Source organism: Wolbachia endosymbiont of Oryzaephilus surinamensis, from assembly GCF_025617515.1.
In the GTDB taxonomy this organism is placed as follows: domain Bacteria; phylum Pseudomonadota; class Alphaproteobacteria; order Rickettsiales; family Anaplasmataceae; genus Wolbachia.
In genome coordinates this window covers 576,714-634,384 of sequence record NZ_CP092526.1, presented here as the reverse complement: position 1 = coordinate 634,384, position 57,671 = coordinate 576,714, and the positions used below count along the sequence as shown (strand labels likewise).

General features: G+C 33.8%; 51 protein-coding genes and 4 pseudogenes (2 of these 55 cut by a window edge). 18 read left to right on the top strand and 37 right to left on the bottom strand.

Going from position 1 to position 57,671, the window contains the following annotated elements; translation table 11 throughout:
• A protein-coding gene (locus tag MJ631_RS02745) for a Tc toxin subunit A-related protein (protein ID WP_262986614.1) crosses the window boundary here: on the top strand, nucleotides 1-1,954 show its end. The gene continues 3,824 nt to the left of window position 1, outside the view; only the last 1,954 of its 5,778 coding nucleotides appear in the window; its start codon lies off the left edge, out of view; the stop codon is at nucleotides 1,952-1,954.
• A gap of 86 nt (nucleotides 1,955-2,040) precedes the next feature.
• Here MJ631_RS02745 and MJ631_RS02740 read toward each other — a convergent pair whose 3' ends face one another.
• Genes MJ631_RS02740 through MJ631_RS02730 form a run of 3 tightly spaced genes read right to left on the bottom strand, consistent with a single transcriptional unit; the run spans nucleotide 2,041 to nucleotide 3,884 of the window.
• Nucleotides 2,041-2,214 (bottom strand): hypothetical protein, encoded by a 174-nt coding sequence (locus tag MJ631_RS02740; RefSeq protein WP_262986613.1) that lies wholly within the window; start codon nucleotides 2,212-2,214, stop codon nucleotides 2,041-2,043.
• Nucleotides 2,215-2,221: 7 nt separating this feature from the next.
• The gene (locus tag MJ631_RS02735) at nucleotides 2,222-3,055 is read right to left on the bottom strand and encodes an ankyrin repeat domain-containing protein (RefSeq protein ID WP_262986612.1); all 834 of its coding nucleotides are present in this window, start codon (nucleotides 3,053-3,055) and stop codon (nucleotides 2,222-2,224) included.
• Entirely contained in the window at nucleotides 3,021-3,884 is an 864-nt protein-coding gene (locus MJ631_RS02730) for an ankyrin repeat domain-containing protein (RefSeq protein WP_262986611.1), read from the bottom strand. Before MJ631_RS02730 ends, MJ631_RS02735 begins: the two co-directional genes overlap by 35 nt.
• Nucleotides 3,885-4,076: 192 nt before the next feature.
• Between MJ631_RS02730 and MJ631_RS02725 the strand changes: the two are divergent.
• The 3 genes and pseudogenes from MJ631_RS02725 to MJ631_RS02715 form a co-directional block, all read left to right on the top strand.
• A pseudogene (locus tag MJ631_RS02725) lies at nucleotides 4,077-4,193 on the top strand (IS5/IS1182 family transposase); the annotation flags it as partial.
• 447 nt (nucleotides 4,194-4,640) lie between these two features.
• The gene (locus tag MJ631_RS02720; RefSeq protein WP_262986610.1) at nucleotides 4,641-6,863 is read left to right on the top strand and encodes an ankyrin repeat domain-containing protein; all 2,223 of its coding nucleotides are present in this window, start codon (nucleotides 4,641-4,643) and stop codon (nucleotides 6,861-6,863) included.
• Nucleotides 6,864-7,086: 223 nt separating this feature from the next.
• Nucleotides 7,087-8,228, top strand: a pseudogene (locus MJ631_RS02715) (IS256 family transposase).
• Between the two features lie 409 nt (nucleotides 8,229-8,637).
• Here the strand turns inward: MJ631_RS02715 and MJ631_RS02710 are convergent.
• From MJ631_RS02710 to MJ631_RS02700, 3 genes are read right to left on the bottom strand one after another with little or no spacing between them, the layout of a single operon-like run.
• Complete coding sequence (locus tag MJ631_RS02710; RefSeq protein ID WP_262986609.1) at nucleotides 8,638-9,000, bottom strand: helix-turn-helix domain-containing protein; 363 nt, start codon at nucleotides 8,998-9,000, stop codon at nucleotides 8,638-8,640.
• 22 nt (nucleotides 9,001-9,022) lie between these two features.
• Nucleotides 9,023-9,352, bottom strand: a complete 330-nt coding sequence (locus MJ631_RS02705; protein ID WP_262986608.1) for a helix-turn-helix domain-containing protein — start codon at nucleotides 9,350-9,352, stop codon at nucleotides 9,023-9,025.
• A 43-nt stretch (nucleotides 9,353-9,395) separates the two neighbouring features.
• Nucleotides 9,396-10,349 (bottom strand): hypothetical protein, encoded by a 954-nt coding sequence (locus MJ631_RS02700; RefSeq protein WP_262986607.1) that lies wholly within the window; start codon nucleotides 10,347-10,349, stop codon nucleotides 9,396-9,398.
• A gap of 177 nt (nucleotides 10,350-10,526) precedes the next feature.
• On the opposite strand from MJ631_RS02700, the gene MJ631_RS02695 reads away from it, so the two are divergent.
• Entirely contained in the window at nucleotides 10,527-11,600 is a 1,074-nt protein-coding gene (locus tag MJ631_RS02695; RefSeq protein ID WP_262986606.1) for a hypothetical protein, read from the top strand.
• Nucleotides 11,601-11,780: 180 nt separating this feature from the next.
• On the opposite strand, the gene MJ631_RS02690 is transcribed toward MJ631_RS02695, so the two are convergent.
• From MJ631_RS02690 to MJ631_RS02675, 4 genes are all read right to left on the bottom strand, one after another.
• Entirely contained in the window at nucleotides 11,781-12,143 is a 363-nt protein-coding gene (locus MJ631_RS02690) for a helix-turn-helix domain-containing protein (RefSeq protein WP_213863999.1), read from the bottom strand.
• 1 nt (nucleotide 12,144) lies between these two features.
• On the bottom strand, nucleotides 12,145-12,480 hold the full coding sequence (locus tag MJ631_RS02685) for a helix-turn-helix domain-containing protein (RefSeq protein WP_213864000.1): 336 nt from the start codon (nucleotides 12,478-12,480) through the stop codon (nucleotides 12,145-12,147).
• Nucleotides 12,481-12,582: 102 nt separating this feature from the next.
• Nucleotides 12,583-13,242 carry a JAB domain-containing protein gene (locus MJ631_RS02680; RefSeq protein WP_213864001.1) on the bottom strand — a complete coding sequence of 220 codons (660 nt, stop codon included), beginning with the start codon at nucleotides 13,240-13,242 and terminating at the stop codon, nucleotides 12,583-12,585.
• A gap of 127 nt (nucleotides 13,243-13,369) precedes the next feature.
• On the bottom strand, nucleotides 13,370-13,840 hold the full coding sequence (locus MJ631_RS02675; protein ID WP_019236353.1) for a hypothetical protein: 471 nt from the start codon (nucleotides 13,838-13,840) through the stop codon (nucleotides 13,370-13,372).
• A gap of 75 nt (nucleotides 13,841-13,915) precedes the next feature.
• On the opposite strand from MJ631_RS02675, the gene miaA reads away from it, so the two are divergent.
• Entirely contained in the window at nucleotides 13,916-14,809 is an 894-nt protein-coding gene (gene miaA, locus MJ631_RS02670; protein WP_214303411.1) for a tRNA (adenosine(37)-N6)-dimethylallyltransferase MiaA, read from the top strand.
• 358 nt (nucleotides 14,810-15,167) lie between these two features.
• On the opposite strand, the gene MJ631_RS02665 is transcribed toward miaA, so the two are convergent.
• The 5 genes from MJ631_RS02665 to MJ631_RS02645 all read right to left on the bottom strand — a co-directional run bounded on the left by MJ631_RS02665 (nucleotide 15,168) and on the right by MJ631_RS02645 (nucleotide 22,031).
• Entirely contained in the window at nucleotides 15,168-16,730 is a 1,563-nt protein-coding gene (locus tag MJ631_RS02665; protein ID WP_007302714.1) for a Mur ligase family protein, read from the bottom strand.
• Nucleotides 16,699-17,931: a cystathionine beta-lyase gene (gene metC / locus MJ631_RS02660; RefSeq protein WP_012481742.1), complete on the bottom strand. Its 1,233-nt coding sequence runs from the start codon at nucleotides 17,929-17,931 to the stop codon at nucleotides 16,699-16,701. Before metC ends, MJ631_RS02665 begins: the two co-directional genes overlap by 32 nt.
• Before the next feature lie 7 nt (nucleotides 17,932-17,938).
• Entirely contained in the window at nucleotides 17,939-18,223 is a 285-nt protein-coding gene (locus MJ631_RS02655; protein ID WP_012481743.1) for a BolA family protein, read from the bottom strand.
• Between the two features lie 72 nt (nucleotides 18,224-18,295).
• A complete protein-coding gene (dnaK, locus tag MJ631_RS02650; RefSeq protein ID WP_052264747.1) occupies nucleotides 18,296-20,209 on the bottom strand; it encodes a molecular chaperone DnaK in 1,914 nt (637 codons plus the stop codon).
• Between the two features lie 73 nt (nucleotides 20,210-20,282).
• Nucleotides 20,283-22,031, bottom strand: a complete 1,749-nt coding sequence (locus MJ631_RS02645) for an Rne/Rng family ribonuclease (RefSeq protein ID WP_052264748.1) — start codon at nucleotides 22,029-22,031, stop codon at nucleotides 20,283-20,285.
• A gap of 149 nt (nucleotides 22,032-22,180) precedes the next feature.
• On the opposite strand from MJ631_RS02645, the gene rpmG reads away from it, so the two are divergent.
• Nucleotides 22,181-22,381 (top strand): 50S ribosomal protein L33, encoded by a 201-nt coding sequence (gene rpmG, locus MJ631_RS02640; RefSeq protein ID WP_012481745.1) that lies wholly within the window; start codon nucleotides 22,181-22,183, stop codon nucleotides 22,379-22,381.
• 709 nt (nucleotides 22,382-23,090) lie between these two features.
• Complete coding sequence (locus MJ631_RS02635; RefSeq protein WP_007302708.1) at nucleotides 23,091-23,387, top strand: hypothetical protein; 297 nt, start codon at nucleotides 23,091-23,093, stop codon at nucleotides 23,385-23,387.
• Nucleotides 23,388-23,746: 359 nt separating this feature from the next.
• Here MJ631_RS02635 and MJ631_RS02630 read toward each other — a convergent pair whose 3' ends face one another.
• On the bottom strand, nucleotides 23,747-24,622 hold the full coding sequence (locus tag MJ631_RS02630) for a zinc ABC transporter substrate-binding protein (RefSeq protein ID WP_127464163.1): 876 nt from the start codon (nucleotides 24,620-24,622) through the stop codon (nucleotides 23,747-23,749).
• Between MJ631_RS02630 and MJ631_RS02625 the strand changes: the two genes are divergently transcribed.
• Together MJ631_RS02625 and ubiB are read left to right on the top strand one after the other, a co-directional pair.
• Nucleotides 24,614-25,345 (top strand): metal ABC transporter ATP-binding protein, encoded by a 732-nt coding sequence (locus MJ631_RS02625; RefSeq protein ID WP_007302706.1) that lies wholly within the window; start codon nucleotides 24,614-24,616, stop codon nucleotides 25,343-25,345. The two genes, MJ631_RS02630 and MJ631_RS02625, sit on opposite strands and share 9 nt — an antisense overlap.
• Nucleotides 25,342-26,763 carry a 2-polyprenylphenol 6-hydroxylase gene (gene ubiB, locus MJ631_RS02620; RefSeq protein WP_012481747.1) on the top strand — a complete coding sequence of 474 codons (1,422 nt, stop codon included), beginning with the start codon at nucleotides 25,342-25,344 and terminating at the stop codon, nucleotides 26,761-26,763. The genes MJ631_RS02625 and ubiB overlap by 4 nt, the downstream gene beginning before the upstream one ends.
• A 143-nt stretch (nucleotides 26,764-26,906) precedes the next feature.
• Here ubiB and MJ631_RS02615 read toward each other — a convergent pair whose 3' ends face one another.
• The 4 genes from MJ631_RS02615 to MJ631_RS02600 all read right to left on the bottom strand — a co-directional run bounded on the left by MJ631_RS02615 (nucleotide 26,907) and on the right by MJ631_RS02600 (nucleotide 31,556).
• Nucleotides 26,907-28,589 (bottom strand): ankyrin repeat domain-containing protein, encoded by a 1,683-nt coding sequence (locus MJ631_RS02615; protein ID WP_214303412.1) that lies wholly within the window; start codon nucleotides 28,587-28,589, stop codon nucleotides 26,907-26,909.
• Nucleotides 28,590-28,680: 91 nt separating this feature from the next.
• Nucleotides 28,681-29,628 carry a thioredoxin-disulfide reductase gene (trxB, locus tag MJ631_RS02610; RefSeq protein WP_213863721.1) on the bottom strand — a complete coding sequence of 316 codons (948 nt, stop codon included), beginning with the start codon at nucleotides 29,626-29,628 and terminating at the stop codon, nucleotides 28,681-28,683.
• Nucleotides 29,615-30,214 (bottom strand): peroxiredoxin, encoded by a 600-nt coding sequence (locus tag MJ631_RS02605; protein ID WP_007302702.1) that lies wholly within the window; start codon nucleotides 30,212-30,214, stop codon nucleotides 29,615-29,617. The genes trxB and MJ631_RS02605 overlap by 14 nt, the downstream gene beginning before the upstream one ends.
• 157 nt (nucleotides 30,215-30,371) lie before the next feature.
• A complete protein-coding gene (locus MJ631_RS02600; RefSeq protein WP_214303413.1) occupies nucleotides 30,372-31,556 on the bottom strand; it encodes a hypothetical protein in 1,185 nt (394 codons plus the stop codon).
• Between the two features lie 223 nt (nucleotides 31,557-31,779).
• Between MJ631_RS02600 and MJ631_RS02595 the strand changes: the two genes are divergently transcribed.
• The gene (locus MJ631_RS02595; RefSeq protein WP_214303414.1) at nucleotides 31,780-31,965 is read left to right on the top strand and encodes a hypothetical protein; all 186 of its coding nucleotides are present in this window, start codon (nucleotides 31,780-31,782) and stop codon (nucleotides 31,963-31,965) included.
• A gap of 160 nt (nucleotides 31,966-32,125) precedes the next feature.
• Here MJ631_RS02595 and MJ631_RS08125 read toward each other — a convergent pair.
• The 4 genes and pseudogenes from MJ631_RS08125 to gap all read right to left on the bottom strand — a co-directional run.
• A pseudogene (locus MJ631_RS08125) lies at nucleotides 32,126-32,278 on the bottom strand (IS630-like element ISWpi11 family transposase); the annotation flags it as partial.
• A 187-nt stretch (nucleotides 32,279-32,465) separates the two neighbouring features.
• Complete coding sequence (locus tag MJ631_RS02585) at nucleotides 32,466-33,272, bottom strand: nucleotide-binding protein (RefSeq protein ID WP_214303415.1); 807 nt, start codon at nucleotides 33,270-33,272, stop codon at nucleotides 32,466-32,468.
• Nucleotides 33,273-33,406: 134 nt separating this feature from the next.
• Nucleotides 33,407-34,165, bottom strand: coding sequence for a twin-arginine translocase subunit TatC (gene tatC / locus MJ631_RS02580; protein ID WP_007302699.1), 759 nt, complete (start codon nucleotides 34,163-34,165; stop codon nucleotides 33,407-33,409).
• A gap of 3 nt (nucleotides 34,166-34,168) precedes the next feature.
• Nucleotides 34,169-35,140, bottom strand: a complete 972-nt coding sequence (gene gap / locus MJ631_RS02575) for a type I glyceraldehyde-3-phosphate dehydrogenase (RefSeq protein WP_214303416.1) — start codon at nucleotides 35,138-35,140, stop codon at nucleotides 34,169-34,171.
• A gap of 151 nt (nucleotides 35,141-35,291) precedes the next feature.
• On the opposite strand from gap, the gene MJ631_RS02570 reads away from it, so the two are divergent.
• From MJ631_RS02570 to MJ631_RS02550, 5 genes are all read left to right on the top strand, one after another.
• Nucleotides 35,292-35,651, top strand: a complete 360-nt coding sequence (locus tag MJ631_RS02570) for a hypothetical protein (protein WP_214303417.1) — start codon at nucleotides 35,292-35,294, stop codon at nucleotides 35,649-35,651.
• Between the two features lie 251 nt (nucleotides 35,652-35,902).
• Entirely contained in the window at nucleotides 35,903-36,772 is an 870-nt protein-coding gene (locus tag MJ631_RS02565; RefSeq protein WP_246485289.1) for a hypothetical protein, read from the top strand.
• Between the two features lie 367 nt (nucleotides 36,773-37,139).
• Nucleotides 37,140-37,349, top strand: coding sequence for a hypothetical protein (locus MJ631_RS02560; protein ID WP_012481750.1), 210 nt, complete (start codon nucleotides 37,140-37,142; stop codon nucleotides 37,347-37,349).
• A gap of 175 nt (nucleotides 37,350-37,524) precedes the next feature.
• Complete coding sequence (locus MJ631_RS02555; RefSeq protein WP_007302694.1) at nucleotides 37,525-38,058, top strand: HK97 family phage prohead protease; 534 nt, start codon at nucleotides 37,525-37,527, stop codon at nucleotides 38,056-38,058.
• 101 nt (nucleotides 38,059-38,159) lie between these two features.
• Nucleotides 38,160-40,376: a hypothetical protein gene (locus MJ631_RS02550; RefSeq protein ID WP_262986604.1), complete on the top strand. Its 2,217-nt coding sequence runs from the start codon at nucleotides 38,160-38,162 to the stop codon at nucleotides 40,374-40,376.
• Here the strand turns inward: MJ631_RS02550 and MJ631_RS02545 are convergent.
• From MJ631_RS02545 to typA, 3 genes are all read right to left on the bottom strand, one after another.
• A complete protein-coding gene (locus MJ631_RS02545) occupies nucleotides 40,360-41,586 on the bottom strand; it encodes a CCA tRNA nucleotidyltransferase (RefSeq protein ID WP_214303419.1) in 1,227 nt (408 codons plus the stop codon). The genes MJ631_RS02550 and MJ631_RS02545 overlap by 17 nt on opposite strands.
• Nucleotides 41,587-41,666: 80 nt before the next feature.
• Complete coding sequence (locus tag MJ631_RS02540; protein ID WP_214303148.1) at nucleotides 41,667-43,079, bottom strand: IS4-like element ISWosp2 family transposase; 1,413 nt, start codon at nucleotides 43,077-43,079, stop codon at nucleotides 41,667-41,669.
• 349 nt (nucleotides 43,080-43,428) lie between these two features.
• Nucleotides 43,429-45,258 carry a translational GTPase TypA gene (gene typA, locus MJ631_RS02535; protein WP_007302691.1) on the bottom strand — a complete coding sequence of 610 codons (1,830 nt, stop codon included), beginning with the start codon at nucleotides 45,256-45,258 and terminating at the stop codon, nucleotides 43,429-43,431.
• A 222-nt stretch (nucleotides 45,259-45,480) separates the two neighbouring features.
• Between typA and gltX the strand changes: the two genes are divergently transcribed.
• Complete coding sequence (gene gltX / locus MJ631_RS02530) at nucleotides 45,481-46,815, top strand: glutamate--tRNA ligase (RefSeq protein WP_019236368.1); 1,335 nt, start codon at nucleotides 45,481-45,483, stop codon at nucleotides 46,813-46,815.
• Between the two features lie 231 nt (nucleotides 46,816-47,046).
• Here gltX and MJ631_RS08225 read toward each other — a convergent pair.
• The 6 genes and pseudogenes from MJ631_RS08225 to MJ631_RS02495 all read right to left on the bottom strand — a co-directional run bounded on the left by MJ631_RS08225 (nucleotide 47,047) and on the right by MJ631_RS02495 (nucleotide 51,467).
• Nucleotides 47,047-47,982: pseudogene (locus tag MJ631_RS08225) on the bottom strand (IS5 family transposase).
• 142 nt (nucleotides 47,983-48,124) lie between these two features.
• Nucleotides 48,125-49,144, bottom strand: coding sequence for a DNA polymerase III subunit delta (gene holA / locus MJ631_RS02515; protein WP_007302689.1), 1,020 nt, complete (start codon nucleotides 49,142-49,144; stop codon nucleotides 48,125-48,127).
• Between the two features lie 5 nt (nucleotides 49,145-49,149).
• Nucleotides 49,150-49,332 (bottom strand): hypothetical protein, encoded by a 183-nt coding sequence (locus MJ631_RS02510; protein WP_007302688.1) that lies wholly within the window; start codon nucleotides 49,330-49,332, stop codon nucleotides 49,150-49,152.
• A gap of 114 nt (nucleotides 49,333-49,446) precedes the next feature.
• Nucleotides 49,447-50,256 (bottom strand): metal ABC transporter permease, encoded by an 810-nt coding sequence (locus tag MJ631_RS02505; protein ID WP_015588476.1) that lies wholly within the window; start codon nucleotides 50,254-50,256, stop codon nucleotides 49,447-49,449.
• The gene (locus MJ631_RS02500; RefSeq protein ID WP_007302686.1) at nucleotides 50,250-50,597 is read right to left on the bottom strand and encodes an Mth938-like domain-containing protein; all 348 of its coding nucleotides are present in this window, start codon (nucleotides 50,595-50,597) and stop codon (nucleotides 50,250-50,252) included. The genes MJ631_RS02505 and MJ631_RS02500 overlap by 7 nt, the downstream gene beginning before the upstream one ends.
• 3 nt (nucleotides 50,598-50,600) lie before the next feature.
• On the bottom strand, nucleotides 50,601-51,467 hold the full coding sequence (locus MJ631_RS02495; protein ID WP_007302685.1) for a 4-(cytidine 5'-diphospho)-2-C-methyl-D-erythritol kinase: 867 nt from the start codon (nucleotides 51,465-51,467) through the stop codon (nucleotides 50,601-50,603).
• A gap of 74 nt (nucleotides 51,468-51,541) precedes the next feature.
• On the opposite strand from MJ631_RS02495, the gene MJ631_RS02490 reads away from it, so the two are divergent.
• The gene (locus tag MJ631_RS02490; protein WP_214303421.1) at nucleotides 51,542-54,811 is read left to right on the top strand and encodes a UvrD-helicase domain-containing protein; all 3,270 of its coding nucleotides are present in this window, start codon (nucleotides 51,542-51,544) and stop codon (nucleotides 54,809-54,811) included.
• Nucleotides 54,812-54,870: 59 nt separating this feature from the next.
• Here the strand turns inward: MJ631_RS02490 and MJ631_RS02485 are convergent, their stop codons facing one another.
• From MJ631_RS02485 to MJ631_RS08120, 4 genes are all read right to left on the bottom strand, one after another.
• Nucleotides 54,871-55,272 carry a cytochrome c-type biogenesis protein gene (locus MJ631_RS02485; RefSeq protein WP_012481753.1) on the bottom strand — a complete coding sequence of 134 codons (402 nt, stop codon included), beginning with the start codon at nucleotides 55,270-55,272 and terminating at the stop codon, nucleotides 54,871-54,873.
• Nucleotides 55,256-56,281, bottom strand: coding sequence for a hypothetical protein (locus MJ631_RS02480; protein ID WP_262986602.1), 1,026 nt, complete (start codon nucleotides 56,279-56,281; stop codon nucleotides 55,256-55,258). The genes MJ631_RS02485 and MJ631_RS02480 overlap by 17 nt, the downstream gene beginning before the upstream one ends.
• Before the next feature lie 7 nt (nucleotides 56,282-56,288).
• Nucleotides 56,289-56,636 carry a ferredoxin family 2Fe-2S iron-sulfur cluster binding protein gene (locus tag MJ631_RS02475; protein WP_007302681.1) on the bottom strand — a complete coding sequence of 116 codons (348 nt, stop codon included), beginning with the start codon at nucleotides 56,634-56,636 and terminating at the stop codon, nucleotides 56,289-56,291.
• A gap of 237 nt (nucleotides 56,637-56,873) precedes the next feature.
• Nucleotides 56,874-57,671 carry the 3' portion of a TomO hydrophobic C-terminal domain-containing protein gene (locus tag MJ631_RS08120; protein WP_458694709.1) on the bottom strand. It continues 492 nt past the right edge of the window, so 798 of the gene's 1,290 nt are visible here — the last part of the coding sequence; its start codon lies beyond the right edge, outside the window; it ends in the stop codon at nucleotides 56,874-56,876.

Sequence of the window (57,671 nt, the reverse complement as noted above, 5' to 3'; positions counted from 1 at the left end):
TTCAGTATTACCTTTGTTTGACTCACCAATAGATCCCAATCAAAGAGTTGCTGAAACTAGTAGTGGTAATAATATCAAAATACCTGATCAGTCTATACCACATTACCGATTTAGTTACATGATTTCTTATGCTAAATCAATAGTGGAAACTGTAATTCAATTTGGTAACGAGTTATTAAGTGCACTTGAGAAAAAAGATACTGAGACACTAGCTGTCCTTTACAACAAACAAGAAGGAATAATGGCTAATCTCATTACATCAATTAAAGAAAAAATTATAGAAGCTTTAAAAAAGGAGAAAGATGGACTGAATGAAAGTCTACTAAATGCTAAGAATCGTCAATCACACTATGAAAGACTAATTATCAATGATTTGTCAGCTGGCGAAAAAGAAGCAATAGCACTCTCTAGCACAGCGATTGATGTAAGAACAGGGGTTGCGGTTACCAGAGGAGTTGCTGCTGCTGCACACTTGATACCTACAGTCTACGGTCTTGCCGTAGGAGCTTTTCAACCAGGTAATGCTATCGAAGTAGGAGCGAATATAGCTGAATCAGCAGCAATGATTTTAAATGAAAAAGCACAAATAGCTTATACTACGGAGAACTACAGAAGACGTGCTGAAGATTGGGAGTTGCAAAAGGCTATGGCTTCTTACGATACAGAGCAGATTAACTATCAAATAGAAGCAAATAAAATTTATCAAGAGAATGCTATACAAGATCTTAAAGTCCATAAAAAATCAATAGAACAAATTAAGGAAAAAGAAGAGTTCTTTAGAAGTAAGTTTACTAATCGGGAGTTGTATAATTGGATGAGGGGACAGATAGCACGTGTGTACTTTCAAGCTTATAAAATGGCATTGGAAGTTGCTGTGCAAGCAGAAAAAGCTTATCAATATGAACTTAACAATAATAAGTCATATATCACAGCTAACTCTTGGAATAGTATGAAAGAAGGACTCCTTGCTGGAAACAACTTAAAGTTTCAACTTGAAGAAATGATAAAGAACTATAACAATGATAATAAAAGAGCTCTTGAAATCACTAAAGTAATTTCTTTAAAACAAATGGATCCTTTGGCACTTCATGAACTTAAAAATAAAGGCAGTTGTAAGTTTAGTTTTACAGAAAAATTGTTTGATCTAGACTTTCCTGGTCATTATTGTCGTAAGATAAAGAACATAAGAATTACTGTTCCTGCAGTAGTTGGTCCTTATGAAAATATTCATGCCAGCTTGCAGCAAACAAGTAATAAGGTAGTACTTAAAGATGATATTAATGCAATAAAGTTCTTGTTAGGGGAAAAAGGTATTAATCAACCAGACAGTAATGTCCTAAGAACAGATTTTAAACCGAACCAGCAAATAGCGATATCAAAAGGAGATCAAGATAGTGGATTATTTGAACTTAACTTTAACGATGAACGTTATTTGCCTTTTGAAGGTACAGGAGTGGTTTCTGATTGGGAATTAAATCTTCCTCAAGGAACTAATAGGTTTAATGTTAGTACTATCTCTGATGTGATAATACATGTTGATTATACAGCATTTGATGGAGGAAAAGGATTCAGACAAGATGTACAGAACCTTTCTACACTCAAACGCATATCTGAAATGTTGCTTTTAAATCTCAGTGTAGCTTATCCTGATACCTGGGAGAAATTTAAGCAAAAATACGATGAATTAACATTTAAACCATCTGCTGAGATCTTTCCTACTTACGTTAAGAACCCAGAAATTGGCGATAGCATTTATGTTTTTCCTACACCACAGGCTCCTAATATGAAAATAACAGTAAATAGCTGTAATTGGGATCCAAAGTCGTACAAGATCAATATAGACAAATCTTCTATTAAGCTTGATAGCGATTGGAAGCTCAAAGCAGCTGGTACTAGTTCAATCGACGAAATAACAATTATTATTCCTTACACAGGAGAAATCAATTGGAGTTAGAAAAAATAGCCTACTGATTATTCCGTATAAGAAGTCAGTAGGCTTCAAAATAAAGCTAGCTTAAATTTTTTATATTGCTGCCTGCCTTACATAAGTTCCCTAACTCGCGTTGAATTAACAGAAACCTCTTCTAGATAGTTGTTGGGCTTATTACTCTGCAAGTTAAAACTTCTTTGCTGTTCTGTATGACTAGAACTTGGCAATGTATCATCTGCATCCTTATGATAATCTACGTTTAACCTGTTATTAAAGGCAACCATAAATTCATTACATTTTTTTTGAATTTAATTTAGCTGCTTGCTCACCAGTGCAAGCTTTCTCTATATACAAACTTAAAAACTCAGGTACCTCATTAAGTTTATTGCTAGCAACCTTAGTATAAATTCCTTTGTACACCTCTAAAAAATCAATATCCAACAAGCGTATTGGTATACGACTCTCTCTTGCCGCGTATTTCACCGCTTTCTCAAATGCATGATTAATACTTAATGTATAACCTAATATTTGCTGTTCAGAAGGACCTTCAACTTTAGTAGAAATATATTTTTGCCCAGTAAATTTTCTTACAATCACATCCAGTAGTGATATTGTACTATTAAGGTCAACCTGTGATGGATGAAGAGCTATTGCATTATTTTGACTATTATAGCCATAAGCTAACTGCGGGGTTTTTTCAATCTTAACGTTATAAGAGTTGCCAACAAGTAGGGCATCTCTTGAACTTAGAGAATTAGATAAATGGCTTGTTGGGCTTTTAACTTTAGTAGGGTAACTAAGTGAATGCTGAACATCACGACGTCTACGACTAGCGCTCTTTGCTTGTAGAAAGTCTATAACACTTTTACAATCCTTACTTTCTTGTCTCTTAGCAAGATCCAAGGGCGTTCTACCTTTGTCATTTTTAGCATTAACATTAGCTCCTTTCTCATCTACGAGGTACTTTACTACGTTCAAGTGACAGTTATCAGCAGCTACATGTAAGACTGTATTGCCATAATTATTCTTGACACTAATAATATCAGGCTTTTTATCCACAAAAATTTTAACTATCTCTAACTTGCCATTTTCAGCAGCAACATGTATTTGGCATGTTGCCGTCATTATTAGATTTAGCGTAGATATCTACATCTTTGTTATCTATAAGAAATCGAACTACACCTGTATTACCCTCTCGAGCAGCTATATGTAAAGGTGTAAAACCTAGGTCACTTTTAGAATTAACTTCAGCGCCACTCTGTATAAGTAGTCTGGACACTTCCGAATTATTATTTTTAGCAGCATAGTGTAGAGGTGTCCAACAACTCCCGCTTTTAGCATTAATTGTAGCGTTCTTGCTTATAAGGTATTCAACTGCTGGATCGCTATTACTTTCAGCAGCATAGTGTAATAGTACTCTATTATCATCATCTTTCGTATTAACATTATCACCGTTTATGAAAAGCTCCATAGCCTTCTTTGGACTATTTGCAGCAACGTACTGCAGAAGTGGGATTCCAGATGATTTAGCTGATTTTTCAGTAAGAAACCTTGCTATCTCGAGCTTATCCCGATTAAGAGCAACGATTAAAGGAGTATACCCATTATAGTCTTTAGCATTAACATCAGCTTTATTCTCTACAAGCTTTTCTACTATATTTAAGATACCTTTTTCAGCAGCTAAGTGCAGAGGAGTAGAGCCATTACTATTTTTAGCATTAACATTTGCCCCTTCCTCTAAAAGAGCCTTAACTTTATTATAGTCACCTGTTATTACAGCATCAAATAACATATCATCTTTTGTTGGAGAAGTTGGTGTTGGAGAAGTTGGGTTGAATTCATTCTCGCATGTAGGATCATCCCAGCATGTATCAGTAATAGGATCACATCTAGTATGACTATCTTTACAATTAGCAACATCACGCTTACTACGATTAATAATTAAATTTTTCATTCTTTGCCCCTTGCTTAAACTACATTTACTTATAATAATAACTTTTCACCTCAAGCCACTTTAACCATACTAAAATATTTCTGAAAAGCAACATGTTATTTTATTACAAAAAACTATTAATTCTCTTTTCCTAAATTTCTAGACTTTTTGCATAACTGAGGAAATGATACCAAAAGCAATATCAATGAAGGTATGCAAATTGAACAAATAAGTAAACTCGATGAAGAGGATTTTAGAAGATTAACAGGAGTAAAAAGAAAAACATTTGAAAAAATAATAGAAATTATAATGGAAGAAGAGACTAAGAAATGGAGAATTAACTAGAGCATTTGTACCTTCTGCAACGATTTTATTATTACTTAAGTCAAGCTTAATAAGTTTTACTAAACACGTTGAACTAGCCAAAATTATTCTCGCTCTTTCACTATCAATGTAGCTCTTGGATAAAATGAGCTGCGTAATGTCTGAATCTTGCAAAAAATTTATTCATTCTTTTATGTCTAAATCATCTAAACACAAAGCATTATCTTTAATATAATCATTCAGATTTAACATATCATGCCTCTTAATTTTTCCCAAACCAACATATTCTACAGGTGGGTAAAGCACTTTATTTGATATGTAGTCAATTAACCAGCAATTTAGGAAAAGAGAATGAATATTTTTTTTAGCAAAGCACTTTAATAGAGGGGTTGCTTTGCAAAAATATTTTAGTATGATTAAAGTGGCTATATAATAAGATTAAAAGGAGGCGAAATGAGTTTAGATGATGAGCTATTCAGCGCTATAAGAGAAGATAACTATGATAAGGTTAAAGCTCTTGTAGAAAAAGGTGCTAGTGTTAATGCTAAAGGTAAAGATGGATATACTCCCCTACACACCGCTGCTAGGTGGGGCAGCTTGAGTGTAGTAAAATACCTTACAGAAAAAGGGGCTGATGTTAATGACAAAGGTAAAGATGGATATACTCCCTTGCACAGTGGTGCTCAGGCTGGAAAGGTAAATATAGTAAGGTATCTCATAGAAAAAGGGGCTGATGTTAAGGCTGTGGCTAATGATGGGTACAATTTCGTACATACCGCGATTAGATGGGGGAGATTAAATATAGTAAGATATCTTGTAGAAGAAAGAGGGTTTAATGTTAAAGAAGCTGATGATGGGTATAACCCTTTGCACACTGCTGTTATGCTTGATGACTTAGATGAAGTAAAACGTTTAGTAGAGAAAGGTGCTAACGTTAATGCTAAAGATAATAATGGATATACTCCGTTAAATTTAGCTGTTGCTCTTGCTTCTGATAATGCTTTAAATATAGCAAAGTATCTCATAGAAAAAGGTGCTGATGTTAGTATTAAAGATAATGGTGGGTCTACCCCTCTGCACAATGCTGTTAACCGGGCTAGCTTGGATATAATAAAGTTTCTTATACAAAAAAACGCTAATGTTAATGCTAAAGATAATAATGGATGTACTCCCTTGTACAATGCTGCCTATCAACGTACCCTTGATATAGTAGAGTATCTCATAGAAAAAGGGGCTAATGTTAATATTAAGGATAATGGTGGACGTGCTGTCTTGCATGGTGCTGCCCATGGTGGTATGCTAGATTTAGTACAGTACCTTATAGAAAAAAAAGGAGCTGATGTTAATGTTAAAGATAATCATTACAAAGTACCATTACATTACGCTGCTGAAAATAATCTTGATTCAAAAGTAGTTGAATTCCTTCTGAGCAAGGGCGTCTCGGTTGATGCTAAAGATAAGAGTGAGTGGACACCTCTACACTATTCCGTTAAGAATGATAGATTGAGCGTACCTAGATTTCTCGTAGAGAAGGGTGCTAATGTTAATTCTAAAAGTGACCTAGGTTTTACACCTTTACATATAGCTGCTCAAGAAGGTAGTTCAGCTGTGGCTAAAGTTCTTGTAGATACTCCAGATATCGATATCTATGCTAAATCTAATAATGACGGCAACATGCCAATACATGTTGCTGCTGAAAATGGTAAGTTAGAGATAGTTAAAATCTTTGTGGATAAAAAGCCTGATATTATTAATATCAAGAATAATTATGGCAATACAGTCTTACATGTAGCTGCTGATAACTGTCACTTGAACGTAGTAAAGTACCTCGTAGATGAGAAGGGAGCTAATGTTAATGCTAAAAATAAAAAAGACAGAACGCCTTTGGATCTTGCTAAGAGACAAGAAAGTAAGGATTGCAAAAGTGTTATAGAATTCCTACAAGGAAAGAGCGCTAGTCGTAGACGTCGTGATGTTCAGCATTCACTCAGTTACCCTACTAAAGTTAAAAGCCCAACAAGCCATTTATCTAATTCTCTAAGTTCAAGAGATGCCCTACTTGTTGGCAACTCTTATAACGTTAAGATTGAAAAAACCCCGCAGTTAGCTTATGACTATAATAGTCAAAATAATGCAGCAGCTTTTTATCCATCACAGGTTGACCTTAATAGTACAATATCACTACTGGATGTGATTGTAAGAAAATTTACTGGGCAAAAATATATTTCTACTAAAGTTGAAGGTCCTTCTGAACAGCAAATATTAGGTTATACATTAAGTATTAATCATGCATTTGAAAAAGCGGTGAAATACGCGGCAAGAGAGAGTCGTATACCAATACGCTTGTTGGATATTGATTTTTTAGAGGTGTACAAAGGAATTTATACTAAGGTTGCTAGCAATAAACTTAATGAGGTACCTGAGTTTTTAAGTTTGTATATAAAGAAAGCTTGCACTGGTGAGCAAGCAGCTAAATTAAATTCAAAAAAATGTAATGAATTTATAGTTGCCTTTAATAACAGGTTAAACGTAGATTATTATAAGGATGCAGATGATACATTGCCAAGTTCTAGTCATACAGAACAGCAAAGAAGTTTTAACTTGCAGAGTAATAAGCCTAACAACTATCTAGAAGATGTTTCTATTAATTCAACGCGAGTTAGGAAGCTTATGTAACATAAAAGCTAGTTTTTGGTAACCGTTCACGCAATGGCGTCAACTTAAGGAAAAATATCAGCGATAGTGTATAAAATTTCTCTCTAAAATTTTTATCATTAAATTACCCAAAAGCTGCAATAAACAGCACGTTTGTTTCTGTTTTATTTCAGGGAATGTTCAAAAAAGTGTGTCAAACCGAGAAATAAAAATAAAATAGAAACAAAAAATAGAGGTTTGATATATGAGTTACAAAATAGAAAATGGAACGACTGGCCTAGTAGATTACAAAGAGCTGGAAGCAAATATACTGTCATCAATAAGGGAAGGTAAACCATTGATGGGGAGAGATGGAGCATTAACACCATTTGTAAAAAGGCTGCTGGAAGCAAGTCTAGAAGGTGAAATAGAGCATCATTTATCTAATGAAAGAGAAGAAAAGAATCGAAGAAACGGAAAGAATGGCAAAACTTTGAAGACGAGTGCAGGTTCATTTGAACTATTGACACCAAGAGATAGAGAGGGAAGTTTCGAACCACAGATAGTGAAAAAAAAAGGCAAACAACAGAACTTGAAACAAAGGTCTTGAACATGTTTGCAAGCGGTGTGGGATACAGGGATATAGCATCCTATGTGGAAGAAATCTATGACCATAAAATATCTGCAGCAGAGATATCTGGAATTACAGATAAATTACTGCCTATAATCAATGAATGGAGGAGTCGTCCCCTACAATCAGTATACCCGATAGTATTTATGGATGGGATGTTTTTTAAGGTCAAAGAGAATGGACATTGCATAAGTAAATGCATGTACAATATATTAGGAATAGACCAAAATGGCAGAAAAGAAGTACTGGGTTTTTACTTAGCAGAAAGTGAGGGAGCTAACTTCTGGCTAGGCGTATTAAATGACTTAAAAGAGAGAGGAGTAGAAGACATTTTGATAGCTTGTGTTGACGGTCTAAAAAGCTTCCCTACAGCTATAAATAGCGTATTTCCCAATGCTGAGGTACAGTTATGCATTGTGCACCAAATAAGAAATTCACTAAAATACGTATCCAGCAAAGATATAAAAGTTTTTATGAATGATTTGAAAAAAATATACCGTGCTACAGGTAGAGAAATCGCCGAAAATTATTTACTTGAACTGGAGGAAAAATGGGGTGAAAAATATCCTTTAGTCATAAAATCGTGGCAAAACAATTGGGAAAATTTGTCTAGTTATTTTAAGTATTCTGGCCCTGTTAGAAGGCTAATTTATACCACCAATCCAATTGAGGGGTTGCACAGACAAATCAGAAAATTTACTAAAACCAAAGGTTCATTTACCAGTACAAATGCCTTGTACAAATTGGTATATTGTGCTATAAAAAAGATAGAGTAAAAATGGGCTATGGCTTTGCCTAATTGGGCTCTAACTATATCTCAACTTGATATCTTTTTTCCTGATAGGTTAAAAATTGAGTTGAACTAAAAATTCGCTTTGACACACTTTTTTGAACATTCCCCAAAAAAGCACAGGAATTTGGCTACATCTTAGTTCAAAAAGATGAACTGGTTGAGGGAGTTTCTTAGAAGCGTTTTCTGCTACAACCTTTTCTTGCACTACCTTATCTCTGTGAACGGTTGCAATTATTTTAGAAAAGTTTATAAATTACTAACTTAATATATAAAATAGTTTTTTTTCATCTTCTTTTTTCCTTATTCTACTTTTCCTTAACTTGACGCAATGGTTTATTGAAAACTTCTTCATGTTATGAAAATATCCAGGTATTTGTACTTTAAAACCTGTATTATTTGTGAGCAAGAGCCTTAATCACTAAATGAACAATGTCACGCAGAGTTTCATCCTCAATTTTTCTATATTCCCTCACTAGCCTTGATATTTCTTCGCTGCCTACATCGCTATGGAAGGCCTTATCATGTAAGTCTTCAGAGGCTTTGGTAAAAAAATACGACATATCAACCGATAGTACTTCTGCTAATTTATATAACCTATCAACTACAAGCCTAATCTCTCCGCTTTCATATCCTTGTACATGCTGAAATGAAATTTCAAGCTTTTTTCCTAAGTCTCTTTGACTAAAACCACACATTAGCCTTCTTTTCCTTATTCTTTCCCCTATTTGTTTATTGATAGGATGTTGTATAGTCATTTTACGTATCAGGTAATATTAACTATGTATTATCACTTTGAGAAAAAGATTTTACCAATATATAAACTGCACTACGTAACCTTTTGCTCTTAATTTCGTTATATCCTTTGACTAACTTTAGTATTTCTTCATCATAAGCTTCATGTGAGTCAGTATGCATATCAGTAAAAAAGTTAGCAACATCTATCGATAGTGCTTTTGCTAAATCATATAATCTACTGGCCAAAACACAATTTGAACCATTTTCGTACTTTTGTATCTGTCTATACGAAACACCTATTCTCTTTCCCAATTCGGTCTGTGTCAAAGAACGATCTAACCTAAGTTGTTTTATTTTTTTACCTAATTGCACTTTTCACCTCTTATTCAAATTTACAACAAATTTTATGAAAAAGCTAGCAAAGTAATTGCTTTAATAATTTCTGCCTCTCGCTAATTAAATCGTTTGGCCTTACGTATTTTTTCTCAATTTCCCTCATCTCTTTTTCTCGTTCTGCAATGCTATTTCGTATTACTTCAGCCGAGTATCTGCTTTTGCCACATGCAAACTCTGATCTTAATCTTCTAACCTTATATTCGAGCTCAACAAATCTTTCATGCTGCTCAAGAAGCTCTATCATGTGTTTGATTTCAGAATTCAGCTTTTTTTCCTCAACATCTTTCACAATAAAAGAAAGCAGAAGCTTATCTATTTGGTAATCAATATTTGGTTGGGTAGCAAACAGATTGATCATAGCTTTTACATCAGTAGGATTTGCAACTAATAAGCTAAAATTACTACATAAAAAACTATAGAACTTTATCGTCTTCACAAGATAATTTTTCATATCTTGTGATAATTGCAATTCTTTGTGAATTCCTGATAACGATATTTTTAATTCTTCCAAATATTTCGTATCAAAATTACTTACTTTTTCAGGTACAAGAATCATGAGCAGCTTTTTTATGAGCTCAACATCATTTGACTTAACTGCATTATAAAGAGCTTTATCCTTATCTTTTTTTAAATCATAAAGCTCTGATGAGTTATCTATACTGAATAAATAGTTTGCTACGTCAGTGTTTCCTTGAGGAGAATAGATCAGAATATCCAATTCTCTTAGCGGGTGGTCATCATTAAACTTTTCTAGTAACTGCTTATCGGTAGTTTCCTCTATTGCTAAAGCAGCTTTACTGATCTTTTTCAGTTCAGAAACATTATCTCTTGAATTTTCAAGTATGTCTTTAGCCTTGTCTAGCAGCTGCTCATATAGAATTATTTTTTCTTCATTATCAAGTAGCTGACAATGCTTCTTCAACTTTTCAGTGGAGTAAGACAAGAGATCCATTTCTTTCAGTTTTACAATCACAATACCCAACTTTTATTGAAATTGAAATAATTTTTACAAGATGTGTTTTTCTAGTGTAAATGCCCGTAAAACTTGTTATTATAATATACAGTAAATTAATAAGTCGTATAATATTAACAATTAAATAATATTTATCACGATATGATCGAATAGTAATTAGATTAAGTGAGAGTTACAATGAAAAAAATAAATAGTAAAAGATTGTCTAGTAAAATGTTAAAAGCGGTAGAGCGAATAGCAAAAGAAGGATTATTGCCTAATTTAATAAAAGCTGCTCCAACAGCGAATAAAAAGATTAGTAAATTACCTGTCTTAACATATCCTGAGAAGCTCAATCCATTTCGATCAGCTTTATGCAGGACAAGACTAAGTGAATATGAAAATATGAAACTAAATGAATTCCTGGAAAAAGCTATTGCAGCTAAAAATATAAACGAGTTAAGTAAAGTTATCGATGAAGCTTTGGACTTAGGAATAAGAATAAATGCTGCCAATGAAGATGGCTTTAGCTTCGCTAACGTTACAATGTTTAAGATTTATCGTGATGAATTCAAAGGAAATAAACAAGAAGATATAATCAGGAAGTTAGCCTTAAATGGAGCAGAATTTAATGTACAAGTTGATAAGAAAATAACTGAAAAAGTGCAAAAAGAAATTGAGCCACAAATATATAATCTACTCAAAAAGCTCAGGGAAGTTGGAGAGAACGCTACTATAGAAGGGACTGTTGAAAATGTAGAAATCGATAATAAGACCTTCTATATTGAATTTTCACATAGCTGCATAGTTGATGTTGCAAAAGTTATAGAAGGTGCAAAAAACTTGGGCCTGAGCAAGGGAGATTTAAATCTTGGTGGCAATATCCTAAAAATAGGTGATGGTGAAGTTGAAGTGAAAACTGGAAAAGATGGAAAAAGAGACTACGTGGATATATCGGATAACAGCGCTTTTACAGTAACACTTTGTACTAGTCTAGGAGAGCTAAATTTAATGGTATATCACGATACAGAAGACTATCATCAAGTACAAGTTGAGGTGGAAGATGAAGAAATGTGGAATGAATTGCAAGAAATAGGAGAAATCATAGGACAGGGTTGTTTATTTGGTGGAATGTCTGTTAAAGAAGCAGTAGAAAGAGGCAGTTTTACTAGGTGTGGAAGGTGGGGTGACCAAAATTCTAAAAGTAGTGAGACCTTTTCTTGGGTGAATAAATTAAAAGACAACAAAACGACATCCGTAGGACGTTCTTGATTGGAGACAAGTGGCTATGTTTCACATAGCTACTTGTATATCAGAAATAAATGGTTAACTATTACAAAGTAAAGTGGTTTTTAAAACTTAATCCAATTTACCATAAATAATTTACTTTAATTAGTATTGCTTGTAGAAGTGTTTTATATTATAAAAAATACCTGAACTTTAAAATTTGTACTATTTGTTAGCAAGAGCCTTTATCACTGAATGCACAATATCACGCAATGTTTCATCTTTAATTTTTCTATATTCTCTTACTAATCTTGATATTTCTTCGCTGCCCACATCGCTACGGAAGGCCTTATCATGCAAGTATTCAGAGGCTTTGGTAAAAAAATATGACATATCAACAGACAAAGCTTCTGCCAAATTATACAATCTATCAACTACAAGCCTTACCTCTCCAGTTTCATATCCTTGTATATGCTGAAATGAAATTCCAAGCTTTTTTCCTAAGTCCCTTTGGCTAAAACCACATATTAGCCTTCTTTTCCTTATCCTTTCACCTATTTGCTTATCGATAGGATGTTGTACGGTCATTTTACGTATCAGATAATATACTTTGAGAAAAAGATTTTACCAATATATAAACTACACTACGTAACCTTTTGCTCTTAATTTTGTTATATCCTTTGACTAGTTTTAGTATTTCTTCATCATAAGCTTCATGTGAGTCAGTATGCATACCAGTAAAGAAATCAGCAACATCAATTGATAGGGCTTTTGCTAAGTCATATAGCCTACTGGCTAAAATGCAATTTGAACCATTTTCGTACCTTTGTATCTGTCTATATGAAACACCTATTCTTTTTCCTAATTCAGTTTGTGTCAAACCACAGTATAACCTAAGTTCCTTTATTTTTTTACCTAATTCCACCTTTTACTACTAATTCTAGCTGTTCAAGCTTATATTGAATTTTTTAATTTATGAAGTGAAAAAAAGAAGGAAAGCTAGAGAACTTTCCTTCCGGGTTACAGATTACAATAAGCCACTGTCATAAAAACTAAAGTGGCTCTTCTGTGTTACGATTATATGATCTATCAATTTCATTCCTACATTTTCGCAGGTTGCAGCTAATGTGAGTGTGTTATCCTCATCCTCCTTTGATGGTTCTATATCTCCGCTTGGATGATTATGTGAAATTGCAACAGATGATGCGTCAATCAGTAATCCCTGTTTTATTATTGCCCTCACATATAGAGGTACTCTATCTATAGTTCCACAATCTTGAATATACTCATATATTAAATGACCACTTCGATCTAAGTATACCACTCGTAAGCTTTCTTTTCGTGACTGCCCTATTGCTGCTTTAAAGTATTTTAATAGCTCTTCTCTATTATCAAGAATCGACAGCTTTTTTAACTTACCTTTCAATATCCTATCAAAAATCTCTTTCAGACAAAAGATATTTGCTATTGCTCCATCATTCATTCCTGTAACATTTTTTAGTTCATGAAAGTCAGCATTAATTACCCTTCCTAAACTACTAAAGAGCTCCATTAACTTTTTGGCAACTTCTCTTCCTTCTGTGTATGCAGATAGATTACGTTCCAGTAGCTCATGGTCAAGCAAAGACCTACCTCTGCTTGATAGAATACGAGTTTCTAATTTCTCTTTTCTCTCACTATTATTCATAAAAACCTCCAAGATCAACATTATATACAAATTCAACGCCAGCTTTCTGACGCAGTAGTTCTCGAGGAATAACCCTTTTGAACTCTAAATTTGCAATGTTGTCCTTGTTGCTTTTACAACAGATTTACTACAATCCGAACTCCTCATTGATTTTATCGACTATCGTCTGTGGTGGATCATCTCCCCATCCTGAATATAAAATCTCTCCATAATCTGCAACATCTATAGAGCCAGTTCTACTTTTTGCCAGAAACATTTCTCTTTTATCTTTATCAACTAATACATAGTGCCAAGCTGATCTTCCTCGATCTTTACCACGAACTAGATATATGAGATCTGATCTACTTCTTCTTGTTGCATCAGCAAAGGATCTTTCATTGATAGTTCTGCTTTTACTCTTTATGCCGCCACTTTCAGAAAAAGCTTCCTTGGCTTCAGCTTTTTTGTTTGCCAATTCAGAAATTTTTCCTTTTGCTCCTAGTGCATGTTCTTTGGTATTTTGAGATGAATACTTACTGGAAAAACCTCCTCTTGTCTCATTAGAAGTCCTATTTGTAAAACGCTTAGTAAACGAGTTATCGTTATCATTTTCTGCCATAAAAGTCTCCAAATTTTAGATTGTAGAATCCAAATTTTTACTACACCCTATCATAGGTTAGTTAAATTAATATAAATGAAAGATAATATAGTAATTATTACAGGAATTACAGCCTCAGGTAAATCAGAATTATGCGATAACTTGATAAAAAAGTATAAAAACATTAGCATAATAAACTGTGACTCAAAGCAGTTATACAAAGAGATTCCCGTAATTACTGCTCAACCACCAAAGCAGAAAGAATTTTATAGGCTATACGGTTATGTTTCAGCAAGAGAAAATTATTCCGTAGGTTTATGGCTAGAGGATTTAAAGAGGGAAGTTAACAACGCGCTGAAAAATTCACGAATACCCATCATCACTGGAGGAAGTGGGCTTTACATTAGCAGCTTAATCAAGGGATTATCATCGATTCCACAAATAAGCCAGGAAGTGAGAGAAAACGTAAATGAACTTAGGAAAAATTTAAGTAAAGAGGAATTCTACAAATTAGTGCTAAGCAAAGATCCAAGGATTCAAGGTAAAATATTTATTAATGACTCACATCGCCTCTCAAGAGCACTTGAAGTTATCACTGAAACTGGCAAGACAATCTTTGTATGGCAAGAAAATAGACAGCCTCCTTTGTTCAATAATTTTAAGGTATATACAATTCTACCTAAACGTGAAGATATATACCGAAAAATAAATTCTCGTTTTATTGAAATGGTTGAAAATGGAGCAATTGATGAAGTAAAAAACCTACTTAGCATGAACCCATCTCCACATTTGCCAGCTATGAAAGCACATGGAGTACCAGAAATTATAAGATACTTAAAAGGGGAGATTACTTTAGACGAAGCAATACAGATTGCTCAAACAAACACAAGGCATTATGCAAAACGCCAGTACACTTGGTTTAAAAATCAATTTCCGAATTCTCAAGTGATTGACTGTGCAAATAAATTGACAGAATTTGGAATATTTTGATTATTATGTATTATATTGCTATGCCTATGCAAACTTTTCTTGATAGTATTAAACTTTTTTCTTAAAGAACTTTCATCATTGCCTAAATTGTGATTATTAAATTCTTTGTAAAAATATTCTTACTTATGAAGCGCTACTATACCTGTAAGAGCCTTTATCACTAAATGAACTATATCACGCAATATTTCATCCTAAATTTTTCTATATTCTCTCACTAATCTTGTAACCACAATCTCCACTTTCATATCCTTGTATAGCTCTTCTCATAATAGTAGGAACAAGATAAGATAGTGATTTAGTGTAACAAGAAGGTAAAAATGCCAGCAGCGTACAGTTATGACTTAAGGAAAAAAGCCATTCAGGCGTTGGATGAAGGAGAGAGCAAAACAGCAGTAGCAAATTTTTGGCCCTCTCTAATAACTTCAACATCACTAAATTCAAGGGATTGGCCTTCTATTATTTGGAATCTTTCATGTCCTTTTCCTGCAACTAGCAGAATCATATTTTCATCATGTGCTATATTTATACCTTTCTCTATAGCTTTTTTTCTATCTCCTATCTCCAGTGCATCAGGGCAATGTAACAAAATATCGTGACGAATTTTCCCCGGATCTTCATCGCGCGGATTGTCATCTGTGACTATAACTTTACCTGCAAGCATTTGTGCTATTTTACCCATCTCTGCACGTTTTGTTTGATCACGATTCCCGCCACAACCGAACACTAGAACTATCTTTTTATTGAAGTGCCATTTTAAAGACAACAGAGCTTGTTTGAGTGCACTTGGAGTATGAGCGTAATCGACAAATGCAAAAGTGTTCACTTTTTCCATTCTTCCAGATGGAGAAGCGAGTTTATCTATACACATTCTTTGATAGTCCATACCAGATGAAATAACTATACCGATTGCACACAACAAATTATATGCTTGAAATTGCCCAAAAATCGGAAAAAATGCGTTATAAATTTCATCACCGATTTGAATTGTCAGGTATTGACCATTGGCAGTGGGTATCTGCTTTAATAAAGTAATGTCAGAGTTTTTTTTTCCATAGGTTATAACTTTGTTGCCACGCTTTTCAGCTATGTTGAGCAACTCTCCATATTCGCCTATATCTGCATTTAAAATCGCTGTTTTTTCTTTTGGCAATACCTCATCAAACAACCTTTTCTTGGCCTCAAAATACTCATCGATACTTTTGTGATAGTCCAAATGATCTTGAGAGAAATTAGTAAAAGCTGCAGCATTGAGCCTGAGTCCATGGATTCTGTATTGATCGATTCCATGGCTTGAAGCTTCTAATGCTAAGTGTTCTACGTTCTTATTATTTATGTCACGCAATGTGGAATAAAGATCATCTGCACTTGGCGTTGTAAGGCTATTATCTTTTCTATTATTATTGACACATGTTCCCAGTGTTCCTATAGACGCTACATTATCTTGCCAAATCTGGCGACAAAATTCCACCACTGAAGTTTTACCATTCGTACCAGTTACAGCAGCAACATATTTAGGTTGTTTGAATTGATAAAACCTGCTGACTATTTCACTGTATATTCCTTGAGGGTCCGAGTGGTAAAGCACTGCAAAACTTGGAGTACTTGTCATTCGAGTAGCGGACACTGGAATCCAGTTTTCATTATACAATTGTCTAGTATGCTTGTTTACAATTAAATTTTCTGGATCCCAGTGTCTGAGCACTGGGATGACATCTTTCTTGGCCCCTTGTATTACAACGTCTACACAGTTGTGTACACATCCATTAGGAAGACATGTTACGTGTTCTTTACTCCTTTCTGACACACAAACAAAAAGGTAACCTTCTTTAACTCTCTTAGGATTACATGTGACGCCTTTGATTTCAATATCAAAGTCAGCATTTACAATGTTATGCAGTAGCTCTTTCAGTCTCACAATCATCTTTAACACTTGAACATGGCAGTCTTATTAATGCAGTATTCAAGTCAAAAATCAAATCTTCAGGATCTTCTAGTCCGCAAAATATTCGCACAAAACTTCCACCATAATCTGAATTCATTACAGATCTTGACATAGATCTATGTTCTATTGGTAATATCAAACTGTCACATCCTCCCCAAGAAGCACCGATGCCAAAAATTTTCATGTGATCAACCATGCAGCTTAGTTCCTCACATGAATATTCTCTATCGAGTACTATACTAAATACGCTACTTGCCCCTTTGAAATAACTTTTCCATAAATCATGCTGAGAATAGGAAAAAAGTGCGGGGTATAAGACTTTTTTGATTTTTGGATGTTTTTCCAGCCACTTTGCTACTTGCATTGCTGTACTTTGATGCTTCCTCATGCGTGTTTGCAGTGTTCTAAGTCCCCTGTGTGCAAGGTAACAGTCATGCGATTGAATGGTGACTCCATAATTTTTATAGCTCTCATAAAGCAATTTAAAAATTTTACCTTCAGCAACCATAGCTCCCATCACTAAATCTGAGTGACCGGCTAGATACTTTGTCACCGCGTATAGTGCAACATCAATTCCATAATCAAGCGGCTTAAACAACAAAGGAGTGGCCCATGAATTGTCACAAACGGTTACGATTCCACGTGCTTTAGCAACTTTTACTATATGCTCTATATTTGAAATCTCAAACGTTATAGAACCAGGAGTCTCAATCATGATGAGTGAAGTATTACTCTGAACTAAATCAGTTATATCCTGTGTCGGATTATAAAAAGTTACTTCTACTCCTCTTTTTGGTAGCTCATTTTCGGCAAATCTCTTTAGCCTATAATAACTATTATCTTGTATCAGGACATGTGAACCTGCTTTAGTGAAAGTCAAAATAGCAAAAGTAAGTGCAAATAATCCAGAAGGGTAGATGAGTGCTTGTCCCCTACCCTCAATTTCAGCCAGTGCATTTGAAAAATAATGAACAGTAGGCGTACCAACATTACTGTAACTGTAATCCCTTGCAACACCATCATTGATTACATCGTATATACTTTCTCCATTTGCTGCATTTAAGTAATCCTTGTAAGTAGGAAATAATATGGTAGAAGAATGATAAACTGGTGGGTTCATCGATCCTTTATAATCATTAAATTTTCTTCCTGCTTTAACTAATAAAGACTCTTCTCTCACGTTTCTACTATTTATTTTTTAGATTGTATTCGCTTTGCGTATACAAGTGAAGAGAAATCGCATGTAATCGCTCTATTTCACTCTTTAATAATTCATAGATCAATTTATGCCTCTTTAAAGAGCTCATTCCAGAAAAGTCGTTAGATATTAATACTAATTTGATATGTGAAGGTAGTGTCGAAGAAGAAACAAAATAATGATCTACATGCTTTGCTGATTCATCGATAATATTAATATCAATTACACCTATTGAATCGCGTAATTTTTCTTCTATTGTCTTAATAATATCCACAATAGTTCCTTTAAGCAACAATACGCTCCTCTTGTCATCCCACAGTATCTGGGCACTGGGATGACAATCGAATTACTTATTCTCTTCTTTATTATCCATGTCTTGATAATCAGAATCTACTACTTTTTCTTCCTCATTATTTGTTGTGGATGAGCTTTCTCCACCTTGTTGTTGTTGAGATTCCTTATACATAGCTTCTCCAAGCTTCATAGAAAGTTGAGAAAGATTAGTAACCTTCTGTTGTATTGAATCAGCATCATCAATATTATCAGACTTACTAACTTCCTTTAATTCATTAACTGCATTCTCAATAGCAGATTTATCTTCTGGAGAAATTTTATCACCATATTCTGTCAAAGATTTTTCTGTAGAATGAACTAAACTATCCGCTTGATTCTTCACTTCAATAAATTTCTTACGCTTTTCATCTTCTTGTGCTTTTTCCTCAGCTTCTCTCACCATCCGATTTATTTCATCCTCCGATAAACCACCTGAAGACTGAATACGTATTTTTTGCTCTTTTCCAGTAGCTTTATCCTTTGCAGAAACATGCGCTATTCCATTTGCATCTATATCAAATGTCACCTCAATTTGAGGAACCCCGCGAGGAGCAGGTGGTATTCCTTCTAAACTAAACTGACCAAGCAGTTTATTATCAATCGCCAATTTTCTTTCACCTTGATGTACCTTAATTGTAACGGCTGTTTGGTTATCTTCTGCAGTTGAAAACACCTGAGATTTTTTTGTGGGAATAGTAGTATTACGTTCAATAAGTGGAGTGAACACTCCCCCTAGAGTTTCAATACCAAGAGAAAGTGGAGTTACGTCAAGTAGTAATACATCTCTTACATCACCTTGAATGATTCCCGCCTGTATTGCAGCTCCAATTGCTACAACTTCATCAGGGTTAACCCCTCTGTGTGGATCTTTGCCAAAGAATTCTTTAACTTTCTCTATGACTTTTGGCATACGAGTCATGCCACCAACAAGAACTACTTCACCAATTTGACTAGCAGACAAACCAGCATCTTCAAGAGCTTTTTTGCAAGGAATTATAGTCCTTTCAATTAAATCATTCACTAAACTTTCAAGCTTTGCTCTTGTTAGCTTCATATTTAAGTGTTTTGGGCCACTTGCATCAGCTGTAACAAACGGTAGATTTACTTCTGTTTCCATTGCACTTGACAATTCTACCTTTGCTTTTTCTGCAGCTTCTTTGATTCTTTGCATAGCCATTGGATCGTTTTTCAAATCAATGCCATTACTTTTCTTGAATTCACCCAGTAAATAATTTACTACTGCATTATCGAAGTCTTCCCCTCCAAGGTGAGTATCACCATTTGTAGCCTTTACTTCAAAAACTCCGTCACCTATTTCAAGAACTGAAACATCAAATGTACCACCACCAAGATCATACACTACTATTGTGTGTCCGTGCTTTTTATCAAGACCATAAGCAAGTGCTGCAGCAGTTGGTTCGTTAATTATTCTGAGGACATTTAATCCAGCAATTTTTCCTGCATCTTTTGTTGCTTGACGTTGAGAATCATTGAAGTACGCCGGCACTGTTATCACAGCATCCTTTACTTCTTCCCCAAGATAAGCCTCAGCTGCTTCTTTCAGGTTTTGTAGTATAAATGCACCAATTTGACTAGGAGAGTATTCTTTACCATCAGTTGTTTTAACCCATGCATCACCATTTTTTGCTGCAAATACCTTATACGGTACACCTAGATTCTTCATTTCAGGATCGCTATATTGGCGACCTATCAATCTCTTAGTTGCAAAAAAAGTATTATTTGCATTGGTAGTTGCTTGCCTTTTTGCTGGAGCGCCAATCAACCTTTCTCCAGATGAAGTAAATGCAACTATAGATGGAGTAGTTCTTGCTCCTTCTTTATTCTCAATTACTTTTGTATCCTTGCCTTGCATTATTGCAACACAAGAATTTGTTGTTCCAAGATCTATACCTATTGCTCTTCCCATAATGAATACTCCCTTTTAAATATTATCTGATGTAAAATATATAAGTATAAAACTCGTTAATTACAAGTCCCGTTTAGTTGTTAGAGCCCAAAAGGCGCGAAAGCCATTTAGTTAACCAAAAGTTGCCCGGTAGTTTACCAGCTTCTTTATCCCTGCTATTCACAATTTGACATCCAGAATTCTGCAATGGCTTATAATCATTAAAATTAATATGGTCTCCTTGCTTTAAAATAAATGTATCTGCATCTAAACTATTATCAATACTAACATTTAATGTAATATTGAACTCTTTTTCGATTGTAGAAACCATATCACGCTTATTATTAAAAATGTGCGCTATAACTGCACTGCGTGCTATTAAATCAAAGGACTTATTTTGATTTTTATTAGCAATATGTTGCAAATCCCTTAGTATCGATGCAACAACCACTTCGTTTGATTTCACTCTTCCAATACCTTTACAGCGTAAGCACTCTGTAGTATTAATTTCCTGTATATTTGGTTTAATTCTTTGTCTTGAAAAGACCATTAAACCAAAGTCATTGATAAAGCTAAATTGAACTTTAGCTTTATCATCTTTAAACGCCTGCTTGATAGCAAATTCAACATTTTTGCAATACTCAAGTTTCAACATGTCAATAAAATCAACAACTATTAACCCTGATAAGCCCCTGAGATTCGCTTGCCTTGATATTTCAGATAATGCCTCCATATTAGTTCTATAAGCTGTTTCTTCTATGTTATCTTCTCCTGTCATTTTCCCTGAATTTACGTCTATTGAAACAAATGCCTCAGTTAAGGTTATCACCAAAGACCCACCAGATGGCAATTCTACTCTATTGCTATATAATTCAGAAATTTGATCTTCGACTCGATAGTAAGTAAAGATTGGAACAGAACCTCTATATAATCTAGGACGCAATTTTCCTTGTAACACATTTTTAGTGTATTTTCTTACCGCTTCACAAACTTCTCTATCAGATACTATAATTTCTGTATCATTACTACAAAAGTCACGTACAGATCTCATAACTACATCTGCTTCGTTGTAAATTAATGATGGAACATTTAAAGAAGAGAAGTTTTGCTGGATATTTTGCCATAATAAGGTCAAATTATTGTAATCTTGCTCAATTTCTTTCTTACTTTTTCCTGCACCAACAGTTCTTACTATTAAACCTGAGCCTTTTGGTAAATTTATTGAATTTAATATATCCTTTAACTGTTTTCTAACGTTGGTATCTTCAATTCTGCGAGATACTCCACCCCTACTTATGGAATTGGGCATGAAAACACAGTATCTACCGACCAAAGTTACGTATGTTGTAAATGAAGCTCCTTTATTTCCTCGTTCTTCTTTAGTTAATTGAACCAATAACTTTTGATTTACTGAAATCACATCTTGTAACTTATATTTTCTATGTAAAGGTACCTCCCTCACAAAACCACTGCTGGATTCATTACTAGCTGTAGAATCTAGGCCTTCTTCTGTGCAATTATCATTTGAACAGTCCACACCGCTCGAATAGTCTTCATCAGGGAAAATTTCCTTCTCTTTTTCTGGAATATTAAAATAATTTAGAGATATCTCAGAAAAAGACAAAAAACCTTGCTTATTTTTTCCATACTCAATGAACACGGCCTGCAAAGCAGGCTCTATACGCTTTACATAAGCAACGTATATATTACCTCTTAATTGTTTTTTTTCCTTGAATTCTTGTTCAAACTCTACAACCCTACCATTAACTAGTAGGGCAACCCTTACCTCGTTAGAACAGGTAGTACTTTCTATCAACAATAACCTTTTGCCATCACTCACCACTTATTTACCGTCTACTTTTCATTCTGAAATGTTCTTATACTACTTAATATATTATTGATTGTCAAGAATTTTGCGATCTGCATTATTGGGTTGACTTTCAGTGTTTTGCGTAATAAACTTGCATAGAGTTTATTATGTCACTAACAATTATGGCGAAAAAAAATGCTTCTTTGCTTGTCAAGCTAGTTAGCACTGCAACTAAAACAACAAAAACTGGAGAAGAGAAACTAACAGGCTATTTTTGTGTAAAAAAACGTAATCCTAAGAACCTTCCCAAGAAGCTCGAGTTTAGGAAGTATGACCCAGTGGTCAGAAGACACGTATTATTTAAAGAAGAAAAATTAAAGTAAGTATATTATCATGCAAAGCTTACAGCTAAAAGGAGTGTAGCTTATTGCTCACTAGTTATACTGTTTTGCATTAGAGAAAGTCTGTTTGAGGTTTTGAAAGATTACGGTAACTTATATAAGTTACGGGAAATTGAGCCACCTGAATAAGGGCTGAAAATGGTAGCGTTTTTGTCCTGATCTGGTCTTTTTATTGCTTAAATGGGACTTGATCTGACACTTTAAATGATCCAGATAGTCTATATACCATCACACTCTGGGACCATACACTTAGAGGTTGTTCACAAACTTTTGAATTCTTTTGTTAAACTTTTACAGAAAAAAATTGCTTGCGCATATTTTAAATCTGACTATAATCATAGTAAAAGATATTTTAAGAGCTCAAAATTTATCTTTATCTGCAGACTTTTTTCATTAAATTCATTAAAAAATGTGGCGTATCTTCTTCAGCGTACGTAGGTGCACACACATACTTAATCTCTGTCGTATGTGCGCCGCACTTTTTTTCTAATCTTTTTTACACAGGAGGATTTTATGTCCAGAATTCCAGATACTTGATCTTTACTTTAGCTAAAAACCAATAGGCGCCTATGGTTTTTATAAAGAAAGTTTAGAAAATAACCAAAAACCACTTGCCATAAAAAGTAACTATATTAGTATAATATTCACATTTATATGTTAATATAGATATAATAAGATTAAGGATTATATTATGGTAAAATTTACACAAGATTCTGCTTCATTGACATTGCATGGTGTTGATTTACTTAATTTGTGCCACAGACAGTGTGAAAATAAATACGAGGGTAATGATTTATTGACAAAAATTAATAGATCTTGGTGTAAGGCTGACTGTAATAGAAATATTAAAGCTCCTGAACACCATTCACCAGAAAAAGTAACACTTAGTGAACAGTTAACAGATATTGCAAGTAATCTCCGTTTTGAGAGCATAAAATTATCGCTTATATCAGATGAAATAGACAATTACAATTCAATGTCTTTTTAATTAGAGTAAAAGAAGATATTGGTTATCTTCTTTTTTTTGTTTCTATGATTAACTACTTGAATTTAAGTTCGTTCAGGCAAGATAATTATGAGTAAAAATAGCAGATGCAAGTAGCTGGCACACAGCTGTACGAGCATTCATTTTTGAGGGCATAGCAAATGGTGTCATTCAAGTAGCTGACATTGGCTTGCCCTAATCTCATCAAGAACGTTGTGCTTTAACATAATATTTTTATGCTTACCAACTTAACTGAATCCCAGACTGGGATGATATACTTCTGGTAGATAATGTCGGTATAGTTGTGATTGGAATAGAAAGCACTAAGTTTGCAATGCTATCTGAATAGATAAAAGAACTCATTACTCAGTGAAACAAGACTTGAAATTTTGTGCAATGCTGCTGATTATATCTAGATATGCATCCTTTCCAGGCTCTACATCTGATCCAATAGGATCAAGAATCACCATTTTTACGTCACTAGAAAAGACATTAGGCTTTATGCTATCCTCTCGTGAATGAGAAACAATACATTTAACGTTTTCCTCTTTCATTACCTTTTTTAATTTCATTAAACTCTTCATACCTATGTAAGAATCTTCTTCTATAGAAAGAATGGCGCTTGGGTAACTTAAATCAAAATATTTTTCGAAATATTGATAAGCATCGTGAGTAACTATGTATTTTTGATTTTTTAACTCATCCAATTCTTTCGTAATTTTTTCTACTTCTTGGTCTATCTTTCTTATAGCCTCCTCTGCGTTAGTATTGTATCGATAGGCATTTTCTTTATCTATATTAGATAATGTTGCACTGATAGAAAGTATCATACTTTTTGCATTTTCAGGATTCAGCCAAATATGCAAATCTTTTTCATCTTGAATGTGACTAGAAAATGAATGTGTTCGAGCAGGAAGTAGATCGATTGCACTTGATAGCGGTATTAACTTCTTATTTTCTTTAGCGAAAGTTTTAATGAATGTTTCCAAAGAATCATCGATATAAAATATAATATTGCTAGATTCTAATTTACTTGCGTCTGAAGGCCTGAGCATGTAGTTATGTTCAGACACTACTTCGTACATTAGTAGTTCTGGCTTTGAAATTCCATCTGTAACAGAAGCTACAAGTGAGTGTATAGGTTTGATTGTAGCTACAATTTTTAAATTGGATGAAAAGGCACTATTGTAGTATAATGTAAATGAAAGTAATAGAAAAAAAAACAGTAAATGTCTCATATAAATGTTGAGAAGAAGTCAATTTTTGCCAAAAAATTAAGTAGTGTCAATAACTGCATTCTAAAAATAGAAAACCTTACTCTTTCATACGGTAACAAAAAAGTTCTTGATAATATCAACATATCAGTACAAAGAGGAGATATAGTTACAATACTTGGTCCAAATGGCGGAGGTAAAACCTCTTTAGTGAAAGCAGTTGCTGGTATAAATAAAGGTTTTATTGGCAGTATTGTATTCGCTGACAATATAAAAATTAGCTATATGCCACAAAATTTTAGTATTGGTAATTTGATGCCAATAACAGTTGAGTCTTTCCTTTTCAATAGCTCCTCGAAGAAATTGAAGAAAAATCAACCCATTGTTACAGAAGCAATAGAATTGGTTGGTATCGGTAACATCCTAAAAAATCAAGTATTAGAAATCTCTGCAGGACAAACACAATTACTGCTGCTTGCACGCTGTTTAATTTCAGAATCTGATTTGATCATTTTAGATGAGCCAGTCAGTGCAATGGATATTAACGCACGATCTAAATTTTATGATATTATAAATAAAATCGCAAAAGAACGATCAGTGTCGATTCTCATGACTTCTCATGACCTTAACTCTGCTCTACCATCCTCAGATTACATAATTTGCATAAATAATACTATCTATTATCAAGGTAAACCTGATGAAATTATGGAGATAAATGAAATATTTGGCAGTTACGCAGCGAAATGATTCAAAATATTCTACGTCTTCTGCAAATAACTACAGTGCTAACACGTTACAATGTGTTACCTTATTTACTTCCACCATCAAAAAAATCAATAAATAAAATACAAGGTCATAAACTAAAGCGTGCTCTTGAAAGATTAGGTCCGGTGTTCATTAAATTTGGGCAATCCATTTCATCACGCACTGATATTTTAAATGAGGACATAACAAATAACTTGCTATTGATATGTGATAGATTGCCATCATTTTCGTATAAAATAGCAGTTAAAACTATAGAAAGTGAGTTTAATTGTAAATTAAGCGATATTTTTTCAAGTTTTTCTGAAAAGCCAATTGCAGCAGCATCAATTTCTCAGGTGCATAGAGCAGTTACAATTGAGGGTAAGGAAGTTGCTGTAAAGGTTTTGAGGCCAAATATTGAGAAAACATTCTCAAGGGATATAAAAATGCTTTCTTGGCTTGCAGAAATTGCAGAAAAATTTAGTGAACAATCAAAAAGGCTGAAGCCAGTTGAATTAGTCAAAACTTTTGCTGAAATTTGCCGATTAGAGTTAGATCTACGTTTTGAGGCTGCCCACTCTTCGGAACTGAAGGAAAATACTAAACATGACAGAGGTTTCTACGTACCTGAAATAGATTGGAGTAGAACTTCAAAAAAGGTTTTAACATTAGAATGGATGGAAGCTATACCAATATACGAAGTTGAAAAGCTGAATAACCGAAAGCAAATAGCTATCAATCTTATAGAATCTTTTTGTAATCAGGTATATAGGGATTGTTTTTTTCATGCTGATATGCATCCTGGAAATTTAATGATCGATAGTAATAACAATATTATTGCCCTGGATTGTGGAATCATGGGTAGAATAGATCGTGAGACATGCTATTACGTTATAGAGATACTCAAAGGCTTTTTAAATAGGGATTATGATCACGTTGCAAAAATGCACTTTAGAGCCGGTTATGTTCCATCACAGCATAGAAATTTTGTTACAGCTTGCAGAGCAATAGGTGAGCCCATTGTTGGACAGCCTATACAGAAGATTTCATTTGCTCGATTACTTACTCAGCTACTAAAAATAACTGGTGATTTTGATATGAAAGTTCAAACACAATTGTTATTGCTGCAGAAAACTATGATTTTATTAGAAGGAACATGTAGGAAAGTCTATCCAGAAATCAATATGTGGAAAGTAGTTGAAACATGGATAAACAATCAACATGAAAGTAAAATAGGGTATAGGGAAAAAATTAAAAGCTCTTATCCCATAAAAGCAATTCAGGGAATATTTAGCCTTATAGAAAAATTAAACCTAATAGCTGACAAAAAATTACAGGTGAAAAATAAATCAAATGGAAAAGCCTACTTTTTACTTTGGTCTGTAATTATAATTCTCATCGTTAAACTTTTAATTTCTTGAACTAAAAGATAATAGAAGCAAGTTTACAACAACTATTTCAGTCTTGAAACCACTCAGGTTTACATTCACTCGAATTATCAAGGTATTTTCAGGATGTACAAAAATTTTCAGAAGAGTTTAGACAAGAAGTAAAAACCTTAACTCTATCTTAAACTGATAACATTACCAAATTCAGTGCTTATCACATCACTCAGTACTGTACTTGCTTTATATGAACAGTAGCATCCAATTGTAAGGAAGACAAATGCAGCTACAGCAAGTGAAATACATATTTCTAAATTCGATATTGTTAAACATGCACCAATAGCAAACGCTCCAGATAACACAAAAGAGGCAGAGGCATAGTTACTTTGCCTTCTATTATAAATGCTTGCTTCTGAAAGTTTTCTGTTTTTGTTATTTAAGTCTTGATTTTGAGTTTGAAGTTCTGATCTCTGTTGACTAAAATCCCTTTTTAACTGTGAAATTTTGTTAGTGTCTCTTTCACTTACAACCCTATCCAACTCTTGCTCTTTTTTTCTAAGTTGAGTTTTTGTTCTTTCAAGCTCATCTCTAAGGTTTTTAAGTTGACTTTTTTCTCTAGTAAGTCGAGCTACTTGATCAGTGAGAGTGTGAATTCTTTCCTGATTACCCTGCCTTACTTGTCTCAACTCCTTTTCTAACTGTGAAATTTTGTCAGTGTCTCTTGTTCTTTCATCTACGGTCCTATTCAACTCTTGCTCTTTTTCTGCAAGTTGAGCCTTTGTTCTTTCAAGTTCACCTTCCAGGTTTTCAAGTCGCTGCAATTCTTGAGCAATAAACTCATCGTTTATTTCTGATTGAACATTATGTGTATTTGCTACAGGTTGCTCTGCACTTGCAGGAAATTTCTCATTGAGATAATTTTTAATAGATTCACTTGGATTATTAACATTCCCCAACACAGCGTTGACAATTGCACGATTTATGAAGCAGTGATCTTCTACTAATTCTTTTACATCACCCAAATCTTTTCTATTAATAGCATCAGTTAATCGCTCCTTCATAACTTGCTCAATTATTTGCTTCACCCATGGATTTTGCTCTATAGCTGGTATCGGTTTTATTTGATTAAAATCTAGGTCTTTATGTTCTAAAAGTTTAGTCAATACTTCCTCGTTATCTTGTGTTATTCCTTGTAAACATGATTTGATAATCAGGCTAAGCAGCGTTTCTATTTCTCCATTGAAATTTCTTTTCCAGCAATTAGGGTTGAATTCTTCATTTAATAGTCTTTTTGCTTCATGGAAATTTCCATGAGAAAGAGCATTCAATAATTGTTTTCCTGTTTGTGCTTTTTGTATTTCTTTTGTAAGATGTGAAAAATCTTTCTCCTGCTCTCTCCCAATTTGTTCAATATATTCTTTAGGAGTGTAACTTTTTCTGCTCCCATAACGATCTTCATAATCATTTCTAATGACTGGATTCAATTCAGGATGTCTAAGTAACATCTGTACGAAACTCCTATTTTCCATACGAAAAGCTAGATGTAGAGCTGTATTGAGTTCTTTAGCTTCTTGAATATTAACATTTAAATTCTGGTGCTGTAAAAGCAAAGTCATCATTTTTAAGTTTGTAGGACTATCATCACCACCCATGATAATAGTCATTAATGGTGTATATCCCTCATCAAACGCATTAACATTCGCACCTTCTGCCAGAGCTCGCTTAAAATCCCCTAGATTTTCATCATCAATAGCTTTAAATAATTTTGTTGTTGATTGTCCTGAAGTTGTTTGATTTTGAGTTCGTAATCCTACATCACTAACAACCCTTCTTCTAAAATCTACATTACTTCCCGAAAGCATACTAAATTCTCCTCAACCTATAATTTATTAACATAATTATAAAAAAAACAAAGAAAATTGCAAGTAATTTAGTTAAAAATTTTAGAACTAATTATGATTCCAAAAATTTTTCTGCATCAAGTGCAGCCATGCACCCTGTACCTGCTGCAACTACTGCCTGGCGATATACCTTATCTTGAACATCGCCAGCGGCAAACACCCCTGCCCTACTGGTTAGAGTTGTTCCAGGTTTCGTAATTATATAACCTTGCTGATCCATTTCAACAAAGCCCTTAAAAATACCTGTATTTGGCGCATGCCCAATTGCAATGAACACTCCATCCACTTTTAATTCCTGAACTGTATTGGTTTTCGTCGATTTAATTGTAATGCCAGTAACTTTTTTTGGATTTTCTTCTCCAAGAACCTGTTCTACGGTATGATTCCATATTACCTTTATCTTATCATTTTTAAAGAGCCTGTCTTGCATTACTTTCTCTGCTCTTAAGTTATCACGCCTGTGTATCAGTATAACTTCCTTAGCAAATCGAGTTAAAAATATTGCTTCTTCAACAGCAGTATTTCCACCACCAACCACAGCTACAACTTTATTTCTAAAAAATGCACCATCACAAGTTGCGCATGCCGAAACTCCGTAACCTTGAAATTTCTTTTCACTCTCCAGGCCAAGCCACTTCGCTTGCGCACCAGCTGCGATTATAATTGCATTCGAATAGTAGTCACTAGCATTACCACAAGATCTAAATCTATACTCATTAGAATCCTCAAGTTGTTCTACACTTTTTATCTCATCGTCTATTATTCTTGCTCCCGCCTTCTCTGCATGCAACCTCTTTTGTTCCATGAGTTCTGGACCTTGTATAGAAATAAAACCTGGATAGTTTTCAACATCCGTAGTAATTGTAAGCTGACCACCAGGTTGCATTCCTGTTACTACAATTGGCTCTAAATTTGCACGTGCTGCATATATAGCAGCAGCATAACCCGCTGCTCCAGATCCAATAATAAGAACTTTTGTACTCAATTTATAATTCTGCACTGTGTGAGTTTAGATAATCAGCCACTCCTTCATCGCTTGCCTGCATCGCAGGCTTGCCTTTTTTCCACCCTGCTGGACATACTTCACCATGCTCTTCATTATGTTTTATTGCATCAATGATTCTAATGAATTCATCGATATTACGCCCTAAAGGAAAATCATTTATCGATTGATGACGTACAACAAATTTATCATCAATAACAAAAGTTGCTCTTAGTGCAATTGAGTCATCATATAAGACCCCATAGTCTCTTGATATAGACTTTTTGATATCAGACACTAAATTGTAGCTAACCTCTCCAATACCACCATCATTAACTGGAGTGTTTCGCCATTTATAGTGTGAAAATTTTGAATCTATACTTATTCCTATCACTTCAACATCACGTTTTGAAAAATCTTCTATTTTGTTGCTAAATGATATCAACTCAGTTGGACAGACAAAAGTAAAATCAAGTGGATAGAAAAAAAGGACAGCATACTTATCCTTTATATGTTTACTTAAACAGAAATCATCAACTATTTTTCCACTAGCAAGAACAGCCGAAGCAGTAAAATCGATAGCGGATTTTGTTACAAGATTCATAACTAACCTATTCATTCTTAATATTTATAATTTTATACCTTGATACATTTACATGCAAGTTTTCTTTAGCCCCAATCTTATAAAAACTTCCTCTTATGGCTGTGAAAATGTTATGATAAGAGCTAATTTTCATGAGTAGGGAAATACCCAAATATTACTATCTTTCACCTTTTCTCCCTTCAAATTTTTTAACCATTTCTTTTACACTTACATTCGTGGAAGGTAAATTTTTGCTGGCAAGATGGTTGATCGAAGATTTTTTATTCCCTACTGGAAATGAACGAGATTGTTTTCTCTTCACACTGATATCCGTTTGTGTTACTGAAGCAGTTTTGTTTTCAGCAGGCAACACGTTCTTTACTTGATTTCGCTCAAATCTTTCTTTTAATGCCTTTACTTTACTACTCTCGCGAGTCACTTCTTTTTTCATAGCAACTACTAGTACTTTTGGTCCATCAGCTTTTTTTGCTGATTCTTTACCATCTTGATTTTCAGATTTTAGTGGTAGTGTAGGGTTACTCTCAGCTGATTTTTCCACTACTATTTTTTGCTCTGTGCTTACTTTTTCGCCTAAATCTTTAGGCTTTGGTGGTACTGCAGGTTTATCTTTTTTCGGTTCTTGTCTAATTTTTTGATTGGCAGTAAACATTTTCTCTGGTACTGGTGGTACTCTTGGTGGTTTTGGTGGTGCAAGAGATTGAAGTTGTTGTTTCTTCCTATGTTCTCTTTTTGCTTCTATATGTTCTTTAGGAATTGTTGCATAAATCGGCTCCTCTTTAATTGATTGTAGATTACGCAAATCTTTTGTTAAAGATTTGCTCTTTTCCTCTTGATAATTTGATATTTCTTCATACTCAGGATCTTCGTTTAATGAACCTCCATAACCTGAATCTTCTCGCTCATATAAGAGATTTTTCTTTTGCTGTCTATTTTCTAAATTTATTCCATATGACCTATATTTATCTTGACTTCTTTCTATTCGCTCTAAATCTGAAATTTTTTGAATAACATCTGTATATTCGATTGCTGTTCTAGCAGTTGAAGGAGGCAATTTATCTTTTATAAAATTACTTATATTCCTAATCGAAACATCTCTTCCTAATATTCTATTGAATATCCTAAGAATTAATGGCTTTTTATTTGCCTTCTTTACACAATTATTCAAGTCGTCACGTATAACAAGTTTAGCTACATCTTCTGCCTTATCTGTAAAACCCTCTAAAGCATGAGATAAATCTGTTACTGTTTTACCATATTGTTTCTCTGAATTCCCTAGCTTTATAGCTTTGATCAGAGAATCGAGATTTTTTTTATAATCCTCACTTTTAAATGGATCATTCATACTAATTGTAATATTTTATTGAAATATAGATCTAAAATATTAAGATCTAGTGAATATTACTTTTTTAGTTCATATATAGCTATAGTTATACGGCGATAATGCGTAGCAGAATAACGATTTCGTCATTCTAGTATCTGCTTTTACCCCTTATCTAGGTGTGTAAAAGTGAAATCTAGTTTCGCTATATAACACAGTCTCATACAAGTAGCTTCTCGATTGAGAGTTGTCTTCTGCATTGAGCTCAACATTATTTACTACTTTTTCAGTAATAATTTCGGCAAACTCAGGAGAAAGTTCTTTTGCAGAAAATGCAGCATGTACAGCATTTTTAACAAAGAAACACGTAGCAAGTGCAAATACTGCTGTTGGTACACAGCACCAAGGAGAAGCTATACTAAAAAAGTTGTAGAAGCTACTAAAGTAAATATTGCTTGAAGCATAATATACTGTTTATCAATGCCAACATATTCAGCCATCAATTTTCTAACTTTGTTATTGCTGCCGTATGGCAAAAAAATATCTTAATAAAAGCTGTTACACTATTACTAGCAAGATATCAATCACGCTCTATTGGATCTACATTTTGATTTAAAATCGCCTATTTTCTTGCACCTTTTTGCCATTCATAGAATGTTAACTTTAAACCTCTTGGCTACAAATGCTCTACTTTCCCCTACATCCAATGCTTTTTTCCTTAAATCATAACTATATGCTGCTGGCATTCACATCTCCTCACTACTTTACCTATTCCATCATGTTCCGACTATTAGGAAAAGAGCTGTAATTTTCAACACTAACAAAACTACTTCCTAATCTTTTACACAGCAACCTATAGAACCTCCAACTTCAGAAAAATAGTTGAAAGACAATCAAGGAAACAAACCTTTCTTCTTCATTTTGATTGGTTTCTTATTTCTCTAAAGTTTTAATGTATTCCGTTAAAGCCCTGAATCCAATGTTAGAAACTGTATCTTTTGTTATAAAGGCTATTTCCTTCAATTTTTGATGTAAACTAGGTGGCAACCTTAACACTGACTGTGCTGGCCCTGGTTTTCTAACAGTAGATAAGGCTTCCTCATAAACAGATTCAAATTCTCTAATTGCTTTTAAATCGTCTGATTCAACAATACCCATACCTTTGCGAGAGGCACGTGAAATTGCAATTCGCTGACTCAAAAAACTATCGAACCTTGTTAAGTTGTCAAAACAGCTTAAAAAAGCATCACATTCTTCAATTCCTGTTTTAGTTACAACTGGATTAGTATTCATTTGATTAAGTAGGATTCTTGCTTGAAAGTTTTTGTTACAACTTTGAGCACCGTTAACTAAGTTGCTCAGAGTGTTAAACGTCAACATATCAGCTGCAGATGGAAGAATCGGAAATATAGCTAGATTAGCTAATGATAAGGCAGCCCTTAAAGTTTCATCTACTCTTCTTGCGTCAACAATAATATCTTGATATTTGGACTGTAAAGCTTGTAGCTCATTTCTGATTACTACACCAATGTTAATTTGGCCTAACACCTTGTGAATACTGTTAATTTTCGGTAAACTTTTGTCCTTGTCTCGCTGGGATGCCCACAAGGTAGCTAGCATTAATGGGTCAAGATCATAGAGAAGGACATTTCTACCTTCCCTAGCACGCATCACCGCTATATTTGTGGCTATGGTCGTTTTACCAGTACCACCTTTTTGACCACCAACAACTATTATCATAACACACCTCGTAATATTTTAATTCACTTGGCGTCTACTAAAAAATCAATAAGGGCAGTTTACATAATCCCATTTCAATGTTCAAGAAAAAGTGCTCCGGTGCTCATTCTTTGTTTATAAATAATATTCTTAATTCAATCCTTTGCTTTCTTCTCAATATATCTGCATATCAGAATAGACAGCTCATATAATACTAACATTGGAATTGCAAGCCCTACTTGGCTTAGTACATCAGGTGGAGTTAAGATTGCAGCAATAATGAAAATTACTACTATCGCAATTCTACGTTTATTTGACAAACTTTGTGCAGTGATTAGCCCTACTCTCACCATTAAGGTTAGTATGACTGGAATTTGAAATGCAGTACCAAAAGCGAACGCGAATTGAAGAACAAGGTCTAAATATTCACTAACTGATGGCATAAACTCTATTGGTATACCGAAAGATTTACCGCTATGTTCAAAAGCAATAAAAAATTTCCAGGCTAGGGGAAATATGTAGTAGTAAACTACAGCGGCTCCCGTTACAAACAAAACCGGTGTTGCAATTAAGTATGGCAATAACACTGCCCTTTCTCTTTTATATAAGCCAGGTGCTAGAAACATATAGAATTGCCATGCAAACACAGGAAAAGAAAACAACAGTGCACTCATTATTGCAACCCTGAGATATACAAAAAACGCTTCTGTTAAGTCTGTATAGATTAGAGAAAAATCATTGCTATCTTTTGTAACTTCTATTAAAGGTGCAAGTAAAAAGCGGTATATATTTTCTTTAAAGTAGTAACAAAACCCGAAGGTAACACAAAAAAATAGAAAGCAAAAAATAACCCTTTTTCTAAGTTCCGCAAAGTGCTCATAAAATGAAGCATATTTTTGTGAGTTTTCGTTCATACTTTACAATAAAGCTATATCTAACATTCTCAGTGAAAAAGCCCATTCATTATCGTACCACGCTGCAACTCTACAGATATCACCTGTGACATATGTACCAGCTAAATCCACAATTGCACTATAAGGGTTATGGACAAAGTCTATTGAAACTAAAGGCTCGTTACATACGGAAAGCACATGATTTGCTGAATTCTTAAACATTTCATTTATTTCTCCAGCTGTTACCTTCTTATCAGTCGTAAATTTAAAATCAACCATAGAAACGTTGCTAACCGGAACTCTAATAGCAGTACCATCTAGCTTACCCTTTAACTGAGGAATGACAGAACCAATTGTTTTTGCTGCTCCAGTTGTAGTTGGCACCATAGAAAGGCCACAAGCTCTTGCCCTACGTAAGTCTCTATGGTTGCCATCAAGAATATTTTGATCATTCGTATAGGCATGTATAGTGGTCATAAAACCGCTTTTTATACCTAAATTGGAGTGTAAAACGTGTACAATCGGAGCCAGACAGTTTGTAGTACAAGAACCTGCTGAGATCACTTTATGCTCCTTTTTTAGCATATCGTTATTTACGCCGTAAACTACAGTTACATCAGCATCTGAAACTGGAGCAGAGACAATTACTCTCTCTGCATTATGCTTTGCTGCTTCCGCACGCTTGTTGAATGCACCAGTGCATTCAAGTACTACATCAACATTCCAAGGAATATTTTCAGGGCTACGTTCTCTATATAAAGAAAACCTTTTGCCATTTATAGATAGCCAATTTTCAGACTCGTTAAAATCAATATCACCACTGAATTTACCATGAACAGAGTCATATTTAATCAAATGTACATGCTGCTCAGCACTGAGCGACCCATTTACCGCCACAACTTCTATTTGCTCGCTATAGTTTTCTACTTCAAAAATAGCACGCAATACACTTCTGCCTATTCTACCAAGACCATTAATTCCTACACGAATTGTCATTTTTCCATCTTAAAAGTTTAATTATAGGAAATATTGCCTGATATTTCATTCTATTCTTTTAGCTGTTAATCCTAATGTTATAATATATTGATTGACTAAAGAAACTGTATCACTTAATTAATAATGTCTAAATTTTAACTTGGAGTAGGTTATGCATGAATTACCAATGACAAATTCAGATAATCAGTATCAGCAAAGAAAAATAGAAGCATTGCAAAAAGAAAATAAAGGACTGTCAGAAAAAGTGAAAACATTACAAAAAATGTCAGCATTGCACAATGACATGCTAGTAATGATACAATGGAAAGCAATGACAGAGAAACTGCGCATAGAAATATTAAAAACACTACTAGAAGCACCTCAAGGAGCGACAGCATTACAATTAGAAGAAAGAGATGAAGATCAGCAAGTGATAGAAGACATACTGAATATGGAAGAAGAACGTGAATCTTTACGAAATTTGGAAAGTACTACTATTGAACAAACAAATATTCAAGGACAGAGCATATAGCTCTTTCCTAATCTTCAGAGTTAGCTAAGTAGCTGACTCTGAAAAGTAGATAACAATTAGGGCTTATTTTACCTTTTTTATTTAGTAAATTCCTTAATATTTCTAATTATAAAGAACCCATCAGTTATTTTTGTATTTTACGGCTAAGGATATTACTCTTTGGTATTTTATACTTTAATATATTAATATAAATCTTGATTAAGTAACTATAGTACTATATTATTTAATAATATATATTAATGTTAATTATTATGAGCTTAGAACAATTAAAAAAATTACAACAAGATTTTCTTGGAATAATTTTTCTCATACTTGCACCAGCTAGTGCAGAAGAAGAAAGAGATATGAAGGAGCGAGCATTAGAGATTATAAGTATATTAAAAGATCATATTAATGATGATATAGAAATGAATAATCTGAGAATGACAATTTTAGACTACATTGTCTTTTGTGATAGTCAAGATAACGTAAGGTTAAATAACAGATCGTTATTAGACTTAGAAGATGCCGTCAAAAGTATTGGAGGGAAAACTTCACAAGAGTTAGGGCGAGTAAATCAGATTCCACAGCAACCAAATAGTATTGGGTTAGCGGTAGCAGAAGCTACAATACAATATGAGGCGCATGTGAGAGAAATGGAAGAGAGAAATGTAAGGATTATCACCTCAATTGGAGTATTAGGTATAACAGCCTTAGGAGTTAATCTAGGAGTTAATCTTGGAAAATCAAAAGTGAGTGAAATTATTGGTGCAACACTTGGAGGACTATTATCCATGCCAATAATGGTCATGTTACCAGCATCAATAGCAGTAGCGTTAAAAAACAGTAATTCAGAGCTTAGAGAAGTAGTACAATATTCTCTTGATGCAACAAGTAAACCGTCAAGGATTGGGTTAGTAGCAGCTTTAGGAGCAGGCGCGATGATGTTAATTAACAATATAACTAGCAGCAGCACTGAAACAAATATGGAATTATTAGGCCCTGGTTTTATAGCTGCAACTGGAGCTGGAATTGGTGCTGCATTGTCAACGGCTTTAGCGAGAAGGATGTTTGCTACTATCTCCACAAATTTGGAAAGTACTACTATTGAACAAACAAATATTCAAGGACAGAGCATATAAACTTGTAATAGCTTCAAACTATTATAAATAACTTTCCCTACTTCCTTCTTTATCGTTACCCCGGGTGTTGTAAAACTGGGGTAATACCTTCCGCTACGAAAATCACCTACAAAACACAATCTTTTTATTCCCCCAAACAATTAGTTGTGAATTTAAGCAATCATATTAATATAGTAAATATTTACTTAATATACTAGTATTTACCTTGACTAAACAATTATAGTGCTGTATAATTTATACTTAAGCTTTAATAGTGAGGTGTTGATGGACGCACAAGAATTAGAAAACTTACAGAAAAGTTCATCAACAAAATCCCAAGATGCTGGGGAGAAAACATCAGAAGAGTTGGGAAGAAATTTAAACCCGAATGAAGCCAATAATGATATATTCTAAAATCTATCAAGAATACGAGGGAGAAACATGGACAGAGTCATTAATGAATGGTTTTATAGCCGCTGTTTCATTGGGATTTGGCTTCCTTCTAGGAAAAGCTACAAACGAAGCTGTTTCTACAAATCTGGAAAACGCTGCTGTTGAACAACCCAATGTGCAACAAACCCTACCCTTATGTATATAAAATGACAAATTTTATAACTAAAAAAGTACTTCCACATTTTCAAAGCACTGCATACAATAGAATTATATTGTAGTGCCTTATACTCATCCTGAGATATAGGAAAACAATCTATACAACATTTTAAGCTGGCTCAGAGCGCTGGCAAACCCAATACCATAATTTACAAGGAGGACTTATGAATAAGAAATTTCTCTATTCACCATTATCAATAAAAAGCATAGAAGAAAACGGAGTATTTTCTGGCTATGCGAGCGTTTTTAATATAGTTGATAAGCAAAATGATCTGATATTACCAGGAGCATTTAAGAATAACTTAAATAAAAGTCAGATAAAACTTCTTTGGCAGCACAATCCGAGCGAGCCTATAGGTAATATTACGGATATTTGCGAAAATGATATTGGCCTATATATAACTGCACATTTGCTTTTTGGTATTCAAAAAGCAGAGGAAGCATATTTAATGCTCAAAACTGGAACTATTAACGGGCTTTCGATTGGCTATATACCAATAGAGTATGATGTTGATCATGAAAGCGGAGCTCGAGTGTTAAAACAAGTGGAGCTATGGGAAGTTAGTTTGGTCACTTTCCCTGCAAATTTGGCAGCTCAGGTAATCAACGTGAAAAATCAGCACAATGAACAAGAAATGTTAGCAAGAGCAATAGAAAAAGCAAATTCTGTGCTTACGAACATGTGTATTTCTACTTAAAATCTATAAAAATTTTCACACAATTTAACATTTATATTATTATTTATTTAATAATTATATTAATATATATAACTTCAATACTTTAAAAATTAGGTAATTTTATGCTAAATGCTAACAATAAGGTTAATTACGAACCTAAACAAAAGGAAAAAAAATATAGCTTATCCACTGTGCTTGCTTGGCTATATCTAAAAACAATTGGACGAATGTTGCCAGAAAAGTGGAATCAATGGGCAAAGAGTATCCTACATTACAATATTGCAGATAATGTGGTTCAGACTGATGATCTTTTAAATTCTAACAGAGAAAAGGAATTGAAGGATGAAAATGAGAGATTAAAAGAAAAGTTGAAAGAAGGTAGTAAGAAGGAGGAAAATCAGTCAAATTTAAATCAGGAATTAACTAAAAAAGAGAAAGAAATTACTAAACTTAAAGAACAAGTAAAATCATTAGGAGAGGAAAAAGAAATATTTGCTAAATTTTTTGCAGCACAAGCACAGAAGATTGAAGACTTAGAATTAGAAAATGAAGAGTTAAAGTCTAAACTTGCAGGACTTAAAAAGAACTATAGTGAATTGGTAAAAATTGCACAAAAAAGAGGAGAAGAATTTTTAGCACAGTTCAAGGAAAAGTCTGAGGAGATATTACATTTGCAGAAAGAATTAATTGAGTGCAGCAAAGAATTTGCAAATAAAATAGAAATGCTCTCAGTAAGGGTAGAAGAAAAAGATGGGAAAATAGGTAGTTTAACGCAATTAAATGAAAGATTAGAACAAGAGAAAAAGGAAATGGAGAATAAAAATAATGCACAACAGCAAACTATATTTACAAAAGACCAAAAAATAAAAGAGCAAGACGATTTGATAAATTCATTTCGTGAAAATAAAGATATAAATCAAACTGTGAAGAAAGAGAATAAAAGCCTACGAGCGCAAAACACAGAACTTAAGAGTAAATTTAGTAAGTTAAACAACGAGTCTGATACTAAAATAAAGGAATTAAAAAATCAACTTGAGGAGAAACAAGCAGAATTAGAACAAGCTAAGAAAAAAAATACTGAATTAGAGGATCTTAAACAACAATTAGAGCAAAACAAAAGTGATTCAAGTAATAAACTAAGTGCTGCTGAAATAAAGAAAAAAGACTTAGAAAGTGAAGTTACTAAGTTACAAGAACAAGCTAAGGAAAAAGGTGCTGAATTACAGAGTCTTAAACAACAATTAGAGAAAGAAAAGACTAATCTAAATACCATTGAAAAAGAGAAAAAAGAATTAGAAAGTGAAGTTGACAAATTGCAGGAAAAATCACAGAAATTAGAAAAAAGTAACGTTGAAATAAAGAAACAAAAGGCAGATTTGGAGGGAAAATTAAAATCTTCACAAGAAGAGAATAAAAAGTTACAAGAACAAGTTGAACATCTGAGTCAAGAACGAGAAAAAGCAACAAGTATCGCAATATCTTCTGTTGAAAATAATGTAGAAACACTTAGTGAAACATTAAAAAATCAACAGATTGAAAGTTCAATAGCTGAAGGTGGACAACAAAAGTTAAAAAATGAGCTAAAAGATGCTGGTAAAAAGTCAGAAGGTATGAATAAAAAAACTAAAGCAGATACAAAGAGTATTTTTTCTACTTCTGGTTCTGTGAAGTCAAAATTTTCAAATACTTTATCTAAGCTTCGCGGGAATGACAGTCTCGATAAATTTTTATCTGATCAAAATACAAAGTTGAAAAAAAGTTTTCCTGAATTTAAAGGAGAACACTTTTGCCATAACGTGCTTAAGGAAACTATACAATCTCTAGTATATCAAAATGGTTATAAATTTAAAAGTGATAAGTTACTTGCACTGTTGAAAGAGAATTTGGTTCAATCTGGAAGAGCGATCATAGAAACTAATGTTAACAAAGTTGTTACAGAAGTTGGTAAAAAACATTCCATTAAAAATGGAGATTTTGTTAAAAATTGTGTAAACAAGTTGTATTTCAATGAAAAAGATAGTGAAGCAATAATAAGTTCTTTCACAAAATTTTTGGCTCAGGGAAATGATAGCAATAATGATTCAGTCAAAAAATTTGTTGTGCAGAAGTTAACGGAAGCTCAAATAAAATGTTTTTCAGATAAGGTTCAACAACTGGCATCAAGTATAAGAGATAAATTTTTATCCCCAGATCAGGGAATGTGTAATCAGACTCAAGGAGGAGTAAACGAGTATCAATTAACAGATAAAGCTAAAAAAGAATACAAATTAACACCTAACTCTTCCATGCGTCACACTACTTCATCAAACATTCAGAGAGTAACTAGAGTAGGCTCTTAGCATAAAGTATCAGCTCCTCCTTTGTTAAAGTGTAGGAGCTGTCTTCCCAGTGTTGTCGTAGCAATTCTAAGTTTCTACCTAAACTTTTTCCTGGTTGGTGACCTATGATTATTAAATCATCCCCAGATAAAGGAAATTTTGGAACATTGAATATATTGGCAAATAAAATATACTCATCAACATTTGTTCCAGACTCAATACCACAAATCTTCATTAAGTCACAATATAATTCCTTACCAAATAAAGATATATATTTCTTTTGCTCTTTTTCTGAAAGCTCTGTTTTGATATTGTTTGATAATAAAAATAATATTTTTTTCTTTTGCTTATTTGAAAGACGTAAAAACTTGCTCACTTCTTCCCCAAGACTCGCTCTATCTTCAGCAGTCCTAATAAGCAAAGCTAATTTTGTTAGTGCATCGATTGTGGGATCTAGGAAAGGCGTATGGACATACGCTGAGGGTTTTATAGGAGGTTTAGTGTTGATAAGAAGTGGTGAAGATAAAATTTCGCATTTTACTTCTTTTGGAATAATTTTTTGTAAAACATCAGATTTTTGCATGCTCTTAAGTGTTGGAGCAGGATCATTGCATTCCAAGAGTTTAAATATTTCTTCTCTTATTCTCTCTCCAGAGAGGTTTTGAATCATGTGCGAATGCTTTTTGCACACATCCAATATTTCATCACTTAAATCTCCTATGCATATTTTAGCGTGAAAACGAAACGCTCTTAAAATACGTAGATAGTCTTCCTTAATCCTATCTTCAGCGTTACCTATAAAGTTTAACTTTCGTGTTTTTAAGTCCTGAATGCCACCAAAGTAGTCGTATATATGGCCATGCTTGTCCGCATAAAGAGCATTAAACGTAAAGTCGCGCCTTGAAGCATCAGCTTGCCAATCATTAGTAAATTCTACCTTCGCATGTCTACCGTCACACTTTATATCATGCCTTAGCGTTGTAATCTCAAAGGATCTTTTATTTAAAATCGCAGTAATAGTTCCATGTTTTAAGCCAGTTGGAATAGTTTTTATATTACGGAGTTTTAACGCTTTAACTGCTTGATTAGGCAGCAGATTAGTAGCAAGATCGATGTCGTGAATGTCACGCTGTAAAATTGAATCTCTAACACATCCACCAACAAGCCTTGCCTCACCACCAAATTTCTCTATGGCCTCAATAATTACACTAGTTTCGTGATCAATTTGCATTTAGGTTACACATACTGAAAATCATGTTACAAAAAATGCGAAACTTTTGCAAAAATCCTCATATAAAAATATACTTACTATTACCCACAAATATAAAGTTCGTGAGCAAGTCGCCATCCTTCTGCTAGATCAAAGAGACGTCTCCATCCTTTCCAAATAGTAATGGGGCCTGGTTCTAGATCATTTTTTCTAGCCAAATGTCCTCCAAGTTGAGCAATCCATGAAACAGCTTCTTTTATAGTAGGAGTTGCATTTGAACATGGTTTTCTATGTATTTTTACATATAGAACTTTCCATTCTTCTTCGGCTAATAAGGTAGTACACGGTAATGTTGGATCAGTTCTTGCAATTGTTGTAATAAAGAAAATTCTCCAAGCAATAATACTCATTACTGTTAAATATCGCATCAACCTTTCTGCTGTTCCAAGCCTACATTCTTCAACTTTGAGACCAGATTTTAAAATTTTATGTAATATTTCTATTTTCCATCTAAGACAATACCACCTAACTTTTTCAACAGCTTCATCAAAGGTATTGACTGGAAGATTTGTTAAAAGCATCCACTCTAGCGGATTTGTTTCAGAAGGAAAGTCTTTTTCAACAACGTAAACTGCATAGTGTGGTAATTTAAGTAATTCTTCTGTCTTATGCCTAATACTATTCTTAGATGGATGCATAATAAACTTTCCGAATCTAACTTCCAAATGTGCTGTTCTTTTTGGCTTATTATCTTTTGCAGGAACTTCAACTTTTACCGTACCTGCACAATGAGAGGATTTAATAAATTCCCATAACTTCTGCTCACCTTTTTCAGGATATCGAGATTTTCTATTTACTGCCCTATCTTTGGAAGCTCTAACTAACACTGCCGAATTAAGATTATATGCAAGCTCAAAAAACTCATATATATCTGCTTCTCTATCGCATATAGTTATAGTCTCAGTTTGAGTTGAATCAATAATGTTGTTTGTGTTGCTTAAAGTTTCTAACCATTTTATACTCTCTTTATCTTCAATGCGGATACTGTCATTGTTCTTTTTTTTTATGTTTTCAGATTCTTCAGGTCTTGAATAAATTTTTTGATCTAGTATCCCTAGTACCAAACCTTCTATACTAACAGCTAGAGCTGTATGCATTATAATACCTTGACTATGTTTTCTTGTAATAACTCCCAATCCACTTGTTTTTTCATGGTCTGTGTATGAAATATAACTTGTATCTTGGATCACAAAAATTTTTTTATGGGCTTTTGTTCTTTCAACTGTTTTAGCAACGTGTGAAGCTAGAATATCGCCTTCTTTCACGTTCTCATTTTGAAAAAAACGATATGCTGCTTTTGCTTCTGACCAACTTCCACACGCCTGATTGATTGAGCTTTCAGGTAAACTTGTAAAACTATCAGCAATATTTACTAATCGGTCAGTTAACCTTTTATCTCCAAGTACAGCATCTCCAAATTCATTTTCAGCCCATTCATTATTCCTGTTTGCCATTTTTTACCCTCAATGTTTGCAAACTTTAATGTTGTAATACTTTATTTTTATGTCCATTTATATTTGTGGGTAATAGTAAGAAAAATATATAGGCAGGAGAGTGGTAAAATAAGAGGGTAAAGTGATAGAGTAAGTCTACAACAAATCCAGTGCCTAGAAACTTATAAGTATAAAAGTAATGTTAAAATACAATGTTTTCGATGATTATAAAAAAGCTGGATGAGCCACTTGCATGACACCTTTGTAGCCTTCTCTTGTCATCCCAATACCTGCTCAAGTAACTGACACTGGTTCCCTTTATGATGGTGTTATCCGAGTAGCTCATCCAGATTTTTATCAGGAACGTTGATTACTCTTTATTCTTCGCCCTTCCTGCACGTTTACGTTCATTTGGATCGAGGAACTTCTTACGCAAACGTATAGATTTTGGAGTTACTTCTACCAATTCATCATCGTCTATATATGCTATCATATCCTCCAGTGTCATTATTTTTGGTGGAGTAAGCTTTATAGCTTCATCGCTACCTGAAGCTCTTACGTTTGTTAATTGCTTACCTTTAAGTACATTTATTTCTAAATCATTGTCACGACTATGCTGACCGACAATCATACCACAATATACCTTATCTTGTGGCTTAACAAACATAATTCCCCTATCTTGCAGATTGAAAATTGCATACGCTACTGCTTCGCCTTTGTCTGTTGAAATTAAAACCCCATTACGCCTTCCGGAAATTGAACCTTTATGTGGAGCATAACTGTGAAATAAACGGTTGATTATACCAGTGCCGCGAGAATCAGTTAAAAATTCTCCTTGATAGCCAATTAATCCCCTTGATGGCACTAAAAATGTCAACCTAGTTCTGCCACTACCAGAAGGTCTCATGTCAGTTACTTCACCTTTTCGAAAGCTAAGTTTTTCCATGATGATTCCACTATACTCATCATCTACATCAATTACTACTTCCTCTATAGGTTCAAGTTTTTTGCCATCTTCTTCTTTAAACAGCACTCGAGGCCGTGAAACTGAAAGTTCAAAACCTTCCCTTCTCATATTTTCAATCAGTACCCCAAGCTGCAACTCACCACGTCCACCTACTTCAAATGCTTCACCACTTGGAGCCAAAGTTACAGTAATTGCAACGTTTGTTTCTGCTTCTGCATATAAACGATCTTTTATAACAGTTGAGGTAAGTTTTGTTCCCTCTTGCCCAGCAAAAGGTGAGTCATTCACGCTTATAGTAATCGCCATTGTTGGCGGGTCAACTGGAGTTGAGCTGATCGCAGTTGTAACTTCTGGTGCTGCTATAGTGTCTGAAACTGAAGCTTTCTCAAGTCCTGCAATGGCAATGATATCACCAGCTACAGCTTGCTCTACTGGAACGCGTTTTAAGCCAGAAAATGAGAGTAACTTAGTTAATCTCCCTCGCTCAACCACTTGACCATCAAGATCAATTACCTTAAGATCTGAGTTAACTTGCGCGATTCCTTGGTAAATCTTTCCTGTCAATATTCTGCCAAGAAATTTATCAGATTCAAGTAAAGTAACTAGCATAGCAAAAGGTGCATTTTGATCATAAACGGAAGGTTTTATGTAATCTATCACCGTTGAAAATAATGGGCTTAAATCTTTTCTCTCATCAGATAGCTCCTTAGCACACCAACCATTTCTACCTGAAGCATAGAGTACTGGAAAATCTAGTTGCTCGTTGGTTGCATCAAGGTTAAAAAATAACTCATATATTTCATTTAGTACTTCATCAATTCTGCTGTCTGGTCGATCAACCTTATTGATTATCACAATCGGTTTTAAATTTGCCTTTAGTGCTTTTGACAACACAAACTTAGTCTGTGGCATTGGACCTTCTGCAGCATCAACCAGTAGTAATACACCATCTGCCATGCAGAGCACCCTTTCCACTTCTCCACCAAAATCCGCATGTCCTGGTGTATCAATGATATTGATTTTCTCATCACCCCACATTATTGACGTACATTTTGCAAGTATTGTAATCCCACGTTCACGTTCTTGATCACCACTATCCATCACTCGTTCTTGAACTTCTTGATTCTCACGAAACGTGCCACTTTGTTTTAACATGTTATCAAGTAAAGTAGTTTTTCCGTGGTCAACGTGTGCAATTATTGCAATATTGCGGATTGATTTAAATTCACTCATTTCTTATCATTTCAAATTTAATTTAATAACAAGTATACGTATAATATATTTAGAGTAAATAACTAAAGCCGTGCTTTCAGAGTATTTTAGGCAGATCATGGAACTCTAACAAAAAGGTTTCATGTTCGCTGTACTTTGTAGCAACTAACACCAAGACAAAGAAGAATCTTGCTTTAGCAGTACATTTATATAAAATTAAAATAAACTAAAGTAATCATTTAAATGCTAACAAGATTCGCTCCAAGCCCAACTGGCTACCTACATGTAGGAAACATACGCACTGCACTCATTTGTTGGATGTACACACGTAATCAAAATGGAAAATTTTTACTACGTTTTGATGATACTGATCTTGAGCGTTCAGATATCAAATATGTAGATAATATCATAGAAGACCTAAAATGGATTGGCATAAATTGGAATTCAAGTTTTAAGCAATCAGAGCGTTTTGAGCGCTATAACGAGGTGTTCTTACAGTTAATGAAAGAAGGTCATATTTATGCATGTTATGAAACAAGAGAAGAATTAGACACTAAACGAAAATTGCAATTAAAACAAGGTCTTCCCCCTGTTTACGATAAAGGTGCGTTGCTTTTAACTGAGCAAGAGAAAATTCGTTATGAGCAAGAAGGACGAAAACCACATTTCAGATTTAAATTGGATAGAAATAAAACTGTAAAATGGAATGATGAAGTTAAAGGCGAAATAAATATTGCAACAATTCATATCAGCGATCCTGTAGTAAAAAGAGAAGATGGAATTTATACGTACATGCTACCTTCTGTTATTGATGACATTGACTTTAATGTAACCCATGTTGTACGTGGGGAAGATCATGTAACTAATACCGCAGTTCAGATTCAAATGATTCAAGCATTAAAAGCGAAAATTCCTATCTTTGCCCACCTTCCCTTACTACACTTTGATGATAGCAAAATATCGAAACGGAAAGGCGGGCTGGATATTAAGTCCATAAGAGAAGATGAGATTGAATCAATGGCGCTAACTAGCTATTTAGCAAAGCTTGGAACATCTGATCCGATAGAAGCTTATATTGATATGCAGTCTTTAATTGACTCATTTGATATCAAAAAATTTAGTTCAGCATCTTTACAATTCAGCTTGAGTGAAATTTATAAGCTAAATAGCAAAGTGCTACAACAAATGCCATTTGAAATGGTGCAAGATCGTTTAAGTCAAATTGGCTCAGAGTTTTGGTATTTTATAAGGAGTAATATAGAAAAGTTTTCTGAAGTGGCCAAATGGTGGAAAATATGCAAATTTGGTATAGAACCTGTGGTTCTTAATAAAGAGTTTATAAAAATAGCGCTAAGCACATTACCTCAAGGTGATTGTAATGAAAACACATTATCAGAGTGGGTTAAAAATATTCGACAGACAATTGATATAAAGGCAAAAGATCTATTTATGCAGTTGCGCCTCGCTTTAACAGGAACAGAAACAGGTCCAGAACTCGCTAAATTATTAATTTTTATCGGTAGAGAGAGCATTATTGCAAGGTTAGAAGAAAGCCAAAGAATTATACAAAAGGTTTAAATGCACCGAATGTATTTTGAATGACACCAATAAGCATTGTTCAGGAAATGTGAAAATATTAGATTTCTTGTCATTCCAGTTTCTGCTCCTGTCATTCAAGTAGCTAACACTGGAATCCATAATCTCGCCAAAACGTTGTATTTTAAAATAACTTCTATACATATCCCATATTTCTGGATCCCAGTGGGCTTTGTTGCATAACACTTCATGTAGTGGTGATTTACGACAAATTCATGTAACTATTTCAAATTTAGCCATACCAAAATCAGTAAATTTGTTAAGCAAATAACACTTGAGTAGCAGTTCCTTCTCACGATTAATCTCAGATTTGTTACGAAAATTAAATCCGAATATTTGTTTCAGTCGCGAGAAAAAACTTTCTATATAAGATCTTTTTCCGTAGTTTATTTGCCTTTTCCACATCTTTATATTATCTTTATCATATGATTTTATTAGTCTAATTGCAGCATTTCTCTCTGCCATATAGTCTAACTTTGGATGCTCTACTGCATTATTTTGCAGAGGAATTTTTGTCTTTATCCCAAGTTCATTGCACAATTTATATAATTTCTTTCGGTTATATGCCCTATCTCCATACAGTGTGCTTATATTGAGCTTCAACTCTTTCAATAAGATCACAGGTTCCGTAATGATCAGAATAAACTCCTCTACTATATTTTGCAGCTATGACTTTTTTGCTACCTATCTCCAGCATTACATGCAGCTTTCTTACCTGTTTATAACTGCGATACTTCGCTATTTTCCTTACTGTGACCAGGGGTATTATCTGATACTTGTACTATCTATGGCAATTTCAATACCTTCCGTATCATTTTTGTTAACTCTACAGTCACTGATCTTAATATTGAGTTTTCTAAACCTCCTTGAAGCTTGTGAATAGCTGATAATCTGCAAATTTTTTCCTATTTGCTGCAAATACCCTTCTATAAACCCTACCGTTTGTCTTAAGCCAATTCTAAAGAGATTAGCGACTATATGCACTAAAATCACAACTTTATCGCTATAAATATAGTTGCCACCAGCCATTTTTGGACCTTTTTCGTACCAATTCTCAATTGCTTCATTAATAAAATGAAAAATATTTCCCCTCTCTTGGAGAAATTTGTTATATTCATGGCAGTTACTGACTCTCATTTTTTGTGACATATTTTTCTTTCGTAGGTTAAATGCTTGTCTTATAGTGAATTTTGTCAGTAACTGCTAGCTCTTTTTACTTGAGTGATGCAACAAAGCCATCCCAGTGTCAGCTACTTTCATGACAACATTTAGTTGTTTTTTCTCGTCTACCTTATTTTACTACTCTGCTGAACGAATAACACCAATAGTTAATCTCATGCTGAAAGATCATTTTATGGTCCAAGTCAGTTCTTTTACAAGTCACTTCCAAGCTCATCAAATTTTCTAAGATCTTCTTAAGTTCTGAAAGTTGCAAACTTTTCAAATGAGATTTAAAACTCTGCAATTGTTTGAAGAACAATGGAGGACTCAGCTGGTCAATTGCAGCTTGTTCATTCATTCCATTTTGTATTAACAGCAAAACGCTTTCTAGCCGTAGAAAATAATTTGATATAATACGGATTAATGCTATCGGTGAAAAATTCTCTTGTAATATCAATACATCGGAAATTTTGATGAATTGTCCCATGTCTTTACTCACTATTGCAGAGCACAGATTATCAAGTGTAACATAATCATTGCCGGAGGTTGAAAAGCATAGATCTATATCAGCAAGTTTAAGATCTTTTCTTTTTCCTAGATATAAAACTAATTTTTCAAGCTCTGAATATATAGGCAGTTTGCTATGATTAAAATAAGACTGCAAGTGGTAGATTATCTCACTTGTGCACTCTATATCATTTTGTTTCAAGTAACTTGATATAATATCACAAAGATTACTACCGCTGTCCTTATAGCAGGTAATGACACCGAAAATTTTTGAGCTTTCCATATAACTTTTAGTTGTAGAACTATATGGAAGATCATTTGCTATCATTACTATATAATGATCGCCTATATTATGATCCAATATGTTTCTTAACTCTTTAGATATACTTCCACTGACATTTATCAGCTTAACTAACCTTTTTTTAGTAAACATCGAAATGTTTGCCAACTCGGAAAATAACAAGCCAGGCGACTTATTCACTACTGCAAAATCCATCACCTGAACTGAATACTCATTCAAGTTGGCAATTATTTCCTGTACAAAAATATCGACCTTACTATTGTCACTCCCATGAATTAATACACCACTTAAAGTATCCGGTTTCTCAAGGAATTTTTTAACTTTAGATGGCGTGATTCTCATGCCATCTATATTATATTATCACTATTTGGTGGTACATCATTTGATTGCACATCAGTTTCCAACAATTCTGAGCTTTCTTGATTTGCTGTATTCTGCATATCATCAGACACTTCTTTCTTTCCCGTAACATAATTATAAAAATTTTTTATAGGCTGTCCTATATATCTAGAAAAAAATCCTTCGGCCATATCTTTCACTCCACAAATTAACAATTAGCACATAAAAACAACGTAGCAAAAACTACTTTACGCTCAGATAGTTACACTCATTTGTTAATGAATTATGAACTTCCGAGACCAAAATTAAGTCGATCTACTTAACACCAATCTTATAAAATAAGCAATGATTAAATACACAGCTGCGATAAGTATAATTGCAGGTCCAGTTAATAAGTCAAAACTTGCAGATAATATCAAACCTGATACTCCAGAAATCACAGAAAAAACTGTTGCAACAATAATCATTTGCATTGGAGTTTTTGAAATGAGTCTTGCTGATGCAGCAGGTATTAACAAAAATGCAGCAATGAGTAATATTCCTATTAATTGAGCAGAAATTGCAATAAAGATAGCGAGTATAATCAAAAATTCTAGCCTAACAAAATTAACATTTACTTTCTCAACTGTTGCCAAATCTTGATTAATCGAAATCATCAGCCAATAGCGCCATCTAAATATTAATATCAAAGTAACTATTACGGAGGTTAGAAAAATTGATATTATATTACTTTGGTCAATCATTAATATGTCACCAAAAAGTGAGCTAATAATACTATTATTACCTGATGGAAGAAAAGACATAAGTATTAAACTCGATGATAAAACTACATTGGTAACTATGTTCAATATCGTATCAGCAGAGTATAATTTATTAAAATTAAGAGAAAGTAGTATAGCAAACATAATTGCAATGAGCATTATACTTACCGATGGGCTGATATTAAAGATCAAAGCAAGTGCAATACCAAGCAATGAAGAATGGGACAAACTATCACCCAAATACGATAACCTTTGCCATATCATAAATGACCCTAGAGCTCCTGTGACTAGGCTAATCATAATTACCGCAATTAGACTGTTTATAAAAAAACTCTGTGTAAATATCTCTAACATGCTATCAGATAACTGACAACAAATCTATCTTCAGATATTAAAACGTTATGGGTTCTGCATGCAGAACCCGTCGTCATAAATTCAAAATTTAAATTCTTTTGCTCCATAAGATAAGACTTCATTGAACAATCGCGTATCTTACCAGTACCTATTATCAAAATCTCTATTTCCTCTGTTAAAAAAGATTTAAAATACTCCTTGTTATTTATATCACTTTCTTTCAATTCAATCACCTTTTCAGGAAAAATTATAATTGAGCCATGATATTCTTGATTATTTACCCAAAATCTTTCTTCCCTGTAACCATCTATAAGATTTTTCTTCTTGGAAATTAAGGGCATAAATCAAACCATTAATTCCGTGTCGCACACCCACCATTCTGGATATTCCTTTTTGATATTTGCCGCTGCAGCTTTTGCACTTTCTTCACTATCAAACATTCCAAAACACCCTACACCACTACCTGACATACGAGAAAGTATAGAGCCTTCTTGTGACTCTAGTGTTGATATTACATTCTGAATTTCAGGTACAAGACTTATTGCTGCTTCTTGCAGGTCATTTTTTGTCTCTTTAAGAAGCTCTAACAAATTCTCCTCAGTGTTATCACTCCACTTAATTGGCTGAGAGAAATCCTCTTTATACTTGGAAAATACTTCTGATGTATTCAAAAACTTTTTTTTCGGTTTCACAAGTACCAGACTTGTGGGTAAAGAGCATTGTTTAATGGGGCATAATTCCTCACCAACACCTCTGACAAAAACTGGCTTACTATCTATACTTGCAGGTACATCAGCACCAACGCTTAAAGCTATATCATTTAAAAATTGCCTATCAATGTTCCAAAGCTCTCCCAGCATGCGTATCACAGCTCCAGCATCTGAGGAACCACTACCAAATCCCGCAGCAATTGGTACATTTTTTACAACCTTCACAGTGACTTTAGTGCGTACAGGAGCATGCCTAAGCAGTAGACTCACTGCTCTCGTTATAGTATTATATCGATAATTTATTCTAAACTCAGAATTTACAAATTCAACTGTAGAGTTATCATATCTAAAGTTTTTTTCTCCTACTTTTATCTCTAAAAAATTAGAAAGTTTAGCAAAGACAACCAAACTTTCAATTAAATGATACCCTCTTTCTTCTCTATTTATAATATGTAAAAAAAGATTGATCTTTGCAGGAGCCTTTACACAAAAACTTTCCATCTGTATATCTTCACTAACACTATCTTATTTACTATACTTGAAATGCCACTTCAGTCAAACTTTATACACTCCTAATGAGATCAAATGCCATAAATCCTAACTTCTCTGTATGGGTAAGTGCATCAGCTGGTACAGGTAAAACAAAGATCTTAATAGACAGAGTATTAAGACTTCTATTAGAGAATAAGAGAAATATTCTCTGCTTAACATTCACCAATGCTGCAGCAAATGAAATGGAGGATCGCATTTACAGTACACTTAGTAAGTGGGCAATATATCCAGAGGGTATATTGGTCGCAGATTTAGAACAATTAGCCCAGTGTGTAACCAGAGAAAATAAAGATTATTTAACAAGAGCAAGAAGGCTTTTTTCTGAACTGGAAAATCTTGGTCTTAATATTCAAACTATACACGCCTTTTGTTACAAATTAATCTCCAGCTTTCCTACAGAAGCTGGTATCGCTCCAAATTGTACGTTGAGCGAATGTAAAGAATTGCATTCCATCATATTTGAAAAAACGCTTCATAATGAAACTGTGCAGGACGATATAAATATCATTGCAGCTGAATTTGATGAAAACAAGCTGAGTGATTTGCTCTATACCTTATGTATAAAGAGATCAGCTCTAGAAAATAATTTAGGGTATATCAAAGATAAACTAAGTGCCCCAGATAAGATTCACGATTTACAGAGTGAAACGATTGAGCAGATAAAAAGATTAGCTAAAATATTAAGTGAGGGCAGCAAAAGAGATCAGAGTTACAGTGCGATACTTTATGATTGGTGTAATAGCAGAAAATCGTCCGTACCAAATGTTGTCATCCAAGTAGCTGACACTGGGACCCAAAAAAAAAGAAATATGGATCCCAGTGTCAAGCACTGGGATGACAACAAGATAGAGAACTTAGCTAAAGTATTTCTCAAATCAGAATCGTACGAAAAAAAGAGCATATCATCCATTATAACAAAGGGTGCTTTGGAAAAATTTGAAGACGTAGAGCAAATGATAGAAAGCATTCAAAATGCATTGTTTACCCATGTAAAGGACATAAATTCTTATCAAATATTCGGAAGAACCAGTAGTTTACTTAGTATATTTAAAGTATATGTTGATCTATATAATAGTGAAAAATCAAAGAATGCACTGCTTGATTATGATGATATCATCAATTTAGCAACAAATCTCCTTAGCAATCCAGGCTATAAAGATTGGATATTGTTTAATCTAGATCAAAAAATAGACCACATTCTTGTTGATGAGGCGCAAGACAATAGTATCAGTCAATGGAAAATTATAACAAATCTCTGCAATGAATTTTTTACCGGTGGTGACGAAAAGAGAACTTTATTCGTTGTTGGGGATGTAAAACAATCCATTTACAGATTTCAAGGAGCAAATCCCCATCTATTTAATTACATGCAGCAATATTTTCACACGAAAACCGGTGGCAGAGATTGGGTATCATGTCAACTTGAAAAGTCATTTCGCTCAACTCCAGAAGTTTTGATGCTTGTAGACAGAATATTTAACAATTTTCGTGAAGAAATATCTTTCAATGATAACAAGATAAAACATATTCCATATAGAGAAAACGATCAAGGATACATTGAAATTTGGCCGTTACTGCCAGGATATGAAGAGGAAGAGCAGCAAGCCTTACAAATTCATTTAACACAGAGGAAAGATTATGTAGTAAAGGATCGATTACTTGCTCAGGCAATAGCCCAAAGAATTCACAATTGGTTAAACGAAGGGCGGATTTTAGTCGCCAAAGATCGTCATATAGAACCAAGGGATATTATGATTTTGGTACGGCAGCGAAATGTGTTAGTTGATTACATAATAAGTGAACTAAAAAAAGTAAATGTACCAGTTATAGGCCGAGATTATTTTAGAATTATGGATTACATAGCTGTGCAGGACTTAATAGCTTTAGCTGAATTTTTGCTCCTCCAGGCAAATGATCTTGCTCTTGCAAATGTTTTAAAATCACCGCTATTTAACTTCACTGAGGATGATTTATTCAATATTGCATACGATCGTAAAGAACAGTCGTTGTGGGAAAAACTTCAAGATTATCAGGAGATTATCTCTAATGAATTAAACTATCTAATTAATTTATCTCAGACAAAATCCCCCCTTACACTATTCACTCATATATTGCGCACAGGCAGGAAGAAATTTGCTGCAAGGCTAGGTCTTGAGTGCTTCGAGATTCTAGACGAATTTATGAACCTCGTATTGCAATTTGAGCACCCATCTCTTCAAGCATTTGTTCAGTGGATCAAAGAAAATAATCCTGAGATTAAAAACGATATGCAATCAAAACTCAATGCTGTACGAATAATGACAATTCATAAATCAAAAGGTCTACAAGCTCCAATAGTGTTTTTAGTTGACACAAATACGGTACCAAGAAACAGCGAAAATATTTTGTTTGATGCAACGGAAGCACCATTTTGGTGTGGCAAAAATAGTAATGCTTATTGTAATCAAGTAAAAAGAGAGAAAAAACTAGAGGATTATAACGAATATTTGCGTTTGCTGTACGTGGCACTTACGCGTGCTGAAGATGAGTTATACATTTTAGGCAAAGAGCCAGTGCAAAAGGGCTCTTGGTATGATCTAGTTATTCAATATGGAGCATTATATGAGAGGAAAAAACTATACTTACAGCCGATATTTAAAGAAAAAGTTGAAGTGCTATGCATGAATGCAAACTACCCTTCTATTTATAAAAAACGTGATTATTTTGATGTTCCAGTGATTTCACCTCCATCAAACCTATCAATGTCATTGCAGCACGTAACGCTGGAACCTGGAGAAAAAAAGCCAGTGTCAAGCACTGGGATGACAGATGAGAATGCTGGAATGACAAAAAGGAGCATTGGGACGACAGACAGCTATGCAAGAGGCTTAATAATTCACAGTATATTGCAATATATGCCCAAGATAGAGAAAGACAGGAGAAAAAATTGGGTTAGGAAATATCTTGATAGCATAAACACTAGTGAAGATAAGGATGAAATTTACAGCAAAATATTAACCTTTAATGAAAAATATGATTACCTGTTCGACTTGGAGGGCAAATCAGAAATTCCACTTAGTGGAACAATTGACGGAAAACCAGTATTAGTGCGGCTAGACAGACTGTGCATAACAGAAGACAAAGCAATCATAATTGACTATAAATCACACCATAACGTTTCTATTTCCTCATCAAATGAAATAAAAAAGCAAATGTTGATCTATAAAACCTTAGTGCAAGAAGTCTACCCAGATAAGCAGGTAGAGTGCGTGGTTATTTGGATGGAAGATTTAACCTTACAATCTTTGATCTAAACTCAAATGTTCGTATAGTAGCTACTTGCATTTGTTGTAAACTCACTTTTACTCTATAGTTATCTTTTTACTACTTTATCTATTTTCTGAACTGATTTTCGTACTAGAAAACATCCAATAAGAAGAATTATAAAAGGAGTAAACCATAAAATGTAGGTACTAGATTTTACAGGTGGTACAATGATAATTGAATCTCCATAAGAATTTTTTAACTCTGAAACTATTTGCTCGTTAGTATATCCATCACTGATCTTCTTGCGAATTGTCTTACGCACACCATATGCAACTTGAGACTCAGATTCGGATAATAATTCACCAGAGCATACTGGACACTTTATTACTGCAAATAAGCTACTTGCTCGCTCTTCCATGCTTTCGTCTCTTAGTTTATCATCCAAAGTAAAAGCATTTATGCTTAAATGGAATATCAATGTAAAAAGTAAGCTAATTACTATTCTCATTCTTGGTGAATTGAGTGATAAAATCAGTAGTGGATAATTTTCCAATAAAGCCTGAACCTACATTATTGTCGTACTTTATTGAAAATTGAATGTCGTTATTAGTGATTTTTTCTGATAAGGAAGATATTGATTTTTCCAATTTATCTGCAGTCTTTGAATCATTAGTCACAAACGAAATTAATTCTTTATAATTTGATATGGCTACATTGATTTTATCTTCAAATGAAGATGTAACTAAATTGTAATTACTTACTCCACCATTCGCAGCAATAGAAAAGTTATTACTCTCAATCAAAAATTTTTCTATGTTGAAATTAATCTTAGAAGCTGAAATATGGTTTACAAATTCATAATCTAATTTAGCGTCGACACTAAGGTAATTTTCAGGACTTGCAGTATGTTTATAACGGTAAGTATAAAAATCAAATTCTAGTTTAGTATTTTCATTCAGTTCTTTATCAAAGTGAAATTGAATGTAATTACTTTTATCATTCACTTCAGTTATAACACTTTGCTGATTTTCTAAAACATCACATTTTAATCCATAATCTTCGTAACGAAATGTATCTATATAGTCTATTACAGTGCTATTTCTGTTGAATTTTAATGAAGATAGTAAATCATTTAGTTTAACAACAAAGTGGCTACTCACGTGTGTGTGACACTTTATATTCTTTTTCTCATCACTACGGACAGCAATGTTTACTTTATTGCTTGGTATATAGATATATACTGACTTATCAAATAATCTGTTTTTTATCATTAAAGCTTCAGATGAAACAGTTAATTGCTCATTAGAAAATTTTGGATTCGTTACACGAAAAACTAGGTTAAAAGGAAACCCCTTAAAATCATGTGAAATATCAACTTTTTCGTCATTAATGTAATCAGTTAAAAGACTTTTTACCTTAAATGCAGAAAAATACCAAAAACCACTATAAGCTAGAGGAATAAACAAAGGTAAGGAGAAAGGTAAGGAGATAAGAATATAGATAAAAATTTTACGCATTATCCTCTTATTTATCTAATGATATATTTCTTGTACCTCTGGGCACGGTTACGCACAAACCGTCAATATCTTTTGTGATTTTTATTTGGCATCCAAGCCTCGATGTCTCTGTTAAACCGAAAGCTAGGTCCAGCATATCATTTTCCTCATCAGATATAGGGTTATGTGTTTCTACAACATCATAAAATTTTGAATCAACAATCACATGGCATGTAGAACAAGCAAGAGAGCCTTCACATGCACCTTCAAGCAGATCTGGATCACTTCTGTGGGCTAAATTAAGCAGAGTTTCTCCTTCTGCAGCTTCATAGCTTTTCTTACTTCCATCAGGTAAAATAAAAGTAACGGATGGCATACTATTAAAATCTCTATTAACTTTTCTATATTCTACAAATAATAACTATTATTTGCAAACTCTTTGAAATTCCATCGCCTATCTCTTGTAATCTGTATTCCTATCAAGAAAGTAAGATAGATACCACCAGCATCTCACAGAGTTGCAAGTATAGAATTTTCTTAGTTTTAGATTTTACTAAATATATTACTGAATTAACATTATTAAACTTGATCTGCCATTTCTTCTGATCTTAAGTTATAATTTTACTAATGCCATTTGATTAATTGCAACTTCAGCATTGCTATCTTTCAATAAATTTGCAGGACTATTACAATGGTATATGATTGCAGCAACAACAAGACAACAAACTCCAATTCCTATCCCTAACGCTAACATTCCTGAGTAAACTGCAATAGCTACTTCTAAAGCAACTCCTACTACTGCTAACGTAGAAGCAACTATGATAGAAGTATTACGACACTTAATACGAAGCTCATTTAGTTTATCTAATGCAGTAGTACCATCTTTATATTTTAGCTCTCTTAGTACATCTTTATTTTCACATTTGTTAAACAACTTCCAAGCATAACTTAACCTTGACGCTTGACCATAAAACCCCTTCTCAACATATTCAACCAAGAGATCAAACGGAGTTTCACCTTGGTCATTGTTAACATCAAATCTCGCACCTGCACTCACAAGTGATTCAACTTTGCGAAGCATTGACGTATAGGGCTGTAAGTTTCTTAAAGCATGATGTAGAGGTGTATTCCCATTTTCATCCTGAAAATTATATTTCTTTCTATGTAAAAAGCAATCAAAAATCTCTTTTTTCCAATTGTGTTTAACAATACCTTCTAAAATAGTACTTGAAATCTTTATGTTATTTTCAACTAGAAGATCTAGAGCTTTTTTATGCTTATATCTAACAATAGTATCTACTAGTTCATTCAACGCAGAAGTACCTTCTAGCTTCTTTAGCTCATCGGTTTTACAACCACTAAGCACCACCGAAAGATTATTTAATTTTTCTACTACTTTTTCCTTACGAGA

What these genes read in the sequence shown, in the direction of transcription:
- MJ631_RS02740 (WP_262986613.1), bottom strand. Translation starts at nt 2,214, where the DNA reads ATGGTTGCCTTTAATAACAGGTTAAACGTAGATTATCATAAGGATGCA.
- MJ631_RS02735 (WP_262986612.1), bottom strand. Translation starts at nt 3,055, where the DNA reads ATGACGGCAACATGCCAAATACATGTTGCTGCTGAAAATGGCAAGTTA.
- MJ631_RS02730 (WP_262986611.1), bottom strand. Translation starts at nt 3,884, where the DNA reads ATGAAAAATTTAATTATTAATCGTAGTAAGCGTGATGTTGCTAATTGT.
- MJ631_RS02720 (WP_262986610.1), top strand. Translation starts at nt 4,641, where the DNA reads ATGAGTTTAGATGATGAGCTATTCAGCGCTATAAGAGAAGATAACTAT.
- MJ631_RS02710 (WP_262986609.1), bottom strand. Translation starts at nt 9,000, where the DNA reads ATGACTATACAACATCCTATCAATAAACAAATAGGGGAAAGAATAAGG.
- MJ631_RS02695 (WP_262986606.1), top strand. Translation starts at nt 10,527, where the DNA reads ATGAAAAAAATAAATAGTAAAAGATTGTCTAGTAAAATGTTAAAAGCG.
- MJ631_RS02690 (WP_213863999.1), bottom strand. Translation starts at nt 12,143, where the DNA reads ATGACCGTACAACATCCTATCGATAAGCAAATAGGTGAAAGGATAAGG.
- MJ631_RS02680 (WP_213864001.1), bottom strand. Translation starts at nt 13,242, where the DNA reads ATGAATAATAGTGAGAGAAAAGAGAAATTAGAAACTCGTATTCTATCA.
- MJ631_RS02675 (WP_019236353.1), bottom strand. Translation starts at nt 13,840, where the DNA reads ATGGCAGAAAATGATAACGATAACTCGTTTACTAAGCGTTTTACAAAT.
- miaA (WP_214303411.1), top strand. Translation starts at nt 13,916, where the DNA reads ATGAAAGATAATATAGTAATTATTACAGGAATTACAGCCTCAGGTAAA.
- MJ631_RS02665 (WP_007302714.1), bottom strand. Translation starts at nt 16,730, where the DNA reads ATGATTGTGAGACTGAAAGAGCTACTGCATAACATTGTAAATGCTGAC.
- dnaK (WP_052264747.1), bottom strand. Translation starts at nt 20,209, where the DNA reads ATGGGAAGAGCAATAGGTATAGATCTTGGAACAACAAATTCTTGTGTT.
- rpmG (WP_012481745.1), top strand. Translation starts at nt 22,181, where the DNA reads ATGGCGAAAAAAAATGCTTCTTTGCTTGTCAAGCTAGTTAGCACTGCA.
- MJ631_RS02635 (WP_007302708.1), top strand. Translation starts at nt 23,091, where the DNA reads ATGGTAAAATTTACACAAGATTCTGCTTCATTGACATTGCATGGTGTT.
- MJ631_RS02625 (WP_007302706.1), top strand. Translation starts at nt 24,614, where the DNA reads ATGTCTCATATAAATGTTGAGAAGAAGTCAATTTTTGCCAAAAAATTA.
- MJ631_RS02630 (WP_127464163.1), bottom strand. Translation starts at nt 24,622, where the DNA reads ATGAGACATTTACTGTTTTTTTTTCTATTACTTTCATTTACATTATAC.
- ubiB (WP_012481747.1), top strand. Translation starts at nt 25,342, where the DNA reads ATGATTCAAAATATTCTACGTCTTCTGCAAATAACTACAGTGCTAACA.
- MJ631_RS02615 (WP_214303412.1), bottom strand. Translation starts at nt 28,589, where the DNA reads ATGCTTTCGGGAAGTAATGTAGATTTTAGAAGAAGGGTTGTTAGTGAT.
- MJ631_RS02605 (WP_007302702.1), bottom strand. Translation starts at nt 30,214, where the DNA reads ATGAATCTTGTAACAAAATCCGCTATCGATTTTACTGCTTCGGCTGTT.
- MJ631_RS02600 (WP_214303413.1), bottom strand. Translation starts at nt 31,556, where the DNA reads ATGAATGATCCATTTAAAAGTGAGGATTATAAAAAAAATCTCGATTCT.
- MJ631_RS02585 (WP_214303415.1), bottom strand. Translation starts at nt 33,272, where the DNA reads ATGATAATAGTTGTTGGTGGTCAAAAAGGTGGTACTGGTAAAACGACC.
- tatC (WP_007302699.1), bottom strand. Translation starts at nt 34,165, where the DNA reads ATGAACGAAAACTCACAAAAATATGCTTCATTTTATGAGCACTTTGCG.
- gap (WP_214303416.1), bottom strand. Translation starts at nt 35,140, where the DNA reads ATGACAATTCGTGTAGGAATTAATGGTCTTGGTAGAATAGGCAGAAGT.
- MJ631_RS02570 (WP_214303417.1), top strand. Translation starts at nt 35,292, where the DNA reads ATGCATGAATTACCAATGACAAATTCAGATAATCAGTATCAGCAAAGA.
- MJ631_RS02565 (WP_246485289.1), top strand. Translation starts at nt 35,903, where the DNA reads ATGAGCTTAGAACAATTAAAAAAATTACAACAAGATTTTCTTGGAATA.
- MJ631_RS02560 (WP_012481750.1), top strand. Translation starts at nt 37,140, where the DNA reads ATGAAGCCAATAATGATATATTCTAAAATCTATCAAGAATACGAGGGA.
- MJ631_RS02555 (WP_007302694.1), top strand. Translation starts at nt 37,525, where the DNA reads ATGAATAAGAAATTTCTCTATTCACCATTATCAATAAAAAGCATAGAA.
- MJ631_RS02550 (WP_262986604.1), top strand. Translation starts at nt 38,160, where the DNA reads ATGCTAAATGCTAACAATAAGGTTAATTACGAACCTAAACAAAAGGAA.
- MJ631_RS02545 (WP_214303419.1), bottom strand. Translation starts at nt 41,586, where the DNA reads ATGCAAATTGATCACGAAACTAGTGTAATTATTGAGGCCATAGAGAAA.
- MJ631_RS02540 (WP_214303148.1), bottom strand. Translation starts at nt 43,079, where the DNA reads ATGGCAAACAGGAATAATGAATGGGCTGAAAATGAATTTGGAGATGCT.
- typA (WP_007302691.1), bottom strand. Translation starts at nt 45,258, where the DNA reads ATGAGTGAATTTAAATCAATCCGCAATATTGCAATAATTGCACACGTT.
- gltX (WP_019236368.1), top strand. Translation starts at nt 45,481, where the DNA reads ATGCTAACAAGATTCGCTCCAAGCCCAACTGGCTACCTACATGTAGGA.
- holA (WP_007302689.1), bottom strand. Translation starts at nt 49,144, where the DNA reads ATGAGAATCACGCCATCTAAAGTTAAAAAATTCCTTGAGAAACCGGAT.
- MJ631_RS02510 (WP_007302688.1), bottom strand. Translation starts at nt 49,332, where the DNA reads ATGGCCGAAGGATTTTTTTCTAGATATATAGGACAGCCTATAAAAAAT.
- MJ631_RS02505 (WP_015588476.1), bottom strand. Translation starts at nt 50,256, where the DNA reads ATGTTAGAGATATTTACACAGAGTTTTTTTATAAACAGTCTAATTGCG.
- MJ631_RS02500 (WP_007302686.1), bottom strand. Translation starts at nt 50,597, where the DNA reads ATGCCCTTAATTTCCAAGAAGAAAAATCTTATAGATGGTTACAGGGAA.
- MJ631_RS02495 (WP_007302685.1), bottom strand. Translation starts at nt 51,467, where the DNA reads ATGGAAAGTTTTTGTGTAAAGGCTCCTGCAAAGATCAATCTTTTTTTA.
- MJ631_RS02490 (WP_214303421.1), top strand. Translation starts at nt 51,542, where the DNA reads ATGAGATCAAATGCCATAAATCCTAACTTCTCTGTATGGGTAAGTGCA.
- MJ631_RS02485 (WP_012481753.1), bottom strand. Translation starts at nt 55,272, where the DNA reads ATGAGAATAGTAATTAGCTTACTTTTTACATTGATATTCCATTTAAGC.
- MJ631_RS02480 (WP_262986602.1), bottom strand. Translation starts at nt 56,281, where the DNA reads ATGCGTAAAATTTTTATCTATATTCTTATCTCCTTACCTTTCTCCTTA.
- MJ631_RS02475 (WP_007302681.1), bottom strand. Translation starts at nt 56,636, where the DNA reads ATGCCATCCGTTACTTTTATTTTACCTGATGGAAGTAAGAAAAGCTAT.